This window comes from Bradyrhizobium sp. NAS96.2 (assembly GCF_001908235.1).
Taxonomy (GTDB): domain Bacteria; phylum Pseudomonadota; class Alphaproteobacteria; order Rhizobiales; family Xanthobacteraceae; genus Bradyrhizobium.
In genome coordinates this window covers 1-53,347 of the sequence record NZ_LGHK01000014.1, presented here as the reverse complement: position 1 = coordinate 53,347, position 53,347 = coordinate 1, and the positions used below count along the sequence as shown (strand labels likewise).

Below are 53,347 nucleotides of genomic sequence, written 5' to 3'. Positions count from 1 at the left end.
CGCCAGGCGACCGCAAAGCCCGCCGCCGCCCCCGCGACCAGCACGATCGCGGCAATGCCTGTGATGATCCGCAGCTGACCCGGCATGCGTGAATTGAGTTTGTTGTTGGGACGTGTATTAACACGTTTCGTTCCGGTATCGTTCGTCCAGAAGTGCTCGATCACCGCCTGTTGACCCCAGGACATACCAAGGGATCATGACCGCCCAGCCCGCCCTCGATCACGCATCCGCTCCGCCTCGCGACGCGCGGTCCGTGCTCAGTTCCGTGTTCGGCCTGTCCGGCTTCCGCGGCGCGCAGGAGAAGATCATCCGCCACGTCACCGATGGCGGCAACTGCCTGGTGCTGATGCCGACCGGCGGCGGCAAGTCGCTGTGCTACCAGCTGCCGGCGCTGCTGCGCGACGGCTGCGGCATCGTGGTGTCGCCCCTGATCGCGCTGATGCGCGACCAGGTCGCGGCACTCACCGAAGCCGGCGTCAACGCCTCGGTGCTGAACTCGACGCTGTCCTATGAGGAGGCCTCCGAGGTCGAGCGGCGGCTGCTCGCCGGCGATCTCGATCTGCTTTATGTGGCGCCGGAACGGCTGCTCACGCCGCGCTGCCTCAACCTGCTCAGCCAGGCGCAGATCGCGCTGTTTGCGATCGACGAGGCGCATTGCGTGTCGCAATGGGGCCATGACTTCCGCCCGGAATATATCGGCCTGTCCGCACTCGCCGAACGCTTCCCCAAGGTGCCGCGCATCGCGCTGACCGCGACCGCGGACGCGCTGACGCGAAAGGAGATCGCCGAGCGGCTGTCCCTCACCGACGCGCCGGAATTCGTCGCCAGCTTCGACCGCCCCAACATCCGCTACGAAATCGTGGACAAGCAGAATGCGACGACGCAACTGAAGAACTTCATTAGGGAGCGACATGCCGGCGACGCCGGCGTGGTCTATTGCCTCTCGCGCGCCAAGGTCGAGGATGTCGCGACGGCGCTCAGCGAGGCCGGCATTCCCGCGCTGCCCTATCATGCCGGGCTTGATGCGAGCGTGCGTGCCCGGCACCAGGACCGCTTCCTTAATGAAGACGGAATCGTCATCGTCGCCACGATCGCGTTCGGCATGGGCATCGACAAGCCCGATGTACGCTTCGTCGCGCATCTCGATCTGCCGAAGAGCATCGAGGCCTATTACCAGGAGACCGGACGCGCCGGCCGTGACGGCAAGCCGTCGGCGGCGTGGATGGCCTACGGCCTCTCCGACATCGTGCAGCAGCGCCGCATGATCGACGAATCAACCGGCTCCGACGCCTTCAAGCGCGTCTCGATCGGCAAGCTCGACGCATTGGTCGCGCTGGCTGAAACGGTGCATTGCCGGCGGCAGCGCCTGCTCGGCTATTTCGGCGAGACCCGCACCGACGAAAGCTGCGGCAATTGCGACAATTGCCTGACGCCGCCGCGCGTCCGCGATGGCAAGGTGCTCGCACAAAAACTGTTGTCCTGCGTCTATCGCACTGGGCAGCGCTTCGGCGCCATGCACCTGATCGACGTGCTGGTCGGGCGGCTGACCGAGCGGGTGAAGCAGTTCAACCACGACCAATTATCGGTGTTCGGCATCGGCCGCGAGCTCAACGAGAAGCAATGGCGCGCAGTGCTGCGCCAGCTGGTGGCGATGGGCCACCTGCGCGCCGACAGCGACGCCTTCGGCGCGCTGAAGTTGACCGACAGCGCGCGCGGCGTGCTGAAGGGCGAGACCGCGGTGATGCTGCGCGAGCAGCCGGAAGGCGCGCGCAACCGCGCGGTGCGCAGCAAGTCGCGCCGCGGCGATCTCGCGCCCGCAGCCGACAGCCCGGGCGGCGTCGCAAACCCGGCGCTGCATGCGGCCCTGCGCGCCTGGCGCTCGGACGTGGCGCGGCAGCGCGGCGTGCCGGCCTATGTGGTGCTGCACGATTCCACCATCGACGGCATCGCCGCGATGCGGCCGGACACGCTCAGCGACTTGCGCAACATCGCCGGGATCGGCGACAAGAAGCTCGAGCATTATGGCGACGAGCTGATCCGGATCGTGAAGGCAACGGAGGGCTAAGCCGTCTTCGAATGCCCCGACGATGCTCAGCGCGGCAGGGGGCGTTCTCGGTTGGCCCAATAGGGACATCGCGGACAAACCTCACCTTCTGGATAGTCAATTCCCTCCTCATGCGGGCACCCCATCATCGTCGGCGAGAGGGCAACGGTGCGCACCTCTTCCGCCCGAAGAAAAGTTGCGATCTCCTCGATGGTCGTCGGATCGTTGCGAACATCACCGGTCTCGGAGAACCATCTGCGCAATACGAAGGGTGGCGCTCCCTCCGCCGTGATCACCGCAACGGCAACTTTGCTGGCGCGAAGGTTGTCGGCTCCATAGAACGCCACCGTCCCGACCGGGTAGCCGCGAAAGCCCGACTTGCTTTTCTTTTCCAGCCACTTCTGCGGCCGCCATCCAAGTTTCATGAGGATTTCTCCAAGTAGCAGCCGGGCAGCGCGTACGATGCGCCATGGGGTGACGCCGACTCAGGTGGCCTGCTTCGACGTCAGCAGCTTGATAAAATTCCGCTTCGCCTTGTGGCGCGTCATGAGATCGGCGAGGTAGGCGGAATGTTGGGCTGCCCCGTCCAGGCGCCGCATCCGCTTGATCATGGCGTATGCGGCATCGTAGTTGCCCTGCCCACCCATCCGCACCTTGCGCTCAACCAATTTGGCATAGGCTTTCGACGCTTCAGCCGGCAGGTTCACTTCGCTCGCTTTGGCAAGTTCCTCTATCGCAATTTCACGGCATCCGTGCTTGTCGACAGCCGCCCAAGCGTCCGCCAATAATCCCTCCGCCATGAGCACGTGCACAAGAACATCGGGAGCTCCGAACACATCCCATTCGGCTTGCGAGCCAGATTTTTCGGCTCGAGCGCTCAACATGGCGATGGCATCATCGCGAACACGGATCTGGGCCTTACGATCGCCAGCGGCGGATTTCAATCGCTGATATAGGTCGACGCTGGGTTCCTTGCCGAACAGCTTCCAGAGCAGCGCGTTGGCGTCTTCATTTCGTCCGCTATGCTGAAGGAGATCACAGGCAAAGAGAACCAGGCCTTTGTCGGGCTCATCCTCGAATTTCCACAGCCCCTCTTCGGCCCATTTCAGCGCCTCCTGTTCCCGTCCGTTGTCGAGACAGGCCTGAGCGACCTCGAGATAACGATACGCGGACGATAGATCATTGGCCCGAATGGCGATGATCGCATCGACATCATTGTCTCGTTCGGCGAAGCGTTCCATCATGGCTCGAAGCGCATATTCTCCACCGGGCGGGACCTCCGTTCGCCTCCGTTGCCTGGATTTCACCTTTTGCCACGCCTCGGTTGCGAGCCTGCGATATTCGGCGAGCCCAACCTCACCCAGGACGTCAGCATAGGTCTCACTTGAACCGAAGAAGAATTCCCAAGGGGAATTGACCTCGCGCGCAAATAATATCCGTGCCAAGTCGATCGGATCCGGCTTCACCCGTTCGCAGGCCGCGAGGTGAATTCCAGCGGCCCTCGCATAGCACGCTCCGCCGCCTCCATCGGAGTCGTCGACCTTGCCGAGCGCGTCGTCCATTTGAGAGAAGAAATGATCGAGCACCAGCAGGACAAGCGCCGCGCGACCGCTTTCGAGCAGAACGGAAATTCGATCGAGCACGCCTTCGATGCCCTGCGCCCAGTCGCGCATGTCGCCATATTCGATATAACCGCGGACGCGGATCGCGTCGGTAACGGCCTTCTTGAATTGTGCGAGCACCGTTGCGTCGTCGGCAGTGTCCAAGGCGGCGGACAGATTCAGCTCCTCAAACAATGCGGTATCTCTTTCCGCAAGCTTCAGGATCATCTCGACAAGCTGCTCCACACCCTTTCCGCGCAGATGTTCGCGGATCTTGCCGAGCCTGTTGGAAGCCAGTTCCAGAGCATCTGGATCGAGACTGTTGACGGTCAAGGCAACTGCTATCAGATGCTTGCAAGAGCCCCAATCTGCAAACGCTCGACAGGAGCAAGCGAACGAGAGATCGTTCCCGCGCCCTGTCAGCTCGCAACGATAGATTTCCGTGCCGACAACCCGCGCGACCACGCGGGTATCGCTGATCGTTATGATCTCGACCCGCCCCTCCGCGTGATAGGCGCAGCCGCGGGCAAAGGCCTTTTCGCCGACTGCGTCGCGCAGCGCAGCGACATCGAACCTACCCGGTTGAGCGGGGGTTTCGACATTGCGAGCGGAACGCTTCGAGATTTGCGCCATTGGCACGGATCCTCATCATCCCAAACCAAGGCTCGGGGACCTGAGTATATCCATTCCGCGGAATTTCTCGAAGAGTTACAGCGGCCCATACACCGCAGATATTGTAGCCATCACCCACCACGGCGGCCCTATTTATCGTTGCGCCGGAGTTCGAAAATTCTCCTACCGATGCTCGCCTTGGTCTCAGTGACGCCGATCCCAGCTTGCGCCGAGCTGGTCGAGCGACGGCGCCATCCGATACCGCAGCCATCGGCGCTGCGGCATAGGAGCCATACCCGGCGCAGCAACGCATGTGCTTGCGGGCCGCGCCGCCCTCGCCCTAATCTTCCCTTGCCCGTCCAACGAGGCGCGGCCACGACAAAACATAGCGACAAAAGATAGGGAAGAGACGGGACATGGCTCAGGAGAGCACCGCGCGCACGACTGCGCGCCCCGCCGAGACCGGGACGTTCGATGCCGTGGTGGTCGGCGCGGGATTCGCCGGCATGTACATGCTGCACCGGCTGCGCGGGCTCGGCTTCACTGCCCGGGTCTATGAGGCAGGCGGCGGGGTCGGCGGCACCTGGTACTGGAATCGCTATCCCGGCGCACGCTGCGACGTCGAGAGCCTGCAATATTCCTTCTCATTCTCCGAGGAACTCGACCAGGACTGGAGCTGGTCGGAGAAATATTCTCCGCAGCCCGAAATTCTCGCCTACGCCAATCATGTCGCCGACCGCTTCGACCTGCGCAGCCAGATCGTGTTCGACACCCGCGTCACCGCGGCGACCTTCGATGAGCAGGCGGGCACTTGGCTGATCGAGACCGACCGCGGCGACAAGGTCACCGCGAAATTCTGCATCCTGGCGGTCGGCTGCCTGTCGGCGCCTAATCGCCCGGCCTTCAAAGGCATGGAGGATTTCCGCGGCCCGATCTATCACACCGGCGAATGGCCGCATGAGGGTGTCGATTTCACCGGCCTGCGCGTCGGCGTCATCGGCACCGGCTCATCGGCGATCCAGTCGATCCCGATCATCGCGCAGCAGGCCTCCGAGCTCACCGTGTTCCAGCGCACGGCGACCTGGTCGGTGCCGGCATGGAACGAACGGCTGTCGGCGGAGTATCTGAAGGAAGCCAAGGCGCATTATCCGGAGCTGCGCGCGAAAGCGCGCGCGCGCCCGACCGGCTTCTATTTTCAGTTCAACGCCCAGCCCGCGCTGCAAGCAAGCGAGGATGAACGCGAGCGGCTGTATGAGGAAGCCTGGCAGCGCGGCGGCCTGCCCTTCCTCGGTTCGTTCGGCGACTTGCTGTTCGAGAAGGCGGCCAACGACACCATCGCCGATTTCGCGCGCGAGAAGATCCGCGGCATCGTCAAGGATCCCGCCACCGCCGAGCTGCTGTGCCCGCAGAACGTGTTCGGCTGCAAGCGGCTCTGCGTCGATACCAACTATTTCGAGACCTATAATCTGCCGCATGTGAAGCTGGTCGACGTCTCGAAGACGCCGATCGAAAGCTTCACGCGTGACGGCATCGTGGTCGACGGCACCGAATACAAGTTCGACGCGATCGTTTCCGCCACCGGCTTTGCCGCCATGACCGGCTCGTTCGACAAGATCGCGATCACCGGCCGCGGCGGGCAGACGCTCGCCGAAAAATGGCGGGCCGGCCCGCGCGCCTATCTCGGGCTCGCCTCGGAGGGATTTCCGAACCTGTTCATGATCACCGGGCCGGGCAGCCCATCGGTGCTCGCGAGCATGATCCAGGCGATCGAGCAGCACGTCGACTGGCTGGCGGATTGCCTCGGCCACATGCGCGACATCGGCGCCGGCACGATCGAGGCGGTCCGCGACGACGAGGATGCCTGGGTCGCCCATGTCAACGATGTCTCCACGGTATCGCTGCGCTCGACCTGCAGCTCCTGGTATGTCGGCGCCAACATCCCGGGCCGCCCCCGCGTGTTCATGCCCTATATCGGCGGCTTCCCGATCTACGTGCAGAAGTGCAATGAGGTGATGAATTCGGGCTATGATGGCTTCGTGCTGCAGGGCGGGCGCAACGGCAATGCGCCGCCGCAGATCCGCTTCACCGAGCGCTGGCAGGTGCCGCTCGACATCGAGGTGATCTCGCCGGCCGCCGTTGCAGCCAGGCGCGTCCCCGTGGTCTAAGGCGCGATGAGATCGGGTCAAATCGTCATCGCGCTTTGGCATCTTGTTTGAGCATGATCTCCGCGCAAACGCGTCCCGCGTTTGTCGCGAGGGAAAACCGCTGCGCACTTTTCCGGATCATGCTTTGACCTCGGCGGTATCCCCATCGGGATCGCGCATGATAGTGTCGCGCCGGCCCGCGTCGCATCGTGGGCCGCACGGGGAACGATGGCCGACACGACATTGCAGGGATTGGTCGAGCGGATCGGCGCGGATCACGTCGTGCGCCGGCTTGGGATCGAGGCCGCGCACGAGAAGCAGCTGATCGGCCAGGGCACGCTGGTGTTCAATGTCGAGAACTGGCGCCTGGCGCCGCGGATCGTCACGACGGCGCTCAAGCTGGTCGGCCTTCATGGCCGTGCGCGGCGCAATGCCGACCGGGTCGAGGTGCGGCGCAATCTGGTGACGTCGGCGCGGCTGCCGGCGGCCTTCGACGGCTTCACAATCCTGCATCTCAGCGATCTCCACGCCGACATCAGCCAGGGCGCGATGCGGCATCTGGCCGACATCGTGCGCTATGTCGCCTGCGACATCTGCGTCCTGACCGGCGATTATCGCGGCAAGACGTACGGCCCGTTCGAGGCCAGCCTCGCGCTGATGAAAGATCTCTGCGCGCGGATCAAGCTGCCGCTGTACGGCATCCTCGGCAATCACGACAGCATCCGCATGACGCCGGCGCTGGAGGCGATGGGGATCAGGATGCTGTTCAACGAGCAGGAGCCGATCGCGCGCGATGGCGCGACGATCCATCTCGCCGGGATCGATGACGCGCATTTCTATCGCACCGACGACATTGCAAAGGCTGCCGCGGCGATCCCGCGCGAGGCGTTCTCGATCCTGCTTGCGCACACGCCGGAATCCTATCGCGAAGCGGCGGCGGCCGGCTTCGACCTGATGCTGAGCGGCCATACCCATGGCGGCCAGCTCTGCCTGCCCGGCGGCATCGCGATCAAGCTGGAGGCGCGATTGCCGCGCCGGATGGGCAAAGACGCCTGGCGCTTCGGCGAACTCGCCGGCTATACATCGACCGGCGCCGGCACCAGCCTCGCGCCGGTGCGGCTGAATTGCCCGGCCGAGATCACGGTGCATACGCTGCGGCGGGTAGGGTAACTGGCGAGCTGCCCGAGCTACGAAGATGCGTAGGATGGGTAGAGCGCAGCGAAACCCATCATGCTTCCGCGCGGATCAAAGTCGATGGGTTTCGCTTCGCTCTACCCATCCTACGAACCACTACTTCGTATCGCCGCGCTTGCCCGCGGCTTGTTCGTTCACCTTGCAAACGATCAGGAGTGTGAAACCACGCGCGTCCTTGGCGATCTCCGGCGTCTCCCGCTTTAACGAATCACGCCACTCGGCTGTCTGGTACTGCACCGCGCTGTTGTCGAGGAAGTCGCGCAACGCCCCGGTCTTGATCGCGAAATTGATATTCTCCGGGATGGTTCCTGTTGCCCGCGCGACGGTGACAGCATCGAGCTTGGCCGCCACGACGCCGACCACACTGCCGCCGAGATCGAACAGCGGGCCGCCGCTGTTGCCCGGCTGCACCGCGGCACTGATCTGCAGGAAACGGGTGTCGTTGAGAATGCCGCTCAGCGAAGAGACGATGCCCGTGGTGACGGTGAAATCCGACGTCAGCAGCCCGTGATAGGGATAGCCGATCGCTACCACGCCATTGCCGGCCGGAATGGGATTTTGCCTGATCTTGGCGACATCCTTGAACGGCGACGGCGCCTGCAGCAGCGCGAGATCATTGGTCTCATCGCTGGACACCAGCCGCAGCTTGACCGGCGCCTCGCCGCTCAAATTGCCGGTGATCTCGCTGCAACCATTGATGACATGATGGTTGGTGACGACGTGCCCGCTGCTGCTGACCACAAAGCCGGTCCCGGTCCCGGACTTCGCCTGCTTCTGCGTCGGGCTCGGAGCGGCCTGCTGCGGCGGCGCTGCCGCAGGCTTCGCCGCGACCGCGAATTCCCCGGCACTGGCGACGCCGTTCTTCTTCACCGAGACCACGCAATTGAGCAGCGCCGGCAGCAATTGCGCGGTCTGATTGAGGTTGAACTGAAACAATTGTCCCTGCGCAAACGCGGTCATCTGGCGCGCCTTGCGGAACTGATTGATCAGCGCCGAGTTCACGGGCATCTCGACATTCACGAGCTGGGTGCCGAGCGGCATGCCGTAGACGTTGAAGGCAGGCTGGCCGTCGAAGGTCAGCGCCAGCGGGAAAGCCTCGCCCGGCACCAGGCGCCAGCTCTCATGCGCAAAGCCCAACCGCCAGCTGCCATTCGCGGCAATCGCCACCACGAAGTAGATGCCGCTCTGATAGACCGTCCCCGCCGAGCAATGCGTGAACGCACCGTCCTTGTCGTTGGTGAAGGCGCCGCCCTTCCAATTGCCGACCGTGATCGAACCGTAGGGACCGCGGGCGCTTGATGGCGTTGCGGACGCAAACAACCACGCGGCCGCAACGACCGCCCAGACCACAACCCTCATGACGCGCACTCCCCAACCACAACCCATCATAGGAGGCGGAGAAATTCATCCGCAAGTGGTGCGCGGCTTGGCCTTTGGTCCTGCGGCCGCACAATACCGCCGCAGATGAGGCGATCGCCACACCCTCTGGTTACAGACGTAATGTTCTTATTTTGTTCCTGAAATGTCAACCCGGACATAATTCACCGGCCGCGCAAGGCGGACGCTATTGCGGCTCCCGAGCCGAAGACTGCGCGGGCGGGTTTGGTTCGCGGAACCAGTAGTGGGCTGCGAGGCCATGGACGCCGACGCCGATCAGGAAGATGCCGGCATACAGTTCAACCGCGTGATTCATCGCCAGCAGGCGGGCGCGCAGCGCGGCGCCCTGGCCCGGACAGGCCCAGAACCAATGCCCCACGGCGACGATGCCAACGCCGAGCGCGGCGATGGCCCGGCCAGCCGCATTCAACATCCTCACGCGAAGGTCTCCCGAGTCGCCCGGCCGGGACAGGATATCGGGAGAAGCTGACGCCGACCTTACTCCTGGAAATGGAACGCAGGACCGTAGCCCGGATGAAGCGCAGCGCAATCCGGGACAATCTCTCCGCGGCACGAATCCCGGATTTCGCTCCGCTCCATCCGGGCTACAAGGCGTGCGACGCCTCAGCCGTTGCGGAACGCGTAGGCGTAGCCGTTGAGCGCCGGCGCGCCGCCGAGATGGGCGTAGAGCACCTTCGATCCGGCCGGGAAGAAGCCCTTCTGCACCAGGTCGATCATGCCCTGCATCGACTTTCCCTCATAGACGGGGTCGGTGATCATGCCTTCCAGCCGCGCGCTGAGGCGGATCGCCTCTTTGGTCTCCTCCGACGGCACGCCATAGGCGGGATAGGCGTAATCCTCGATCAGCACGACATCATCCTCGACAATGTCGCGGCCGAGCTCGACCAGCTTCGCAGTGTTCTGCGCGATCGACAGCACCTGCGCCTTGGTCTGCGCGGGCGTGAACGATCCGTCGATGCCGATCACGTTGCGCGCACGCCCGTCGGCGGCGAAGCCGACCAGCATGCCGGCATGGGTCGAGCCGGTCACCGTGCAGACGATGATGTAGTCGAACTTGACGCCGAGCTGGCGCTCCTGCGCGCGCACCTCTTCGGCGAAGCCGACATAGCCGAGCCCGCCATATTTGTGCACGGAGGCGCCGGCCGGAATCGCGTAGGGCTTGCCACCCGAAGCCTTCACCTCCTCGATCGCCTGCTCCCAGCTCTTGCGGATGCCGATGTCGAAACCTTCGTCGACCAGGCGCACATCGGCGCCCATCACGCGCGAGAGCAGGATGTTGCCGACGCGGTCATAGACCGCGTCCTCATGCGGCACCCAGCTTTCCTGCACCAGCCGGCACTTCATGCCGATCTTGGCCGCGACCGCTGCAACCATGCGGGTGTGGTTCGACTGCACGCCGCCGATCGAGACCAGCGTGTCGGCGTTGGAGGCGATCGCGTCGGGGATGATGTATTCGAGCTTGCGCAGCTTGTTGCCGCCATAGGCGAGTCCGGAATTGCAATCCTCGCGCTTGGCATAGAGCTCGACCTTGCCGCCGAGATGCTTTGACAGCCGATCGAGCTTCTCGATGGCGGTCGGCCCGAAGGTGAGCGGATAGCGTGCGAACTTCTCCAGCATGCTGGCATCCTCTTTGGTGGTCTGGAACGGCGGCGACTCCTATCACCACTGGTGCGAAAGGTGCTCTCTAACTCGGCTCAGGTAATTGCCGAAGATTGCCAGATTTTGCCTGAATGATATGTTTTCTCTCACAATATCGAACGATTGCGAGAGATTCTTCCATGCCCGCTCGGCTCGACCGCATCGACCTCAAGATGTTGAGATTGCTGCAAAAGAACGGCCGGCTCAGCAATGCCGAGCTGGCCGATCAGGTCGGCGTCAGCCCCGCGACCTGCCATCGTCGGACCCAGGCGCTGTTCGACGAGGGCTATGTCAGCGGTGTCCGCGCCATGGTGGCGCCGCGCAAGCTCGGCAAGGGCACGCTGGTCATGGTCGGCGTCGTGCTCGACCGCTCGACGCCGGAGAGCTTTGCGAGCTTCGAGCAGGCGGTGGCGAAACTCAAATGCGTGCTCGACTGCCACCTCGTTGCCGGCGACTTCGACTACTTCCTCAAGATCCGCGCCGGCGACATGGAGGACTTCAATCGCATCCATGGCGACCAGCTGATCGCACTGCCCGGCGTGCGGCAGACCCGCACCTTCTTCGTCATGAAAGAGGTGGTGGACAATGCGGCGCTGGAGTTTTGAGCGAAGGCTCCGCTCGGCAATCTACTTCGAAGCCTTGTCGATCTTGTGCCCGAGATGGCCGGTCTGATGATCGCGACGGAGTTGGCTCAGCGACGTCTCATTCAGCGAAACCAGCACATCGCTCAGCTTCTCGGATTCAGGATAGCCCGCCGCGAAACCTGGCCCATAAATCTTGCGCAAGGTGCGCAGCAGCGTATTTCCGTGCTTGCTGCCGATTTCGCCGTCCTTGTTGGGATGCCGATTGTCGGGACCTGCCCTGGTCATGTTGCGCTCCCTTGTGCTTTGCTTGTGTCCTTGGGCTGGCAGCATCTGCCTGCGGAGATCAAATGGCAATTGAGGCCGCAAAAACGGCCTGGAACCCAACGCCTGTAGGCGGCCTTCGTCGAGGGTGAGTATTCGGTGGCTATTTCCGGCGTATTCGGTCAAGGTAACTCATGTGCTCCTGCGGTCTCCGGAGAGACCTGACGCGGCAATCGAAGCAGCAATTCGCGTCCATAAGCCACCACTCCATAGCTGTCACAGCACGATCCGACATGCGAGCAACCGCAAAACCGCAGAGGTGAACAGATGACGTATGCCTACAAGCTGAATGAAGACGTTCACCACCTGGGCCAGGGGCCGCAAGGTCGTGCCGAGACCGATCAGCCCGCAATCTACACCATCGTTCAACGGATGCCGATTGAAGCAGACGGGCGGCTTCGATACCGCATCAGAAGCAAAGCGGGCAACATCGAGCGCGTCGTGACTGAGGAGCAGCTTTCGTATTCGCAGTAAGTACGACGAAGAGCCAAGGCACGATGATGACTGATCCTCATCTCATCGCGCTCTAGCCACCCGCCGCCCCTTCCGCTGATCCCTCGCGCCCATCCCGCGCCTTGCCGTGCAGCGCGATCTTGTCGCCGTCGTAGGTGAGCGTCCAGGTCCAGGCGTCGCCGAGCCCGACATATTGGAGGTCGACGACAAGCGTTCGCTCGTCCGTCCACGCGCCCTTGACGGCGCGCACACCGAGGAAGGTCGGAGCACTTTTGCGATAGAGGCCGTCGAGACCGATCGGTCCGTCGAAGTGACGCCGTGCAGGATCGCCCGCGTTGGTCTCCACGACGTAACGCGGGTTCTCGTCGGCAAGGAACAGCGTCAGTGTCTTGATACCGAGGTTGTTGTCGGGAAATTTGTAGGTCCGGCCCGAGATCGTGGATGCGATCGCAGGCGTCGCACCGACCTGTGTCGCCTTCTCCGTGGAGACGTCGGCGATCGCCTTTGCCAATTGCTCGGCCGCGGCCGCATCGGCCGGCAGAGCCTGGTCGGATTTGACGGCGCCGGAAATCTCTTCGGCCAACCTGCCGAATGAGCAGAAATTGCTCGCCGTCATGACCGCAACGATATCGCGCTCCGGCAGGACCATGATCACCTGGCAATGATAGCCGACCGTCATAAAGATGTGCTTGTCGGGTATGGTCCAGAACTGGTTGGCATAGCGCAGCCGCGGATCAAATCGGGCATTCATGTTCACGGTGGCGTGGTTGACGGCATCGAGGAAATCCGCCGGCAGCAACTGCTTGCCCGCCCATTCACCGTTACGCAGATAGAGATAGCCGATCTTCGCCATGTCGCGCGGCCGCATCATCAGGCCAAATCCGCCGATCGGGAGCCTTTGCGGATCCCGCCGCCAGAACGGCCTGTTAATGCCGAGCGGGCCGAACAGCTGCTCCTCGGCATAGTCGGCGGTGTTCTTGCCGGTGAGCTTGCTGACGATCGCGGACAACAGATGCGAGCCGCCGCTGTTGTAGTAGAAGACCTCGCCGGGCGCATGCGCCATCGGGCGGTCCAGAATGAACTGGACCCAGTCCGCGCTCTTCCCCATGTCGCGCAGCGACTGCTCCCGCCCGCCTTCAAACCCCTCGTCCCAGTCGAGGCCCGACGTCATGTTGAGCAGATGCTGGACCGTGATGGCCTTCTTGCGCTCGTCGACATTGGCGACGCTGCGATCGGAAAAGAAATCCAGCATCGGATGATCGAGACGATCCAGCAGACCATCCTTGTAGGCCATCGCCAGCAGCGTCGAGACCACCGCCTTGGTGGAGGAGTTGATCGCGTGCGGCATGTCGGCGGTAAAGGGCGCGTAATACGCATCGAGCACGATGCGGTCATGGCGCGTCACCAGCAGGCTGTCGAAGCTGCGCGTGGTGCCGGCCGCCACCAGCTTTGCCAGCGCAGCCGAATCGATGCCCTGCTGCTCCGGCGTCGAGGTTTCCCACTGAGCAGTCGGCCAGACCGGCTCGGCGCTCTGCCCGTTGGCCGCGTCGCAATAGGCCGATGCGAGCAGGATGGCTGCGCCTAGCGCCGCAGCCCTGATCCGTGACGAAAGCCCAACGACGCGATCGACTGCCTGCATAGTCCGCCCCTGCCAGTGACCAACTCGCGCAAGGCGTATACCACGAGCGGCAGCGGTCTCGCTTCACAACTTGCGGACATGGGATGGCGGCGCAGCGCGAGCCGGGCCGCCCGCAATTCCGTGTGTGATACGGCTCACGAATTCGTGGCAGAACGCCACAGCCGATGGGGATGCGCACGTGTTTCCGGGAGGCGCATGATGCCGTAAACTGTCCGCAGCCAACCTCGCGTCCAGCGGAGTGCCAGGCCGCCCCATTCAGACTGTTGCAACGCTGCGAACGGCCCGACGTTGGTAACAAGCCAGCAAAACCGGGAGTACGTCATGACGATGCGACCCGACCCCACGTTTCACGCCTCGCCAAAGCTTGCAATGGAGGCGCCGCCGGAGCAGTTCGCCTATACGCTGCTGCTCAGTCCCGACTTCAAGAAGCCCGACGCGCTCGCGGTGATCGACGTCAAGCCGGGTTCGAAGACCTATGGCAAGATCGTCCACACCGTGACGATGCCGAACAAGGGCGACGAGTTCCATCACTTCGGTTGGAATGCCTGCTCCTCCGCATTGTCGCCGCTCACCGGGCATGCCTTCATCGAGCGACGCTATCTCATCATTCCCGGGCTGCGGTCGTCGCGCATCTACATCATCGACACCAAGCCTTCGCCGCTCGAGGCCAGGATCCACAAGATCATCGAGCCGGAGGAAGTGTTCAAGAAGACCGGCTACTCGCGGCCGCACACCATTCATTGCGGACCGGACGGCATTTACGTCTCCACCCTCGGCGGCGGCGGCAAGGACGGCACGCAGGGCCCGCCCGGCATCTTCATCATGGATTGCGAGACCTTCGACGTGCTCGGCCGCTGGGAGATCGACCGCGGGCCGCAGACGCTGCACTATGATTTCTGGTGGAATCTGCCGCGCGACTACATGGTGACCAGCGAATGGGCGCTGCCGCCGCAATTCGAGAACGGCATCGTGCCTGAGGACCTGCTGTCGAACAAATACGGTCACCGGCTGCACTTCTGGGATCTGCGCGCGCGGCGCAACGTGCAGACCATCGATCTCGGCGCCAATCACCAGATGGCGCTCGAGGTCAGGCCTGCGCATGATCCGATCCGCGAATACGGCTTTGTCGGCGTCGTCGTCGACACCACCAACCTCGAAGCCTCGATCTGGACCTGGTGGCGCGAGGGCGGAAAATTCCACGCCGAGAAGACCGCGACCATCCCGCCCGAGCCGGCGCCGAAGGAGAAGCTGCCGCCGCTGTTGCAGGGGTTCGGCGCCGTGCCGCCGCTGGTGACCGACATCGACCTGTCGATGGACGACCGCTTCCTCTACGTCTCCTGCTGGGGCATCGGCGAGATGCGCCAATACGACGTCCGCGATCCGAGGAAGCCAAAGCTTGCAGGGTCGGTGCATATCGGCGGCATCGCCCGCCGCACGCCGCATCCGAGCGGCAAGGCGTTTGCCGGCGGCCCGCAGATGGTCGAGATCAGCCGCGACGGCAAGCGGGTGTACTGGACCAACTCGCTGTATTCGACCTGGGATGACCAGTTCTATCCCGACGGCATGCCGGGGGCCGAGGTCATGGCCAACGTCGGCACGAACGGCGGGCTGGAACTCGCCAAGGATTATTTCGTCGATTTCCCCGAGGCTATCGCCCGCATCAGATCCGCCTCGAGGGCGGCGACTGTTCGACGGATTCGTTCTGCTATCCATCGGTATGGAATTGAGCGACGTCGATACGACGACCATCTGGCTGTGGCTCGCGATCATCGCAAGCGGCCTCTATCACGGGATCAACCCGGGCATGGGCTGGCCGCTCGCGGTCTCCGCGGGCCTGATGGACAGATCCCCGCGCGCCGTCTTCGGCGCGCTGCTGCCGCTGTCGACCGGCCACCTTGCGGCGATGCTGCTCGTGCTGCTGCCGTTTGCGCTGCTGATCGCGCTGGCGGAATGGCAGCGCCCGATCCAGATGGCGGCAGCCATCATCATCATCGGCTTCGGCCTTACGCGTCTTATCATTCGCCGTCATCCGCGCGCGCTGGCGCGGATACCGCCAACCAGACTGGCGCTCTGGTCGTTCGCGGTGGCGATTGCGCATGGCGCAGGGCTGATGCTGCTGCCGATCTATCTCGGCCTCTGCGCGACATCATCAGCGCATGACGGCCACACCGCGGCGCAGCGCGTGATCGACCAGAACCTTGCGATGGCGCTTTTGGTCGCGCTCGTCCACACCGCCGCCATGCTCGGCGCCGGCGGCCTGCTGGCATGGCTGGTCTATCGCTACCTCGGCGTCAAATTCGTCGCGCGGAGCTGGTTCAATCTGGAGACGGTCTGGGCGGTCAGCCTCGTTCTCGTGGGCGTTGCAGCACTTGCAGTCAATGTCGCGGAGTGGCGGTGAGCCGTTGGGTCAGGCAAGCTGCCCGAGAGAAGTAATCCTTTCATCCGACTTGATGGCGGGCGCAGATCGGCGCAATCTGTCCCGGAATCCCCCACAGGGCTGCAGGGGCGCGCGCGGACGCGCGGGGACATTCATCCGCGCGGGTGACAATCATGAATGTCACGGCGATGAGACTGGCCATACCGTTGCTCGCACTTGCCGCCGGCGGCACGGCGGCGTTCGTCTTCGGCATCCGCCAAACCCAGCAAATCCTGGGCGCGAACGCGCCCTTGATGGCGACGGCGCCATCCGCAGCTCCGGCGCAAGACCAAGAGAAGAATCAGGACAAGACTGCGCTGACAAAGGCGCAAACCGAGACCGCGGCCCTCTCCAACGCGCTGGCAGGGCCATCGCCGCCATCGGGCGCCGCCGCTTTGCCGGAGTTCGACGTCGTCAACATCGAGCCGACCGGCGAGACCGTTGTCGCCGGCCGCGCGCCACCGGGCGCGACGGTGGAATTGCTGCGCAATGGCGAGGTGCACGATCGCGCCGTGGCGGACAAATCTGGCCAGTTCGTCATGGTCCCGCGCCCGCTTCCGCCGGGAAACTACGACCTCACCCTGCGCATCACGCGTGATGGCAAGCAGGTGACCTCCAAGCAGAGCGTGGCGGTGGCGCTCGAGGCTGCGGCAAGGGAGCGGCCAATGGTGGCGCTGATGGCGCCGGACAAGCCGATCCGGGTGCTGTCGCAACCTGCGGCCGCGGCGCCGGCGGCCGGGAAAATTGCCGTCGCGGCGGTCGAGACCGAACCGGGTGGCAAGCTCCATGTCAGCGGCCAGGCAGCGCCCGGCGCGACCGTCAGGCTCTATCTCAACGACAGTCTGATCGCCTCCGCCACCGCCGACGCGGCGGGACACCTCTCGGTCACGATCAACAAGGGTGTGGCGGCCGGCAACTATCAGGTCCGGCTTGACGAGGTCGACCCCGGGTCCGGCAAGGTTCGCGCGCGCGCCGAGGTGCCGTTCAACGTTCCGGACGCGACGACCACCGCATCGATCCCGGCCTCGTCCGGCCGTGCGGTTGCGACCGCGCCGCGGCTCGCGGCGGCGACGGCTACCGCCGCATCGAGCTCACCCTCGGCCGTGATCGTGCCGAAGATCGCGACGACCACGGTAGCCCGCGGCGACAGCCTGTGGCGGATCAGTCAGCGCGCATTCGGCGCCGGGCAGCGTTATGCGGTGATCTATCGGGCAAACCAGCGGCAGATCCGCAATCCCAATTTGATCTATCCCGGTCAGGTCTTCGTCGTGCCGGCACGATAGGGCCGGCCTTACGCCAACGGTCACTTGCCCGAGGATTTCAGGAACGCCACGATCCTGGTGCGATCCTCCGCCGAGCGGACGCCGGTGTACGGCTTCATGCCGTTGCCCGACACCACGGCTTCGGGATCCTCGATGAAGCGCAGCAGCGTGCGCTCATCCCAGACGATGTCGGATGACTTCATCGCCTCGGAATAACGAAAATTCGTCACCGATCCGGCCTTGCGGCCGACGATGTTGTGCAGGTTCGGGCCGGCGCGGTTGTCGCCATCCTTGACGGTGTGACAGGTGCGGCAGGAATTGTTGAACGCCTGCTCGCCCGATACGCCTGCATCCTGGCCATAGGACGGCAACAGCGGCAGGGACGTCAGTGCGCATAGCAGGACGATCAGTTTTCGGCGCATCGATCACTCCATCGGAAGTGCCATGCCGTCAACGCAGGGGCGGCGTGAAAGGTCCTCTCGCGGCAGCCCCACATCTGGCGCAAGCGTGCGCGCTGCACTAGATGTGCTGCCATGCAGCACCCCGCCCTCGAGGATTTCGTCGCCGGCCACCAGCGCCTGTTTGTCCTGACCGGGGCCGGCTGCAGCACCAATTCCGGCATCCCTGATTATCGCGACAGCGACGGCAACTGGAAGCGGACCCGGCCGGTCACCATCCAGGCCTTTTTGGGCGAGGCGGCGACGCGGCAGCGCTACTGGGCGCGCAGCATGGTCGGTTGGCGGCGGTTCGGCCGCGCGATGCCGAATGGTGCGCATCGCGCACTGGCGAAGCTCGAACAACAAGGGCGCTGCGAGCTGCTCTTGACCCAGAATGTCGACCGCCTGCACCAGGCCGCGGGCAGCCAGCGCGTGATCGACCTGCACGGCCGGCTCGACGTGGTGCGCTGCCTCGGCTGCGGCGCCACGATGCCGCGCGAACAGTTTCAGGGCGAGCTGGCGCGGCTGAACCCTGCCTGGCTCGCGCTCGATGCCACTGATGCGCCCGACGGCGATGCCGATCTCGAGCAGGATTTTTCGTCATTCGTCGCGCCGGCCTGCGAAGCCTGCGGCGGCGTGCTGAAACCCGATGTGGTGTTCTTCGGCGAGAACGTGCCGCGCAACACGGTTGCATCAGCGCAGGCGCATCTCGAGCAGGCCGACGCCTTGCTCGTCGTCGGCTCCTCGCTGATGGTCTATTCCGGCTTTCGCTTCGTCCGGATGGCGGAGCAGCGCGGCCTGCCGATCGCCGCCGTCAATCTGGGCCGCACCCGCGCCGACGACCTGCTCACGCTCAAGGTCGAGGACCAGTGCGAACAGGCGCTGTCGTTCTTGCTGTAGGCCGCCGACCTCTCCGCGTCATTGCGAGGAGCGAAGCGACGAAGCAATCCACCGGCCGCACATGCGGAGGAATGGATTGCTTCGCTTCGCTCGCAATGACGAACGGCTGAGATTATCAGCTCACGCCCGATGCCGCGGCGCCTTGGCCATCGGCAAATTGGCGTTCCAATGCGTCCAGCTGACGCTGGCGAGGCTGCCGAGATCGGTCGCCAGCGGGCGGCGGGTGCGGCGCTCGTACTCGGCGATGCAGCGGCCCGACTCGCCGATCTTGCGCTGCAATTCGTCGATCGTCATCTGCGTCGCGCGGCCGCAATTGGCCTTGCCGAGCTGATCGACCTCGATCTGCTTCAGCGCCGCACGCAGCTTCTTGAGCTGCGCGCGCTGCCAGGCAATGTGACTGTCGCTATCTGCCGTCATGTGGCTGCCACCATCTTTGATCGTTGCACGCCGTTCGGAACCTCGATGTCGACCTCGAGCATCGAGACGAACTTGCCGCGATCCATCCGGACCACGACCTTGTCGGGATCGACGTCGATATGCTTGGACACCACGCTGAGGATTTCCGAGCGCAGCGTCTCCAGAAGATCAGGCGCACCATTCCGGCCACGCTCATGCGAAAGCAGGATCTGCAACCGCTCCCGCGCGACGGGCGCCGATGCAGCGCGGCCGCCGAACAGCCGCATTACGTTCATCATGCCGCCCTCCGTCGCAGCAGCCGGTCCATCAGCCCCTTGCGCTCGACCGGCACGGTCATCTCGACCTGCTCCCCCATCAGGCGCCGCACCGCGTCGGTATAGGCCCGCGCCGGCGCGCTGCTTGCAGCGTTCAGCGTGACCGGGCAGCCGACATTGGAGGCGCGCAGCACGTCCTGGCTTTCCGGGACGATGCCGAGCAGCGGCGTCGCAAGGATTTCCAGGATATCGTCGATCGACAGCATCTCGCCGCGCGCGGCGCGGCCGGCGTCATAGCGGGTGACCAGAAGATGCTTCTCGACCCGCTCGCCGCGCTCGGCGCGGACCGTCTTGGAATCCAGCATGCCGATGATGCGGTCGGAGTCGCGGACCGACGACACTTCCGGATTGGTGACGATGATGGCCTCATCGGCGTAGCGCATCGCGAGCGTCGCGCCGCGTTCGATGCCGGCCGGGCTGTCGCACAGGATCCAGTCGAACTTGGTCTTGAGGTCGGCGATCACGCGCTTGACGCCCTCTTCGGTCAGCGCGTCCTTGTCGCGGGTCTGCGACGCCGGCAAGAGCCAGAGGTTTTCCAGCCGCTTGTCGCGGATCAGGGCCTGCGGCAGCTTGGCGACGCCCTGCACCACGTTGATCAGGTCGAACACGACCCGCCGTTCCGCGCCCATCACCAGGTCGAGGTTACGCAGGCCGACGTCGAAGTCGATGACGACGACGTTCTGGCCCATTTGCGCGAGCGCCGCGCCAAGCGCGGCGGTTGAGGTCGTCTTGCCGACTCCTCCCTTCCCAGATGTCACGACCAAAACCTTGGCCATTTCTCTCTCTCCTTGTGGTCGATCAGTTCAACGCTGTGACGCGCAGTATTTCGCCCTCGAGCCACGCCTGGGCGGGCCGGTTGCGCAAGTTGTCAGAGATTTCTTCTGCGGTCTGATAGTAGCCGTCGATGGCGAGCAATTCGGCCTCGATCCTCTGGCAGAAGATGCGGGCCGACGAATTGCCGTTGATGCCGGCCATCGCGCGGCCGCGCAGCGTGCCGTAGACGTGGATCGAGCCGCCGGCGACGATCTCGGCGCCGGAGCCGACCGAGCCGAGCACGGTGACGTCGCCCTCGGCAAACACGATCGACTGGCCGGAACGGACCGGGCTCTCCAGCAGCAGCGACGGCAGCTTGGTCTTGTCCTTGTCTTTATTTTTTTCCGGCGCCGGCGGCGCCTTCGGCTCGACATGGGTGATCGCGCAGGCGCGGCCGCCGGTCAGAAGCGGCGGCATGTTGGCGCCGAGTTTCGATTCGTCGACGCCCTCGATGCCGAGGATCCGGATGTTGCGCTCGGCGAGGCTGCCGATCAGATGCGCGATCGCGGCCTGGCTGAGATCGACCGCCGACAGGTCGAGCACGATGGGCTTGCCGCTGAAGAACCCCGGGGACTTCCCAAGCGTCGCGTCGATCTCAGCGAGCCAGGACACGACCGGCACGACCGGCGAGAAAACGAACGCAACATAGGAACGGCCGCGCATGCGGACCTGCTGACGTGCGACCTGTTGAGTTGCGTCCATCGCCCCTGACTCGGTTGTCTTGTCGAATGGTTAACAATCGGCCCGCACGGTTAACCAAAGGTTAACAGGCGTCAGGGTTTTCACTGATTTGGGACACTGTTGCCTCGGCGCAGCCGCCCGGCCGAAAGGTCTGGAACCGCGGGCAGACGGCCGCGCTCAAAAATGGCTGAGCGAATCAGCTGACCAACCCGGCCAGGACGGCCCCCAAACAAAAGAGCCGGCGTCAATCGACGCCGGCTCTTGCAATTGCGCGTGCTTGAAAGGAGCGTCTCAGCTCTTCACGTCGGCGGCCCAGGTCTTCTCGATCTGCTTCACGACACTGTCGGGCATCGGGATGTAGTCGAGTTCCTCGGCGCTCTTGGCACCCTTGTCGAAAGCGAACTTGAAGAACTTGAGCGCTTCCTTCGAGGCCGCCTTGTCGGTCGCATCCTTGTGCAACAGGATGAACGTCGAAGCGACGATCGGCCAGGACTTGTCGCCGGGCTGGTCGGTCAGGATCAGGTAATAGCCGGGCGCGTTGGTCCAGTCGGCGTTCGAGGCGGCAGCCTGGAATGCTTCGTTGGTCGGCTGGATGGTCTTGCCGGCCTTGTTGACCAGCGCGGTGTAGGTCAGCTTGTTCTGCTTGGCATAGGCGTACTCGACATAACCGATCGAGTTCTTGGCCTGCGCGATGTTGCCCGCGACGCCTTCATTGCCCTTGGCGCCGACGCCAATCGGCCATTCGACCGCAGTGCCGGAACCGATCTTGCTCTTCCAGTCCGGGCTGACCTTGCTCAGATAGTCGGTGAAGTTGAAGGTCGTTCCCGAACCGTCGGCGCGGTGGACGACCGAGATCGCTTCAGACGGCAGCTTGGCGTTCGGGTTGAGCTTCTTGATCGCCGCATCATCCCACTTGGTGATCTTGCCGAGGAAGATGTTGGCGAGCGTCGGACCGTCGAGCACCAGATCGCCGGCCTTCACGCCATCGAGGTTCACAACTGGAACGATCGCGCCCATGATCATCGGCCACTGCGCAAGGCCATCCTTCTGCAACTGGTCGGACTTCAGCGGCGCGTCGGTCGCCCCGAAGGTCACGGTGTTGGCTTCGATCTGCTTGATGCCGGCACCCGAACCGATCGACTGGTAATTCACACCGCTGCCTGAATCCTTCTTGTAGGCGTCGGCCCACTTGGACAGCACGGGGAAGATAAAGGTCGAGCCGGCACCGGTGATGTCGGTTGCGAAGCTGGGCGTAGCCATGACCACCAGACCGGCGGCCACGATCGATTTGACGAATTTCATGCTGATCTCCGTGGAAACGCGAGAGGTCTCGCGTGCTCGATGCTCTCGTTAGCAGCGGCAACGTTTTTTCGAACGCCGGTGACGATGGGATGACAGCGGCGCCTAACCTTTGGCCTACCTCGAAAGTCCGAAAACGGCAGGCATCCTGCCATTCGCGCTGCGTTGAAGCTTGCTGGAGCGTCGCGGTTGGAACTTATTCCGCCTTGATGTTGGCCGACTTGACGATCGGCCACCATTTCTCGATCTCGGCGGCCTGATGGTCGCGCAGCGCGGCGGGGCTCTGTTTGTCGGGCGGCGGGATCTCCTGCCCGAGTTCGGCGAAGCGCTGCCGGACGGCGGGCTCGGCGAGCGCAGCCATCACCGCCTTCGACAGAACAGACACGATATCGGCAGGCGTGCCCTTCGGTGCCCAGATGCCGTGCCAATAGGCAATGTTGAGACCCGGCAATCCCGCTTCATCGACGGTCGGAATATCGGGAGCCGATGCAAGCGGCGACGGCGCCGTCACCGCGAAGGCCTTCACGGTTCCGCTCTTCACCTGCGGCAGCGAGTTGGAGGCCTGATCGAACATGATGTCGATATGCCCGGCCATCAGATCGTTCAGCGCAGGCCCGGCGCCGCGATATGGCACGAAGGAGAAGTTCGTGTCCGTCAGCTGCTGGAAGAACACGCCGGCGACATGCGCGCCCGAGCCCGGGCCCGCGGTGCCTGCCGTCGCCTTGTCGCCATTGGTCTTGAGCCAGGCGATCAGCTCCTTCAGATTCTTCGCCGGCAGATCGGGCTGGCCGATGATAAGCTGCGGCCCGCTCGCGATCAGCGCGATCGGCGCGAACTCGCGCACGTCATATTGCAGCTGATAGATCGCGCCGTTGAGGCAATGCGTGCCCCAATGCCCGATCGTGATCGTGGTGCCGTCAGGCGCCGCGCGCGAGGCGCGCAGCCCCGCAACGGTGCCGGAAGCGCCGGTGACATTCTCGATGATGACGGGATGGCCGACCGCGTTGCGCATGTATTCGGCGAGGATCCGCGCCAGCACATCGGTCGGCCCGCCGGCGGCGAACGGCACGATCATGGTGATCGGGCGAGCCATGGTTTCGGCGCGCGCACCTAATGATGCAAGCGGCAGCGTCGCAGCACCAAGCGCGAATTGCAGGAAAGGCCGGCGAGACACGTTGGGCATGCGCGTTCCCCCTCCTGCTTCATAGAGCCGCTGGCCTAGAAGCTCCAGCCCTTCGACGTGCCCCAATCCATCATGAACTGCTCGGTCTCGCGCCCGGCATCAGCGAGCCAGGCGGTGAAGTCGGCGATGGCGCCGGCGCTTTCATTGTCGGCCAGATAGAACGAGCGGTATTCGCGCTTGCGCAGGCCGAGATCGCCGAACGGCAGGCAGAGCTGGCCGGCCATCAGCTCGTCGGTCACGAGGAACAGCGGAAACAGCCCGATGCCGATGCGTTCGATCGTCGCCTGCAGGGCGAAGAACATCTGCTCGAACCGCAGCGTCTCCTGATCCGCGCTCATCTCGCCGCCGGCCTGCGCCAGCCAGCGCGGCCAGTCATAGGGCTCGGTCAGATAGGTGATCAGGGTGTGATGCCGCAAATCATCGGGGGTGGCGAGCCGCCCGCGTGTCAACAGATCGACATGGCAGACCGGCGCGATCAGCTCGGTCATGAAGTGCTGCGACATCCAGCCCACGGGCTCACCGACATTGCCGCGGATCGCAACGTCAAACGAACGGTCGTTGACATTGAGCGGTCCGATCGAGGTGAGCAGTCGTAGCTCGACGTCGGCGCGCATGCGCTGGAACGAAGCGATGCGGCGGATCAGCCAGCGCATCGCAAACGTCGGCGGCGCGCTGACGCGCAGCACCGACGGCGAGCCATACTGTTTCATGTCCATCGAGGCCAGCGCAAGACGATCGAGGATCGCCGTGACCTCGCGATAGTAGATCTGCCCGGCTGCGGTCAGCGTCAATTGCGAGGGGGCGCGGCGAAACAACTTGACGCCGAACCAGTCCTCGAGAAGCGCGACCTGGCGGCTGACGGCGCCGTGGGTCACCAGCAGCTCTTCAGCGGCCTTGGTGAAGCTCACATGCCGCGCGGCCGCTTCGAATGTTCGCACCGCGTTGAGCGGTGGCAACTTTCTCATGATCCTGTCGCGTCTCCGGAAGGCTCAGGAGGATAGCGTGGCGGCGTCCGGATTGTCGAGGGCGCGGACGAATTGGGCGCGGTCGAGGTCGCCTTCCCAGCGCGCCACCACCACGGTGGCGACCGCGGTGCCGATGAAGTTGGTCAGCGCACGCGCTTCCGACATGAAGCGGTCGATGCCGAGCAGCAGCGCGATGCTCGCCACGGGCACATGGCCGATCGAGCCCAGCGTCGCGGCGAGCACGATGAAGCCGCTGCCCGGCACGGCGGCCGCGCCCTTCGACGTCAGCAGACAGACCACGACGAGACCGATCTGCCGGACCAACGACATCGGCGTGTCGGTGGCCTGGGCGAGGAACACGCTGGCCATGGTCAGATAAATGCAGGTGCCGTCGAGATTGAAGGTGTAGCCGGTCGGGATCACGAGGCCGACGGTGGATTCCGCGCAGCCGGCGGCCTTCATCTTGTCGATGAAGCGCGGCATCACCGATTCCGAGCCTGATAGCCCGAGCACGAGCAGCAGCTCTTCGCGGAGATAGCGGATCAGTTTGAAGATGCTGAAGCCCGCCAGGCGCGACACGATGCCGAGCCCGACGATCACGAACAGCAGGCAGGTGAGATAGAACACCAGCATGAAGTGCGACAATGCGACGATCGAGCCGACGCCGTATTTGCCGATGGTGAAGGCCATTGCGCCGAACGCACCGATCGGCGCGATCCGCATGATCATGCCGATCAGGATGAAGAGGATCTTCGACAGCTTCTCGATCGCCACCAGCACCGGCTTGCCGTTCTCGCCATAGCGTTGCAGGGCGATGCCGAACAGCACGGCGAAGAACAGCACCTGCAGCGTATCGCCACTGGTGAACGCGCCGCCCACGGTCGACGGGATCACGTTCATCAGGAAGCCGACGACGGACTGGTCGTGCGACTGGGTCACGTAGGACGCCACGAGGCGGGAATCCAGCGAAGCCGCCGAGACGTGCATGCCAACGCCGGGACGTGCCAGGTTGATGACGAACAGGCCGATGATCAGCGCCGCGGTCGTTGCGACCTCGAAATAGATCAGGGTTTTCACGCCGATCCGTCCGGCCTTGCGCATGTCGCCGAGGCTCGCGATGCCATGCACCACGGTGAGGAAGACGATCGGCGCGATCGCCATCTTGATCATTTTGATCAGGGCGTCGCCGAGCGGCTTCAGCGCCGCGCCGATATCCGGCCAGAGGTAGCCGACCAGGACGCCCAGCGCGATGCCGATCAGCACCTGGACATAGAGACGCGCATGCCAGGGCGCCGCGACAGCGTCGAGACGGGCGGCGCCGTCAGTGGTGATCGTGGACATGGGCGTCGATCCTCGGGAGTATTATGTTGGCTGCGCAGGAGGCACGGTCGGTCGACGCACCCGCTGCAGCAGCGGCGGGACGTTGGCGGGCGATTGCGCGAAGCGCAAACGAGTTAAGCTCAGGCAGCGTGACCTCAGCTCACAGGCCGGCGACAGGCGCGTGAGCCCACCTCATGCTCCGTCAGCATTACTCGTTTGCGGGAGCCGCCAGCCTTGACCGACAAAGGCAGGGAAGCCGGTCGTCAACCGGCGCGAGCTGCGAGGAACGACAATGAGCAGACTTTCAGTGGCGGTGATCGGCGCCGGGATGGGCGGACTGGCCTCCGCCGCGGCGCTGAGCCGCGCAGGCATCGACGTGACGGTGTACGAACAGGCCCAGCGCTTCACCCGGCTCGGCGCCGGCATCCAGATCGGCTGCAACGCCATGAAGGTGATGCGGGCGTGGGACCTCGAGCCGGTGCTGCGCCGCGAGGCGTTCTATCCGCGGTCCTGGAACAACAAGGAATACGACACCGGCGAGGTGCGGTTCGACATGGTGTTCGGCCCGTCCGCCGAACAGCGCTATGGCGCGCCCTATCTGCTCGGGCATCGCGGCGATTTGCATGCGGCGCTCGCCAGTGCGGTGCCTGATAACCTCATTCGTCTCGATCACAGGCTGACGGCAATCGAGCAGCGCGCCGACCGCGCGGTGACGTTGACCTTCGCCAACGGCCACAGAACGACGGTCGACGCCGTGGTCGCCGCCGACGGCGTCCATTCCTTCGTCAAGGAGCGGCTGTTCGGCCGCGACGAGCCGAATTTCACGGGCCGCATCGCCTACCGCACGGTGTTTCCGGCAGCGCTGCTCAACGGCTATCCGATCGACGACTGCACCAAATGGTGGGGGCCGGATCGCCACATCGTCATCTATTACGTCAAGCCCGATCGCAGCGAGGTCTACTTCGTCACCAGCCAGCCGGAGCCCGGCTTCACCGTGGAATCCTGGTCGGCGACCGGCGACGTCAACGAACTGCGCAAGGCGTTCGAAGGCTTCCATCCGCAGGTCCGCAAAGTGCTGGAGGCCTGCCCGTCGGTGCACAAATGGGCGCTGGTCGATCGCGATCCGCTGCCGCGCTGGAGCGAGGGCAACATCACGCTGCTCGGCGACGCCTGCCATCCGATGACGCCCTATATGGCGCAGGGCGCGGCAATGGCGATCGAGGACGCGGCGGTGCTGTCGCGCTGCCTTGCGGGCGTCGAACGCGACGGCGTCGCGGAGGCCTTCCGCCGCTTCGAGGCGACCCGCAAGCCGAGAACCTCGCGCGTGCAGGCGAGCTCGCGCACCAACACCTGGCTCAAGAACCCGACCGATCCGGACTGGGTCTACGGCTACGACGCCTGGACCACGCCGCTCGCCGAGCCCGCACTGGCCTGACCACAATTCAACCGGAGACGACAATGACCGACGCCAATTCCCGCGGCGAGAAGTTCGAGCGCGGCCTGCAGACCCGCCGCACCGTGCTCGGCGACGCCTATGTCGAGCGATCGCTGAAGGCGGCCGACGACTTCAACTGGCCGATCCAGAAGCTCGCCACCGAATATTGCTGGGACGAGATCTGGAATCGCCCCGACCTCGACAAGCGCAGCCGCAGCCTGCTCAACCTCGGCATGATCGCGGCGCTCAACCGCCCGCACGAGCTCAAGGTGCATATCCGCGGCGCGCTCAACAACGGGCTGAGCAAGGCCGAGCTGCGCGAGGTGTTCCTGCAGATCGCGGTCTATTGCGGGATGCCCGCCGGCCTCGACAGCTTCCGTATCGCCAAGGACGTGTTCGCGGAGATGGGCCTTGTCGACTGAGGTGGCCCCAATCGTAATCGCCGCATGGCAGGGCTTTGTCCGGCACGATGTGCAGGGGCCGGACGGACGGCTCAGCGTCCGTGTCGGCGGAGCGGAGCACGGCGCGCCGGTGCTGCTCTGCCATTCGATCCTGACCAGCAGCGCCATCTGGCACCGCCAGGCAGCCGCGCTTGCCGCCCGCGGCCATCGCGTGCTCGCACTCGACAGCCGGGGTCACGGACAATCCGAGGCGCCGCACGGCCCCTATGCCATGGACGATCTGGTGGCGGATGCGATCGCCGCGCTCGATCATTTCAGCATCGCGCGGGCGCATGTGATCGGCGTCTCGCAGGGTGGCATGACGGCGTTCGGCCTCGGCGTGCGCCATCCGGACCGTCTTCTCAGCCTCTGCGTGATCGCAGCACGGGCCGATGCGCCGCCACCATTCGCCGCCGCTTGGGACGATCGCATCGCACTGGTGCGTGAGCGGGGTATCGCGCCGCTGGCGGCGCCGACTGCGGAGCGCTGGTTCGGACGCACCTTTCTCGATGCACATCCGGCGATCGCGACTGCACTGCTCGCCTGCATCAACGAGACCGATCCGGAGGGCTTCATCGGCTGCGCCCGCGCGATCCAGTCGCTCGCCTATCTCGACGGCGTGACGACGCTGCAGGTGCCGCTGACGATGATCGTGGGCGCAAACGACCAACTGCTGGTGCAGCCGATGACGGAGCTCGCGGCGCTGCTCGATTGCCGGCTCGCGATCATTCCCGACGCCGGCCACCTGCCCCAGGTGGATCATCCGAACGAGGTCGACGCCACGATCGAGCGGCATTTGCAGGAAGCCGCTCGATCCGGGTGACCTCGCCCACCGGCCCTCAGCAAAAATATCGAAAACAACCCCATGCAAAGGAGCGGGCAGCCGCCGCAATCAAGAGCTTTGGCCCTATCGGTTGACACGTCGGGCAAATCAGCTGCAGAATTTTACCGTAGCAGAATACGCTCGACGCCCTCCGGCAAGCGACGGATGCTGTCCGGTGTCACCGTCGGGCGCATCCTCCCACCTGTGAGCTGGTGCAGCCGATGACGGCGCTCGCAGCGCTGCTCGCTGGCCGGCTCGCGATCTCTGCCGATGCCGTGCACCTGCCCCAGGTGGATCACCCCGACGTCGGCACCGCGATCGAACGGCATTTGCGGGAGCTGGCCCAATCTGCATAGCGCCGACCAGCAATTCTCACCCCCGTACCATCCTGGCACTGAGCGCTTTGGCCATCTGCGGAGGAAGTGGATGGCCAAGGCTGGGATATGGGCGTGGGCTGATACCCATCATCCGTAGCGAATTCCCGGATAAACAGCCTTTCGCCTGCCCGTTTTTGTGGCGGTCGGCGGCGCTCACCGACCAGTCCCGCCCCGGTGGCGACAGGGTCATTTCCGCATGCTAACGTACATGGAAGGTTATAGCGCGACGGTATAACGGGCATGGCAGTGCAGACTGACCCTGTGTTGTCCCCTCAACTGATGCCTCCCTTTGAGCGGGCTTGTCGCGCGGTCCTTGCGGCTGACGTGGTTGGCTACACCCGACTGATGGAAGCGGCCGAGCTCGAAACCCATCAACGCTATCGCACTCTCCGGGTCGAAGTCACCGATCCGACCATCGTCTCCCATCGCGGTGAAATCGTGAAGAACACCGGCGACGGGTTTCTCGCGGTATTCGAGAGCCCGCTGGATGCGGTCGAATGCGCGACCGAGTTGCAGCAGGAAATCCTCTCCCGGGAGAGCCAGCACTCTCCCGAGCGTCGCATCGCATTTCGAATTGGCATCCATTGGGAGCCCGTCATCTTCGATCTCGACGACGTCTACGGAAGTGCGGTCAATATCGCCGCGCGTCTTCAGACGACGGCGCCGGCAGACGGGATCGTGGTGTCATCGGCCGTGCTCGACAATCTTGATGGCGCCGGAGACCTGAAATTCGACAGTCTTGGCGACCTCCGGCTGAAGAACCTGACCCGAGCTGTCCCCGCGTTCTCGCTGCGATTGCCGGGGGTGGACCGCAGCGCGGCCGTCGGGTTCGCGCGCTCGCCTTCCGGGCGGGCAAAATTGCCCTCGATCGCCGTCCTGCCGCTGGTCAGTCTTTCAGACGACCCCGGCGACAACTATTTCGCCGAGGGATTCGTCGACGACATCATCGCGACGCTCAGCAATATCAAACATCTTTTGGTCGTTGCCCGCGGGTCGACCATGATGATCGATCGCCGCGCCGTCGACTACGGAACGGTGGCCGGCGAACGACTTGGCGTGCGGTATCTGCTCAGTGGCAGCATTCGTCGCGCCGGCGATCGAATCCGGCTCTCTGTCGAGCTCGGTGACTTGTCGACGGCGTCGGTCATATGGGCGGAGAAATACGAAACCGATATCGAGCATATCTTCGGCGTGCAGGACGAAATCGCCCTCATGATCGTGGGGCGCATCTCGACGCATGTGCGCCAGGCCGAGGTGAAGCGCGCGCTGCGGAAGCGCCCGCACAATCTGAACTCGTACGATTATTTTCTGCGCGCGCTTGATCTGCTCTACAAGCTGGACTTCGCCAGCTTTTCGATGGCGCGGACGCTGCTGGAGCGGGCACGCGAAGAGGACGACGGCTATGCGGCGCCATATGCGTTTTCAGCGCGTTGGCACATGCTGAACATCGCTGAGGGCCGGTCGACCGATCCCAACGCCGAGATCGCCGAGATCATCCGGCTCTCGAATTGCGCCATCGAACGAGATCCATCCGACGCGCTTGCCCTTTCACTGCAGGGGCACGCGCGGAGCGCGTTCCATTTTGACTTTGACACGGCCCTCGACTGCTTTGACCGTGCGCTTGCCGCCTCGCCAAACAATCCCTGGGCCTGGATGTTCAGCAGCGCAACATACGGCTTCATCGGCCAGCCAGTGTCGGGAATCGAACGAGCCGAACGAGCCATTCGGCTGTCCCCGCTGGACCAACAGGCCTTCACCAGTTTTTCGCGGCTCGGCCAAAATCATTATTTGAACGGCACCTATGAGGAGGCCATTCGCTGGTCGCGAAAGGCACTCAGCCTCAATCCCCGATACGGAAACGCGATCCGGATCGCAGCGGCAAGCCTCGTGGCCGTCGGCCGGCATGAGGACGCCGCGCTGTTGGCAACGCATCATCGGTCGGTTCTGCCGCAATTCACTGTGTCTCATTACGCGCCGCGTTGCCCTTTCAAGGCGGAGCAAGCTTCACTTTACGTGCAACGGTTGGAAGCCGCTGGACTTCCTGTCTGAATTTGGAGTGCCTGATTGACAAATTGATTATTGGAGCTGGGAGGTTGCAATGCAGTTTCACGTATTTGATGGCGGCGGGGACGGTGGCGGCGACGGCGGCGGGGATGGCGGGGGAGGCGGCGGTCAAAGCTATGGCGCGGGCGGAGCCTATATGGGTTCGCCACCGGCACAGGGCGCACCTTTCCTGATCTTCGATCCGCTGGGCGGTGAAATCTGCGAGAAAGACCTCGATTTCAAGGTGGTTTTCCCCTGGTCGGGATGGGAGCCCGACCTTTTTGGCGTGATCGCGCTGGCTGAGTTCGGCCAAACGGATTGGCGCCGCTCCATTCGAGCTCCGGATCCGCCACATCGTCATGCCGATATCTTTGCCGAGATCGATCAGTTGGCCGCAATGGCGCGCGATGAGCGCCCTCGCCTGATCGGTGAAATTCTCGATCAAAATACGCGACTGCGCGGCTATTTTGCCGAAGTCTTGATGATGTCGCCGTGGTCGCATCCGAGCTCGCTCAAGATCATCGAGATGGCGATCCGGGTTGCCCAAATGGTGGCAATCGACTTCAAGCTCCGGTTCAATCGGGCTCGGCCGCAACAGATCTGTCCTGCGCTCGTTCCCCTGATCAATTCGCCGGGGCACGCCTCGTTTCCGAGCGCGCATTCGCTCGAAAGTCACCTGATCGCTCTGGCGCTCGCGGATTTGCATCCTCGACACACCAAGCGGATGCTCGTCGCGTTGGCCGATCGCATTGGGCGCAATCGCGAGGTGGCAGGCGTCCATTACCCGAGCGATACCCACGCGGGAAAGGTGATTGCCGGCCAGGCGTTCGAGATCCTTAAGGAATGCCCGACGTTCAAGGCGGTGTTGGCTGAGGCCAAACGTGAGCCCGGCAAGGCCGGGACACTCGTCCTGCCGTCCGCACGTTCGACCTCCAAGAAGAAGCGGGGGAAACGATCGTGACCCCGGCAGCAGACGAAATCGCTTCTCTCGTGGGCGCGACATGCGTCCCGATCAATCTGCCCCCGTTCAGGCGATCGAGATGGCGGCTGCTCGACTTCAAGAACGAGCATCAGGAAAAAACAAACTGGTGCTGGGCCGCCGTCGCGGCCAGCGTCGCCCATTTCTATCGTCCCTCCAGCAGGGTGACCCAATGCGACATCGCGAACGGACAGCTGGGCCGAACTGATTGCTGCGTGGCCGACAAGGATACCTGCAATGTCTACGGCTACTTGATGTCGTCGCTGTTCCGCGTTGGCCATTTCAGGAAATGGACCGCGCGCCGTTCCGCGTCGTTGCGAGAGACCCAGGAAGAGATCGGAGGCAGACGCCCGCTTTGCGTGCGCATCGTCTGGAATGGCGGCGGGGCCCACCTTGTCACGATCAAGGGTTACGCGGATGAACCAGCGGTCGGTGTGCCCGTGCAAGACGACTACGGCCTGGCGATTGCGGACCCTTGGTGGGGCCTCTCGGATATCAACGCCGCGCAATTTCCGCGCGGCTATATCAACTGCGGCACCTGGACGGACACGTACTACACCAAGAGGGCAACGCATGGCGATTCCAGCAGCTGACTTTTCCGACGATGCCCGCGACGCCGTACTTGCCGGCATGGCCAATCGAGCGCGCATGCGGGGCTTTGCGACGCCAAAGCTCAGCTTCGCGCATCGCAATCATCGCGGCGACCTCGAGCTTTGCGTCCCGCATCGCATGGCGTTGCTGCCGTTGAGCACCTTGCGCCGCCTGGCCAGGCCTGACCGGTGCACGGCCAAGCCTTCAGCGAAGATTGAGCTGCCTGCGCTCAGTTCCGTAGCGACCATCCTCGGCTGGCGGTTTCTCATCTTTGACAAGACTGTCCTTGAGACGATCGCTGCGGCTCATGCCGTCTTCACCGACGAGAGCGGCTATCGGTTGGCCGAACTGAACGAGGGACCATACGTAACCGGCTTTCTCAAGGCGCTTCAGGCGCCCGCCGTACGCCGCGCGATCTCAGCCGACAGGGACGATGACAAACCTGGTGAGCCGATGTTGCTGCTCGCTCCGGCGATCTGCTTTGCCGGATTGTGGATCCGGCATCAGGACAGCGATAAGGACTTCATCCTGCCGATGGATCCCAACCTCTTGCCGGCCTTCCACAATGTGACGCCCACAGAGGTTCTCACTGCCTTGGTTCGAGCGTCGATCGCAGTTCCAACCGACAGCGCTTCGGCAGGGTGACACGCGCAGCCAAACGCAATTTGGCGAGTGAACGGCAAAAGCCAATCATTGCGCGGCGTCGCCCGGCCAGCGCGTAGCCCACCCTTGGATGCCGGTCATCTCGGCCACGGTCATCGAACTCGCACGAAAGCGTCATCCCTCCGTCAACTGGCCGCGACAAGTTGTCGCGGCCAGTGCTGGCCATTCCAATCCTGTCGGAAATAGAGAGGGGCGACTCATGAGAAGTTTTCGTGACTATGTCTTGTCGACTGCCGCGATCGCGGCGGCCATGCTTGCCTGCGGCGTCGCAGTCGCGCAAGCGGATGATGACAACGGGCATTCGCAGCGACATGGCTACAAGCACGTCTTGCTGATCAGCGTCGACGGCATGCACGCCGTCGATTTGAAGCGTTGGGTCGAAAGCCGTCCCGGCGGCAACTTCGCCCAGCTCACCGGCAAGGGCGTCGTCTATCCGAACGCCTACACCACCGCTCCGTCCGACAGCTATCCCGGCATGCTCGCGCAGGTCACCGGCGCGACGCCAAAGGGCGGCGGCCTGTTCTATGACGACAGCTATGATCGCACCGAGTATCCGGCCAAGGCCTTCTATACCAGCCAGAATCTTCCGGACCCGGGTTGCGTGAGCCCGGCAGGCACCGAACTCACCAACTTCGAAGCGCTCGACAAGACCTTCGATTACTCCAGCGGACTGGTCGCCGATTACACTGCCGGCGGCACGCTCGGCCAGGTCTACACGCAGCTCGATCCGGACCACATGCAGCGCAAGCTGGTGAACGGCCAGTGCGTTCCGGTCTATCCGCACGACTACGTGCGCACCAACACGATCTTCGAAGTCATCAAGCAGGCCGGAATGCGCACGGCCTGGTCCGACAAGCATCCGGCCTATGAGGACCTGGCGGGCCCGTCGGGCAAGGGCCTCGACGAGCTCTTCACGCCGGAGATCAACGCGCAGGACACGATCGACGCCGGCGCCAAGCCCGGCGACGACTACACCAAGAGCTTTGTCGGTGTCCGTTCATACGACTCGCTGAAAGTGCAGGCGGTGTTGAACTGGATCGACGGCTACAACGGCACGCGAACCCAGCATCAAGGCGTCCCCGCGATCTTCGGCATGAACTTCCAGGCGGTCAGCGTTGGCCAGAAGCTCGCCAAGGCCGGCCACGCCGACACCGACAAGTCGCTGGTCGGCGGCTATGCCGACGCCAACGCGACGCCCGGCAATGCGCTCACGCAGCAACTCCAGTTCGTGGACGATGCGCTCGGCAAGTTCGTCAACGAGCTCAAGGCACAGAACCTCTACGATTCGACGCTCATCATCATCAGCGCCAAGCATGGCCAGTCACCGATCAACCTCGCGGATCGCGTGGCGATCTCGGATGCGCTGTACAGCAACACGCCCGGTTTCGGCGCCAACGGCTTCGAGATCTGCGATGACGCGGCGCTGGTCTGGCTGTCGCCGGAACTGCAGCAGGCGACCAATCCGGCGACCGGCAATCCCTATTATGCCGACGCCAAGGCCTACATTCTGGCCCACGCCGCCGATCTGCATATCCAGAAGCTGCTCGACCGCGACGAGCTCACCAAGCTCTACGAAGATCCGTTCCACAACAGCCGGGTGCCGGACTTCATCGCCATCACCGATCATGGCGTGATCTGCACCGGCGGCAGCAAGCTCGCCGAGCATGGCGGCTTCTCCAAGGACGATCGCAATGTCCTGCTGCTGCTCTCCTCGCCTCGCATCAAGCATGCGCGGACGATCGAGGAGACCGCCTTCACCACCCAGATCGCGCCGACGATCCTCCGCGCGCTCGACCTCGATCCGCGCAGCCTCCAGGCCGTTCGCGAAGAGGGCGTCGAGGCCCTGAAGTTGAATGAAGGCGCGGAGCGGTTCTGACCGCCGCGGCGCAACGCACCGAAGGCCTGCACCGGCACATCGTGACCGGGCAGGCCGGAGAGCCGGGCCTTCATCGGCGTCCCACGGGGCGCCGGTGAGGAGCCAAGACTGCATCCACAGCAGCTACGGCCGTTCGCGCATCAAGCGCGACCTCTCAGGCGCGATGAGATTGCGTCGAATCGTCGACGCGCTTTCGCTCGCCGTTTGAGCATCATCTGATCGGAAAACCGCTTCGCGCTATTCTCTAGAGCATAATGAGTTTGGATCGAATCGCTTTGGCTGCGTGCTCACTTTACCTCTCCCCATTTGGGGAGAGGTCGATTTGCGAAGCAAATCGGGTGAGGGGACGCAGCTCTAACGAGGGACCATAACCCCTCACCCGGCGCTACGCGCCGACCTCTCCCAAGGGAGAGGTGAACCTCCGCTGCCGATCCGGTTCAACCTCATCTCATCATGCTCTAGGCAGGAAAGCAGGCTGCCGCCGTCAGCGTGAACGGAGCCAGATTGAGGATCTGGGGGAACTGGAATTGATAATTTGCACTCACCTGGCTGCCGCACGCCGCGGCGCTGTAGCTGAACGTCGAGGACGGCAAGCTCAGTCCAAACGCCTGCTGGGTAGCGTAAGCGGCGATTGCGCTCGGGTTGCCGGTAGGACAAAGCGCGGGGTTGACGCTCGCGCATCGCGCCGTGACCGCCACCGCGTGCTGCATTCCCACCTGCGTCCACATCAGCAGCCCGAACTCGATCACGCCGAACACAAACGCGAAGAACAGCGGCGCGGTCAGGCCGAATTCGAGTGCCGACGCCCCGCTCCGGTCGGGCCAGAACGCGCGTATCACTGCAGCCTCGCCGTGGACTGCGTGCTGATGACATAGCTGTTCGGAACGATCTGATAGTTGATGATCGTCGAGTAGCTGCCTTGCGCGGAGACGATGGTGTATGTACCCGCCATTCGCCCTCCGGGACACGTTCCGCCGCAGGTCATGCTGGTGACGCCCGAACTGGTCGCGCAGCCGCAGAACTTGACCGGAGCAGGCGAGGCGCTGATCGCACTGGCGTTCGTCGCAGCTGCCACGGCAGTCGAGATCGCATTGGCGTCGAACCCATGCGCGATGGCATATTCGACGCCCGCCTGCGACGAGCCCTCCACCTGCATCTTGCGGTAGATCGCAAGGCCGATATCGGTCACGGAAACCACCATCAGCGAAAGCAGCGGGACCAGGACGCCGAATTCGATCGCCGCGACACCGCGTACGTCATCTCCGAACCTGCGATGGAGAAATAAGCCACGCCGTTGAGAACGGCGCTCACTATCTATTGTGCCCGTTTTCATCTCGTCACTCCGGCTTACTCGACAAGCTGCGCTGTCGCCGTACCGATGGCATTGCCGCCCATGGCAGCGCAATTGACCTGAACATTGGAATTTCCGACGATCGAGATCGTATCTGCAATGATTTGCGTACATGTCGTGCTGGTGCCGTTGCCGCCACTGAAGCTCAGCGCCGCCTTCGGCAGGTAGACCGCCCCCTGCAGATTTTGCGTGCCGCCGCCCGTCAGGTTGAAGCTGCTGCCGACCGGCATCCTGCGGTCGCCGTAGATCGCGATTCCCGCGGTCGTTCCGCTGGTCGGCGCGGTGAGGCTGACATTGGCGTTGCTGCCGATCGTCGCCGTGCCCCAGTTGCCGCTCGACCCGGTAAACACCAGGGTGACGCCCGTTCCCGTGATCGTGGCGTTGCCGGCCACCGACAGGTTCGCGCCGTTGAAATAGTAAATCCCGGGATTGAACGTCAGCGTCGCACCGGCGGCGACCGAGATGTCGCCGCAATAGCTGCCCGGACTGAGGGTCGTCGTCCCCTTCACGTTGAACTTGTTCGAGTAGTCGCACCATGTCGGCATCGTGGGCGTGACGTTGGCATAGGGATCGCCGATCGCCCTGATGCCGGTCCGAATGCCATTGGTCGCCGTGATGCTGCTGGTGCCGGAAACCCCACCCACCACGCCAACCATGGCCGCAGATATCGTCGCCGTTCCGCTGACATTGAGCGCCGAGCTGCCGTTGGAGTCGTCATAGAGATTGCAATTGATCAGGTTGAGCTGGGTGTTGCCTTTCACGGTCACGGCGGGATTGGCGGTCGGGTCGAGCGCCAGCACGCAGCCCGTTCCGACATTGCCGAGTGCGACGGCGCGGGCCGTGACCGGCACCGCCCCGGAGCCGAACAACGCTGACAACAGCCGCGCTTGCGGCTGGCTGATGATGACTTCGACCGCCTGCGGGCTGGAGGCGAAGCTTCCCGTGGACGGAGGCTGGTTCACCGTGACGGTGACGTTGCCGATCCCGTTGGCATAGCCGTAGAACGTCGTGACGGCGTTGGCCTCGGTCACGAGATTGGTGCCGGCGGTGGCTGCACTGACAGCGGCCGAGTCGGCCGCACTCATCATGTTCTTGTGCTTGTAGAACCACCACGCGACCTCGGTACCGAGTCCCGCGGTCCCGACCAGGACTGGCATCAGCAAGGCGATGATGATCGCGTAGCTGCCGGACCGGTCGCGCGCAAAGCGCTTCAGGAGACCGTCCTGGCGAACCCGGCACTCATCCGGTGCCGACCTCATTTGCGAGGATATTCCAACTTCCGCCTTCCAAGGGATGAAGGCCGTCATGTTGTCCTCACGCCGCTCGTGGCAAGTTCCTCCGATTCCTACCGCATGACAATTTAATGTCAGCTCTGCGCGATCGACGAAAATCGGACCTGGCGCTTAACACTCCCTTAGCCAATCCGGGCGTGCCGCAGCGGCGAATGACCGTGGAAGACGGCCGCGCGCGTCGTCCATGCGCGCTCAGGTGCCGAACTTCGCCCGCAGCATGGGGCCAAGGAGGTTCGAGTAGTCGTCCGTCCAGAGTGCGCTGGCCGGATCCGGCGGCATGGCGGTCCAATGCCGTGCCGCCTCGCCGGCATCCTCGGGCGTGCGTACCAGCATGACCACCCGGGACGCCGTCCTGAGCGTGGTCATGACGTCGCCGGCGGGATGCCCTTCCTTGAACAGCGCGATCAATCCCTCGGAGCGCGCGACATTGGCCAGGATCGGCGCCAGATCGAGATGACGGTTGGAAATGTGCACGAGAATGCTGCCGTGCGGCGTCAGCTTCGACAGATAGCCGGCAATCGCTTCACGCGTCAGCAAATGGACGGGAATGCCATCGGATGAGAAGGCGTCCAGCACGATCAGGTCGTAGCGATCGGGCGAGGCCTGCAACGTCAGGCGCGCATCGCCGAGCACGAGCCCGGCCTTCGGCGCGCAGCGCGAGAGAAACGTGAAGAATGCGGGATTGCTCGCGATCCGGATCACCTCGGGATCGATCTCGAAGAAGGTCCAGCTCTCTCTGCCGCGAAGATAACAGGCGAGCGAGCCGGTCCCGAGGCCGACGACCGCGACCCGCTCGAAGCCGTCCTTGAAGCGATCCTTGAAGCGATCTTTGGCGCCGCGTGCCGCCGCGATTCCTTCGGCGAGCGGGCTGCCCGGATAATAATAGCTCTGGGGCTCGGGCGCTCCCGCGACCGGCGTGCCATCCTCGTTACGCAACCGCTCGGCGCCATGCATCGTGTTGCCGTGGAACAGCAGCCGCGCGCTGCCGTCCGCAAGATCGACCACCGTATGGACACCGAAGAAGCTGCGCGCGGTCTCGATCGGGGCCATGCCGGGACGCCACAACGTCGTCAGCAGCAGGCCCGTGACCGCCAGCCCGGCGAAGGTCACCGGCCGCTGCCGCAGAACGAGCATGCAGGCCGTCAGCACGACCAAGAGGGCGCTGAAGGGCAGCTCGAAGGCGGCCGGCAGCCGCAACTGGGTCACGTACCAGACCATGGCAAGCGCAATCGCCGCCGCCAGCCATGGCGATGCCTTCACCAGCGCCTGGCGCGCGCCGCCTGCAAACATGCCGGGCAGCGCCAGCAACGCGAGCGCGATCAGGATCGGATATTCGTAGTTGCCGGAAAAAATCTGCGGCGCCAGCAGTCCCGCGAAGGCGCCGCCCAGCACGCCGCCGAACGAGGTGCACAGGAAGAACTCCGTCAGCCGCTCCGGGTGCGGGCGCCGGGCATAGAGCTCGCCGTGGCAGAGCAGCGTCAGCAGCGTGAACACCACGAGGTGGAGCACGATCGTCGTGAGCCAGAACACCTTGGCGCCCACGAGACTGATCGCAAGCGGAGCCACGGCGAACGGAACGAGTCGCACCACGGTCGCGTGGCTGATCCACGGCCGATCGCGGAACACGACCACGAAGGTGAACAGATAAAGCGCCAGCGGAACGACCCACAGAAACGGCGTTGCCGCGACGTCGGTCGTCAGATGCGCGGTCACCGCGATGACCAGCCCGGATGGAACGGCCGCAAGCGCGATCCAGCGCAGCCGGTCGGTCGCGCTGGCAATCGATGTCTGCGGCGTCGGCGCCGCGCCCGCTACGCCATTGCCTCGTCCGAGCACGAAGGCGACCGCCGTGACGAGAAGCGCGAGGACCGCGAAGCCGACCGACCAGACGCTCGCCTGCATCTTCAGCGTCAGCAGCGGTTCGACGACCGCGGGATAGGCAAACAGCGCCGCGAACGAGCCGAGGTTCGACGCGGCATAGAGCACGTAGGGATTGCTGGCCTCGCGATGGCCGCTCGCGGCGAACCAGCTCTGCAGCAAGGGGGCGCTGGCCGACAGCGCGAAGAACGGCAGGCCGATCGACGCAGTGAACAGCCCGAACAGCCAGAGCGCCGTTCCATCGGCCGGCGGCGCCCCCCAATTCGGCGCGATCGCGATCGGCAAGGTCATCGCCGTGACGGCGAGCAGGAGTAGATGGACCAGCCCGCCGCGCTGCGGCCCGAACAACCGGCCGAGCAGATGTGCATAGGCATAGCCGGCCAGCAGCACGGCCTGGAAGAACACCATCGCCACCGACCAGACCGAGGGCGCGCCGCCGAGCCTCGGCAGCACCATCTTTGCGAACATCGGCTGAATCAGGAACAGCAGCAGCGCGGACACGAGTAGCGTCGCCACGCTGAGGAACGGCAGCAGGCGCGTATCATCGACAGAACGCGCCGGCGCGGGCAGCGTTTGATCTGGCGCGTTCTCGACGACTGACATCCGCTGGTTCCCGCAATCCCGCCTTGCAGGGTAGCTTCGCCGCGCCTAAGCAAGCGTTAAGCGGAGGTCAGGACCGATATCCAGCAATTGCCGGTGTTCGCGTTGCGCCGGCGCGAGCAGGCGCCCGCCGTCACACGGCACGGCCGCGCGGCGGGTCGTTCATTGGACGGCGGGCGATCTCGCAACCACCGAACCGCTATTGGCCGCTACCGCTCTTGTGCCACAAGGCCCGGCGCCGCTTCGCACGCCTGCTCGGTAAGGCCGATGGCGCCGGATGCAGACCGCGCCAACTGCAGGCTCTGCCCGAGTTCGATGTCGAGCTCAGCCTCGTCCTTGCCGATCTCGATGCGACGCCCCTGCCTCGGAAAAAACTGCCGTGAACCCAACTGAGCGCGGATGCTCACAATCTGCCCACTCGGCTGTCCGGGGAAGAAGTAATACCCATCTTGATCGGTCGCGGTGGAGACGATGTGTCCGGGTCCCGTCGCCGCTCGAACTTGCACGCCCGGCGCCGGCATCGAGCCGTCCAGGGTGACGCGGCCCGCGATCAGCTTGGTGCCATCAGCGGCCTGACCGTTCCCGGAGGGCCGCAAGGCCCTGAAATTCTGTACATCGAGCGTCGTGCCCGGAGGCGCGTTCGTCAGCGACAGCCGCACCTCCTTGACCCTCCCGACAGGGAGAGGAGGACGACGCCAGTCGTCGCGCTCGTCGATGAATTTAGGCCAGGCCAACTGCGCCACATCGAGCGTATGCGATACCCACTCGTCGAGCTTCTTCAGCCGCGGGATAGACCACGCGCTGGACGACAGATGTCCATCCGCGGGCTGATCCTCCCGAATGGAAACCGTGCCGCCATCCTCCATCAGCAATTCGATCTTGAAACGGGATCCGAGGCAGCTCTCACCATTCTTGCCTGAACAGCGCTTGCGAACAGCGAGCTGCAGGTGGCTCGTGTTCCACAGGTCGAGCCGCCAAGGCTTGATAACGGCGCTCGCGTCGCCGGATTGCTCGGTTGCAAGGCTGACATAGGGACTGGCCGCCGAGGCGTCGGTGAATTGTCCCGATATGGCTTCGATGCTGGCGCGGTCGTTCAGGGAAACCCGGCCGATGATCGGGGTCGGCGCGTGATCGTCGACCAATGTGATCGACGTCCTGCCGGTTTCATCCGGCGGGTTGCGGGTAAATGATTGCGTCTCCTTCCCGCCGATCCTCACCGAGGCATGTTCGGAATCCGGAACGTACACAGTGAGTCCGTGAAGGTCTCGCGTCCCGGCGCGCATATCGGGCCAGGTCGTTTGCGTGACGGGTTCGGTCCACGGCGTGATCGAGATCGAGGATTTGTCGATTGCAAGGTGAGAGGCGATGTTGGAATGCATCACCTGGTATCGAACCCACGTGTTCGCCGGCGGTGACCAGATGCGTCGGCCGACGCCGATCGAGCCGTCGAAGTCGTAGACGTAGTTTGCAAACCGTCGCATCCATTTCCGAACGGCCGGCGTCACCGGCTCCTCCGGCGAGGCCCGAAAAACCGCGGTTCCTTCTTCGGAGCCGAAATGGGTGTAGATCAGGCCCTTCACCTTCTTGCCGCGGTTGATCGACTGGAGGTGAGAGGCGATCAGCATTGCAAGCGCGTTGCCCTGGGACACGGTGCAGCTGGACCCGCAATAGAGTTCTTTCCTTTCCGCCTCGGGAATATCTGCGAGCGAAACGCGCGCCGACGCATCAAACTTGTCTTCGCTACTGGTGTCCAATGACGGCGGCGATGCGCGAGGCAGATCGTAGAGCTGCTGGTAGGTCGATGAGAGCGGCAACAGGCCGTGCTGAACTTCAGGTCCGTCAACAGGAGTGAATAAGTCCTTGGCGTCCGCAGGAAAATAGGACCAGACCGCGAGCACTCCAAGCTTTCTCAAAAGGTCGGAGTGGTAGGCATGGCTCTGCTTCTGGTCAGCAAGCGCCTCATGCGTATCGACAAGGGCGGGGTTGTCGTATGCAGCAAACTTCATGACATGCCCCGGAACGCCGAAGTCCTGAATAAGCGTGTTGCCGCCGTGGGACGTCAGGATGGCGGGGCGAACGTTCCATGCTTCCAGCCAGGGGATTTCAGACAGAACCGTGTGCCGGCTGAAGTGATCACGCTCCACTCTGGTGAGGGAAGCCGAACAGCCAGTCGCACAGGAAGGCGCGATAAACTCAATCCGGTCGATTGACATCGGATCGACCGGCCGCGTCACGCTGTTGGACTGCAGCGGGACGATCACCTCGACGATCCAGCCGAGCGATCCGACTTCAAGCTGAATGTCTTGCCCGCGAGCGATGTCTCCCGGATCAAAAATGCTCGATCCACCGTTGCTATCGTGCAACATGATCGAAAGGTCGGTAGGCGGAGCCGCGGAGAAGTAGAATCTCACGTTGCGGCTTGGCTGAGGAGGCAGACCGACAGAAGACATACTCAGACTCGATCGTGCCGCGGACAGAGGAAGCGGCGGCTGGATCTCCGTTCTAAAAGGTAATAGTGAGTCCTCTTGCCAGCCGTGAAAGTGATCGATGTTTCCGCGATGCCACTCTCGCAGCAGCAGGGCAAAAGTGGGTTCAGAGCCGATGCCCGAAGGGGATCGATTCAACTGTCCCGGGCCAACAAAAAACGCCGAGATTCCCTCACTGCCTTGCGGCCAGAGTGAATCCGATATCGTCAGGCCGAGTTCTTCGTTGAAGAACCGATGAACGGCAGCGCCATGCCAGGGACGAAGCGCGTCGGTGTCTGAGGCAAAGCTGACAATATGCGAAAACGGGTACGGCAACACGCGAACCGCCGCATCCGGTTTCCCCGCCTCAGCAAGGGCTGATGCCGAGCCAAGCGCACAGCATCCGAGCGCGACAATCACGCGCAGAGCAAGGAGATAGGCGCCGGCCTTTTTCATCTCGACGTATCGGACAGGATCTTGGCCAATGGCGCCGTCAGCTCCTGCGCGAGCCATTGATGTCCAAGTTTCGAGTAATGTCCGTCGAATTGAAACGTCAGCAGTCTCGGCACTTCGCCATATCTCTCGGAGAAGTTAGGGTTCACGCAGGTGTACCCATTCTTGGCGCAGTACTCGGTCATGTTCCTGACGAATCCCTTTGCGCCCGCGGCAACTTTTGTGCCGTCGGCCAAGGTCAGCGTGGCTTCACAATTCTTCCGGCACTGCGCCTGGTCTACTCCGGTATGGAATATGAAATTCTGACCAGGATGATGCTTCTCGATATAGGAGACGATCTCGGTCCAGTACTGGAATGCTTCCTTGCCGGGTTGCGGCATGACATCGAAAGGCACCCTCAGCGTCTCGCCGAACGGGATTCCCTCGACGTATTCCGGGAACGTCGGCTTGACGGTGAAGACGGAAAACACAGGCGAAGCCGTCCTGAAGGTCAAGGCACCGCTCGCATCGTGGAGGAAATTCGGAAGGGCACTGTTCTCCGGATCGAATCCCAATCCGTCGTGCAGCATCGTCGGACTGACCTGGGAGACCAGTCCCGCAAGCATCGATACCAAAGTGGCCTGAACGCCGAACTTCGAGGTATAGTCTCGAATTCTCGGATAGTTCGTACCGATGTCGCCATTGTCGGTCGCAGCGGAGATCACCTCGACACATCGATGCAGGGCGACGCCGAGACTTTCCTCGAGAAGGATATTGACCTTTTCGAAGGGACGAACCTGCAGCGCGACCATGTCGCTGCCACCCGTGCTGGCAAGACGGACGCAGTTGTCGGGATTGTCGAAAAAGCGGTCCCGATCAACGTAACCCTGATTGTTCACGAACGTGGTCGAGTCGTACTCCTGGACGGTGCCGGCGCCTGGCCAGTATTGGCGGCTGTGCGGTTCGTAAAACGCCGCGTAGGGAGACGGCTTGCGGGCACCATTGAATTTTGCGCGGGCTGAATCGGGAGCATGACCGTCCTTGTTGACATAGATCGGACGCATGTCGATGACGATGTCGTCGCGATCGTATGACGGAACGAACCATCGGCCGAGTGTTGCCGAATGCTCGAACTCTTCGCGCCGCAGGCGGAGGGATACCGGCTTCGTCGGATCGACTGCAGTGAAGGCGAAGCTACCATCCGTCGCGAGCACACTTTTTTTTTGTGGCGCCCGATTCCTCCAGCAATTCGATCGACGTGTTCGGGGCGATGTCGCCCCCCACAACCTTGCCCGCCAACGCGACGCCAGTGCTGGTCGCCGGGGGTGCCGGCCGAACCAGAGCAAGCGTCTGGAAGCGCATCGTCGTTCCGGCCGCATCATCGACCTTCACGAACCATTGCGAAATCGCCTTGGTCCGGCCGCTTCTCAGGTTGAGGACGAGGCTGGGAGGCAGCGGGACGGTTACCTGATTACCGGCCAGCTTGATACCTCCGACCACCTGCGCGTTGTTGGCGCGCGTGACGATGTCCTCGGGGAGGATCGGCGGAAGCAGACCTGCCGGCTCCGCGCTCTTGGCAGCCAGGTCCAGCACCCAGGCCAGGGACTGTCCGTCATCGAGAACAAATCCGACCGTCAGCTTGCCCGTCGTCGGAGGCGCCGCGAACTTGATCTGGAGATGGGTCGCGTCCTTCCCCGGCGTGAAGTCGGGGGACCAGATCAGCCATGCCTGTCCATGCGTGATCTCGAAATCCGCTTCGGTCACACTGATCGGGCCGGAGCGTCTTTCGCGGAAATTACCGCCGTAAATCTCGAAAAGCCCGTTCTTGCGATAGGGCCCCACGGCATCAAGCATCGCAAAAGCCGGCGCGCCTTGCCCGCGATAATCACTCGCAACCGGGGCATGGTCGACGAGCGTGCCTCCGGCGCCGGCCAGCAACGACTCCAGCGTCGCGACGCGCGCCGACAGTTGCTGAAGCTCGATCTGCGCCTTCTTGTCGAAAGACGATTGCACTGGAGCGGGCGGCGGCGGCGGAGGCGGAGGCGGAATTTCCGGCTTCGGCGGGGTCCGTTCGGCCAACATGCGATCAATTCGCTGATTGATGTATCGGCGCGTCTTCTCGACCGTTGCCGCTATGCCGCCGCAAATCGCGACGACCAAGATGATGCCAGCAGCCGTCCTTCTAAGCTTCGAACTCGTCATGTTGAGCAGGTGATGTCCCAGGGAAAGACCTGAAGGCCCATGGGCTAAGAAGAACTATGGGCTAAAGGAGAGCTTGTCTTCGGTTAGCACGACCTCGTCGCCCTTTTTCTCGAAGGCGATGGTGCCATACCGCTTCATACCGTCGAATTTGGCGCGGTTGTACTCATCCATGCTTTCGACCGAGATCAAATAGACTACGACTTTCGGGCTAGAGCTGAACTCAGGTTGCGCGAGATAATCCTTGGCGTAGCGGGCGGCCGTGGCCCTGATGACATCCGCAGCCTCCGCGCCAGATTTTTGCAGATCGCCGAAGTTCGGTTTCAAGTCCAACACGAGAATGAGATGGGTGTCTTTGGCAGCGGCTACCCGGTGCTCTTTCTCTACCACAAGTGGCGCGGCAGCTGCGAAGGCAGAAGAAATTCCCGCCAACGACAATGTCCCCACGATGACGGCCTGGCGCAGCAGACCAAATGCGCTTGGGAAGCGGTTTTTCATGTTCCGGCCCTTGACCTTGGGGCTATCTGGCTGAGCTTTTTGGCTCCGTCAAGCTATCAATTGGCCGACAGCTTACGCCCTGTCGCGCCGGGATGCCCTCCGGTCCTGCTGTCGGGAAAATTATCGCTGTTCAAGGCCTTGCACGGACAAGTCGGGCTATGTCAGAAGGGCAATATTTTCAACCAAAGGGTGGTTCAGGGTGACGGGTTCCGCGAACATCGTGCGGCGGTCGAAAATCGCAGAGATCGACATTGCTGCTTACCCCTACCTCTCGGCACTGGTTGAGCGACAGATTGCCGCGTGGCCCCAGCACGAGCCCACCTTGGCGACCAGCCTCGGCAACAGGTCGCTCGAGGTCATGCGCGACACCGAGGCATCGTCGCAGCTCGTCACCAAGATCGCGCTCCATCATTTCGGGACCATCGACAAGATTTGCCACGACTACCGGTATTTCTGCGAGAACATGATCCTGGAAGCCGAATTGTTCTTCCGGCGCAATGGGCGCTACGAGCGCTCCAAATTCAGCGAGGCGGTTCGCGACGTCTACTCGAAGCCCGACGTCATGGAAAAATACATGAACGGGCTGCTGCTGTCGGGCGTGTTCTGGCACAACCACGCCTGCGCGCTGACCTTCTATCGGAGCCAGTATCTGCCGATGCTCCCGGAAGGATACCGCCACCTCGAGGTGGGCCCCGGCCACGGCGCGCTGCTCTATCTGACGGCAACAGATTCCCGGTCGGGCTCGATCGTCGGGTGGGACGTCAGCGAAGGCGCCATCGCAGCCACGCGACGGACGCTGGAAGTGATCGGCGTCAGCGATGAAGTCGAGCTGGTCCGCCAGGACATGTTCGACGCACCCGACCAGCGCGACAGCTTCGACAGCATCGTCGTGAGCGAGTTGCTGGAGCACCTCGAGGACCCGCTCAAGGCCCTGCGATCCCTCATTCGCTATCTGAAGCCCGGCGGAAGGATCCTCGTGAACATGCCCGCCAACAGTCCCGCTCCCGATCATCTCTACCTGATCGACAAGCCGTCGGAGATGATCGACCTCATGACGTCGGCGGGTTTCGAGATCGAGAAGAACGAACTGTTCCCGATGACGGGCTATGGCCTGGAGCGGTGCCTGAAGGACCGCCTGACGATCAATTGCGTGGCCGTTGGACGACGGCCCCGCTAGGGACTCGTTGCGTCGAGAAGGGATGCCATGCTTTTCCAATCAGCGGCCGCCGTCGTCGGCGGACCTTCCCTGAACAGCTTCGAATTTCTGTACATCTCGGCGGCCGCCATCATTGTCTGCTGCGCCGTCAATCTGCAGCTGGCGCGCAATGCCGCCCTGCTGCTCTTGAGCTTCGCATTCTTCGTCAGCTTCGGATTCGATCCGGCGTCGATCATCGTCCTGGCGGCCTTCTTGGCCGTTTCCTACGGAATCGGCCTGTTTCGCAAGCAGCGCGGCGCGCGCTTCACCATGGAAGCGCAGCTGCTCGTCGTTGCGTTACTCTGGATCTTTCTGTTTCTCGCGCGCGATCCTCGGCTGCTGGGAGGGGCCAACCCGTTCCATTACATGCCGGTCCACATCATCGGCATTTCCTACATGGTGTTCCGCTGCGTGAGCTACCTGATGGAGGTGGAATTCATCGAAAGGCCAAGCTTCCTTCGATTCTGCACCTACGTCCTGTTCTTCCCGGCCTTGCTGGCCGGCCCGATCGAGCGTTATCGGAGCTTTGAACAGCAGCTGGCATCGCCCGTCTTCGATTCCAAAGCAGTCATCCCTGCGCTTCATCGCATCGCCAACGGGATGATCAAGAAGTTCGTCCTCGCCGACAATCTCTCGGCGTTCGGCATCTTTTCATTCGACAATGCCGCGCAGATGTCGGGGCCGATGTTGTGGGTGGGGGCGCTGGCCCAGCTCGGCCTCATCTATCTCGATTTTAGCGGCTATTGCGACATCGTGATCGGGACGGCCTCGCTGATGGGCTTCCGGTTGATTGAGAACTTCAATCGGCCGTTCGATTCAACGACGATTCAGGAATTCTGGAATCGGTGGCATATCTCGCTCAGCACGCTGGTCAGGGACTATGTCTTCACGCCACTCAACTTCATTGTCATCAAGAAGGCGCCACGCCGTATTCAGTTTGCCCTGATATCGGCCGTGTACTTCCTCTCGATGATCCTGATCGCGCTTTGGCACGGGGTGACGTGGGGCTTTCTGGCCTTCGGCACGGTTCACGGCGGAGCCCTGGTTGCAAGCCAGCTCGTCCGCAAATATGTCGGCGTCAAGAAGGGACCGGTCGCCACCGGGCCTTCGATCTATCTCCGCCGCTTTCTCGTTTACGCATTCGTCTCGACAACGCTGATCCTTTGGCTCAAGTCCTACTCGGAATGGGGCGCGATCTACGGCAAGATGCTGGGGCTGTATCGATGACATTGGGACGCGACGACATTCTCAAGATTGTCTGGCTGGCCGCGAAGATCGCCATCATCGTGCTGCTGTCGAACACCGGCCAAGCGCTGTTCGTTTACCAGAACTTCTGAGCGCTGATGGTCGAGGCTGGAAAAATCAAGGGATCTCGGGGGCGCGACGTTCTTTCGCGCTTGGGAGTAACGGTTGCCGCGCTGGTCGCGATACTGGCCTGCCTGGATGTGGTCCTGCGCGTGGCCGCTCCAGCCAGCGGCATCTTTCAGACGACGATCGATGTCCAGTCATCGACAGCTCTTTATGCCAAGCTCGAAGAGTTTCGGAAGTTCGACGGATTGAAGGTTGCCGTTCTGGGCGACTCGCTGATCTTCGGCCGCGCGATGCGGGACAAGGGCGATGCTGGCTGGCAGGCGCACACCCTGTCGAGCCAGTTGCAGAATTGGCTTGCCGAAGAGCATCCCGGTCAAAAGGTGCTCGTCGCCAACTTCGGCATGAACGGAACGCTTCCGACCGATCTTGAGAACCTTGTGCGCATCGTGCTGCCCTCGAAGCCGGATGCCATCGTGTTCGATCTCAGCCTGCGATCCTTCTCCCGGGATTTCGATCGTGAAGGCGAGACCAGAACCCGTCTCTGGTTGGACACTCTGTCCGTGGATGCCAACGGCACCTATTCCACCGGCAAGGGATGGGGCGGAATCGCCAGATGGAGCCACGACGCACTGGTCAACTGGTGGTTTCTGTACCGGTCTCGCGACTTCCTTCAAGCCCTGTGGTTCGACGGCAGTCCCTTCAACTTCCTGGTGGGGCTGCGCGATGCAGCGGACAAGCGTCTGCAAGGCTCGGCCGGGGCGACGGGCGACGAGCTTGGCGATGTCGTGCTCCTGATGCGCGCACGGGCGCGGTACGAGAAGATCGATCTGGCTCCCGATAACCCGCAGCGACAAGCCCTGGATCGCATCCTGCGCCGCGTGTCGGAAGCAAAGCAGCCCACGCTGATCTTCTACGCGACCGAGAATCCGAAGGTATTGCCGGACCTGCTTCCGCAGAAAAGATTTGCCGAGCTGCAGGCGCAACTCGTGCAAATCATCTCACCGCGCCCCCCGGACCGAGTTTACGTTGGGCCGCTCGCGACCCTTCCGGCGTCCGAATTCCTCGATCACGTCCATCTCGACAAGGCCGGCTACGGCCAACTGAGCGCGGAACTTGGCCCGCCCCTGGACGCCATGATCGGCAGGCGGTGAGGGAGCCTTGTGAATGCCGGTGCCATCTGGTAGTTCTCGCGCCGAAAAGGCGGATTTTACAGGGCTTGCTTGGCCATTTCGACGCCGCCGGCTCACCCAAATCGTGGGATGCTTGTGATGACTGACGAGGAAATCTATTCCCGCCTCACGCCGATTTTCCGGGACGTCTTCGACGACGACACGCTAACGCCCCATCCGGAAATGACCGCGGCGGAAGTGCCGGCGTGGGACAGCCTCAGCAATATCCGGCTGGTCGTCGCTGTCGAGGTGGAGTTCAAGATCCAGTTCTCGACTGGCGAGGTTGCTGCCCTGAAGAACGTCGGCGAGTTCGTCAACGTCATCCGTCAAAGGGCTACGCGTTGAGCGAACGGCCACGAGTGCTGGTCTGGAGCGAGCTCAAGGAGGGCATGACCGTCTCGCTTCCATTCCGGATCGGTCAAAGTGAGATGGATACCTTCCGAAAGCTGTCGGGAGATTCGAGCCGCATTCATATCGATGCTGAATTCGCACGAAGCCGCGGATTCTCGGGCCCCGTCGTATACGGCGCGCTCACCGTCGCCAGGCTTTCGCATCTGGTCGGAATGCATTTGCCGGGCGACCTCGGGCTGGCGACGAGCTGGCGGATCGACTTCAATCAGCCGCTCTATATCGGCGAGGAAGCGATCTTCAACGGCGAACTCACTCACGTGTCGCAATCCACCCATACCGTCAGCCTGAAGTTTCGGGTGTATGCGGGTGAGAAGTTGATCGCCAGCGGCACCGCCGGATCCAAACTTCTAGACGAATGACACCATCCTGGGTCAAAACGCCATGACGTTTCAGCTTCAAGAACTGCCCTGGTTAGAAGCGCCGCCCGCGGATTTCAAATCACTCTGCAACGCGCTTGATGCCTCCGATGCACCTGATGGCGCGGAGATCGTCGGGCTTGCCACCAAGGCCCTCAATACAGATCAGCTCACGCGCCTTTCGAAGACCATCGAACGCGCGCGAACCAAGACGAAGGCACTGTCGCCGCTTCGCGGGTTTCATCTGGGATTGCTCGGCAACGGCACAACCTGCCTGTTCGCCCCTGCCCTTGCCGCCGGCGCTGCGCGCCATGGCGTGCTGCTCCGCGTCACCCAGGCCGACTACGATCAGGTCGCGCAGGAAGCTCTCGATGCCTCCTCCACGATCAACGCCGCCAAGCCCGATGCCGTCCTGCTCGCGCTCGATTTCCACGGACTGCCCTTCAACAGCGGCGGCGGCAGTTCGTCGGACCAGTCAGCGCTCGACTATTTGGGGATGATCCGCGAGGGCCTCGAACGTGGCGCCGGGGTGCCGGTCATCTTTCAGACCGTCGCCTGCCCGCCGCAACCGCTCTTCGGCAGCATGGACGCGCAAGTGTCGATGTCGCTGCGCCGCCAGATTCAGGATTTCAACGACGGGCTTCGCGAGCTTGCCGCGAAGCGCGGCGACTACATCCTCGATGTCGCCGCCCTGGCGGAATCGATAGGTACCCAGAACTGGCACAATCCAGTCCAGTGGAATCTCTACAAGCTGCCATTCGCGCAGACGATGGTGCCGATCTACGTTGAATATGTCGGACGCCTGCTTGGCGCGATCCGCGGCAACGCCCGCAAATGCCTCGTGCTTGATCTCGATAACACGCTCTGGGGCGGCACGATCGGCGACGACGGGCTGGAAGGGATCGTCCTCGGACAGGGCGACGGGGTCGGAGAAGCCTTCACCGAGATCCAGCGGACGGCGCTTCAGCTGCGCGATCGCGGCGTCATCCTGGCGGTATCGTCGAAGAATACCGATGAAGTCGCACGACAGCCCTTCCGCGAACATCCCGAGATGACGCTGAAGCTGGACCACATTGCAGTCTTTCAAGCCAATTGGAGTGACAAGGCGACCAATATCGAGGCCATCGCCAAGACGCTGAACATCGGGCTCGATTCCCTCGTGCTGCTCGATGACAACCCCGCCGAGCGAAGCCAGGTGCGAAAGGCGTTGCCGATGGTGGCCGTGCCCGAGCTGCCCGCCGATCCTTCGCTCTACGCGCGCACGCTGTTGAACGCGGGCTATTTCGAAGCCGTCACGTTTTCCGAAGAGGATCGTCAGCGCGGCGACCAATATCAGGCAAATGCGCAACGCGCGGAGCTGTCGGCGAAGTCCCGCGACATGGACGAATTCCTGACCTCGCTCGGCATGACGATCGAATTCCACGCGTTCGATGCCGTCAATCTCGGGCGGATCGCGCAGCTCATCAACAAGACCAACCAGTTCAACCTGACGACGCGTCGCTACACGCATTCCGAAGTCGAGACCATGTCGCGCTCGCCCGATTGCCTGACCTTCCAGATCAGGCTGCGCGACCGCTTCGGCGACAACGGGGTGATCGGCGTCGTCATTGCGCGAAAGAAGGACGCGACCTTCGACATCGACACCTGGTTGATGAGCTGCCGGGTTCTCGGCAGACGGGTCGAGGAAGCCATCATCGCCGAACTCGTCCGCCATTGCCGTTTGAACGGCGTCGACACGCTGAAGGGAAGCTACCTCCCCACCGCCAAGAACGGGATGGTGCGCGACCTGTACAAGAAGCTCGGATTTGCGCCGGCCGGCGGCACGGACGACCAGCATATCTGGAAGCTGGATATCTCCGAATACAACGTCCCCGCCCTGCCGTTCGAGGTCATTCGCGACAGCGCAGCGAATGCGTGAGAACGGGCCGCGAGGCCCGAACGGCAGCACCGCCGGCGCGATCCCGCGCAGGCGGGCGTTAGCAAGCCTTGCCGGCCAGGGCCGGCCGGCACCGAACCACCATCACATGCAATGATTTGACGTTGCTCGCGAGGGCCGGGACTGAACATCCGGCCGGCGAGCCACGAAGCTGCGCCTCGCATTGTCGGAGCGGAATGTCGGCGCAGGTCAGATGGCGGAGGGAGAGAATCTAGAAAAAGAATTGCTCATCTGCTGCGGCTCAGGTCCCCTCGCTAGGGGAGAATAGCCGAATCTCCAGGGCTCTCCGTATTACGTAGGCCATGCAAATTCGCCCAAATCCCGCCCGTCTGTGGATCGCTGCCCTCCCCCTAAAGCCCTTTGGATCTCGGCCCGGGGACGGCCCCTCTGCAAGCCCTCACGGGCCGAGGCCGTCCTCATCAAAACTCTTGCGCTCGTCGGCCAAGCCCGCGGCCGGAAGACGGTCGAGGGCCGCCCGGGTGGCACGCTGATCGAGGCCTGGGCCTCGATGAAGAGTGTCAAGCCGAAGGACGCCTCTGGCGAGCCGCCGACCGCCTACAATCTGGTGCGGCTGCCCAAGCTGAACGCGGAGACCGGCTGATGGCCAAGGTGCCCGGCTTCGCCAAGGCCTTTGCAGGCGGCCGGCGCATCGTCGAGATGGACGTCTGGGATAGCGACTCCCTCGATCTTGTCGAAGAGACGCATCTCACCTTCCAGGGCAAGTCCGATGGCGAAATCGCCTTTGGGGCTCTCAAGGGCTTCCTGGACGTGCGCTGCGGCACTCGCGACGGATCGGCGTGCGCGGAAGTTCTTATGGGAAGGGCACGACGAGAACGATCCGTCCTGCGGCCGCGGCTGGGCTATGCCCCGTCGGTCACGCCTGTTGATGAGCTCCCGCTAGCGGAATATTGGTGTTGGCCGGCGGGTCGATAACGGACGTTCCACCGTGACCATCGCTGGAGGCAACGAAGGTTGACGCCAGGTAGCTACCGAGTAGCGCAATGGAGGCGGTGTGAGTACCATCGGTTACGGTGAGCGTGCCGCCCGAGGCATTGCCCGTGAAGTTGGGTGTCTGCACATTGGCAAAATTGATGTCAGCAAAGTCTATGGTGTCGTTACCCGTCATGCCCGCGACGGTGCCATTGAAGCTTTGGGAGTTGTCGAGCTTCAGGTTTCCAGTGCTGCCGAAGAAGGTTACCTGGCCGGGGTAGGGCGAGCCCAATTCGAGCGTGGCGCCGGGATTAATGACCGCCGGCGTGCTGCCGGTCGTTGTGAAGGCCTGCCAAGCGCTCCAGGCCGTACCGTCGTTGACGCGGACCCAGAGCTGGTCGGTGCCGTTGCCGGCGACGTAAGTGGTCTGCGTCAGCTGCGCTGCGCTAACCTGGATCTCAG

At 63.2% G+C, this 53,347-nt stretch carries 48 protein-coding genes and 3 pseudogenes; 25 read left to right on the top strand and 26 right to left on the bottom strand.

Annotation, left to right across the window (positions count from 1 at the left end; all coding sequences use genetic code 11):
- A partial coding sequence (locus AC628_RS42545; RefSeq protein WP_143201420.1) for a hypothetical protein occupies window positions 1–185 on the bottom strand: 185 nt, incomplete at its 3' end.
- 11 nt (window positions 186–196) lie between these two features.
- Here AC628_RS42545 and recQ point away from each other — a divergent pair.
- Entirely contained in the window at window positions 197–2,065 is a 1,869-nt protein-coding gene (recQ, locus tag AC628_RS03010; RefSeq protein ID WP_074125268.1) for a DNA helicase RecQ, read from the top strand.
- A gap of 26 nt (window positions 2,066–2,091) precedes the next feature.
- On the opposite strand, the gene AC628_RS03005 is transcribed toward recQ, so the two are convergent.
- Both AC628_RS03005 and AC628_RS03000 read right to left on the bottom strand, forming a co-directional pair.
- Window positions 2,092–2,469 (bottom strand): hypothetical protein, encoded by a 378-nt coding sequence (locus tag AC628_RS03005; protein ID WP_074125267.1) that lies wholly within the window; start codon window positions 2,467–2,469, stop codon window positions 2,092–2,094.
- A 60-nt stretch (window positions 2,470–2,529) separates the two neighbouring features.
- On the bottom strand, window positions 2,530–4,278 hold the full coding sequence (locus AC628_RS03000) for an SWIM zinc finger family protein (RefSeq protein WP_083632555.1): 1,749 nt from the start codon (window positions 4,276–4,278) through the stop codon (window positions 2,530–2,532).
- 395 nt (window positions 4,279–4,673) lie between these two features.
- Between AC628_RS03000 and AC628_RS02995 the strand changes: the two genes are divergently transcribed.
- Both AC628_RS02995 and AC628_RS02990 read left to right on the top strand, forming a co-directional pair.
- Window positions 4,674–6,422, top strand: coding sequence for a flavin-containing monooxygenase (locus tag AC628_RS02995; protein WP_074125266.1), 1,749 nt, complete (start codon window positions 4,674–4,676; stop codon window positions 6,420–6,422).
- A 207-nt stretch (window positions 6,423–6,629) separates the two neighbouring features.
- A complete protein-coding gene (locus tag AC628_RS02990; RefSeq protein ID WP_074125265.1) occupies window positions 6,630–7,571 on the top strand; it encodes a metallophosphoesterase in 942 nt (313 codons plus the stop codon).
- 120 nt (window positions 7,572–7,691) lie between these two features.
- Here the strand turns inward: AC628_RS02990 and AC628_RS02985 are convergent, their stop codons facing one another.
- From AC628_RS02985 to AC628_RS02975, 3 genes are all read right to left on the bottom strand, one after another.
- The gene (locus AC628_RS02985; RefSeq protein WP_074125278.1) at window positions 7,692–8,954 is read right to left on the bottom strand and encodes a S1C family serine protease; all 1,263 of its coding nucleotides are present in this window, start codon (window positions 8,952–8,954) and stop codon (window positions 7,692–7,694) included.
- Between the two features lie 205 nt (window positions 8,955–9,159).
- Window positions 9,160–9,405, bottom strand: a complete 246-nt coding sequence (locus AC628_RS02980) for a hypothetical protein (RefSeq protein WP_245321004.1) — start codon at window positions 9,403–9,405, stop codon at window positions 9,160–9,162.
- Window positions 9,406–9,596: 191 nt separating this feature from the next.
- On the bottom strand, window positions 9,597–10,610 hold the full coding sequence (locus AC628_RS02975) for a 1-aminocyclopropane-1-carboxylate deaminase (RefSeq protein ID WP_074125264.1): 1,014 nt from the start codon (window positions 10,608–10,610) through the stop codon (window positions 9,597–9,599).
- Between the two features lie 161 nt (window positions 10,611–10,771).
- Between AC628_RS02975 and AC628_RS02970 the strand changes: the two genes are divergently transcribed.
- Complete coding sequence (locus AC628_RS02970; protein WP_074125263.1) at window positions 10,772–11,236, top strand: Lrp/AsnC family transcriptional regulator; 465 nt, start codon at window positions 10,772–10,774, stop codon at window positions 11,234–11,236.
- Between the two features lie 21 nt (window positions 11,237–11,257).
- On the opposite strand, the gene AC628_RS02965 is transcribed toward AC628_RS02970, so the two are convergent.
- Window positions 11,258–11,500 (bottom strand): hypothetical protein, encoded by a 243-nt coding sequence (locus AC628_RS02965; RefSeq protein WP_074125276.1) that lies wholly within the window; start codon window positions 11,498–11,500, stop codon window positions 11,258–11,260.
- A gap of 303 nt (window positions 11,501–11,803) precedes the next feature.
- Here AC628_RS02965 and AC628_RS02960 point away from each other — a divergent pair, with 303 nt between their 5' ends.
- Window positions 11,804–12,010, top strand: a complete 207-nt coding sequence (locus AC628_RS02960) for a hypothetical protein (protein ID WP_074125262.1) — start codon at window positions 11,804–11,806, stop codon at window positions 12,008–12,010.
- Between the two features lie 52 nt (window positions 12,011–12,062).
- On the opposite strand, the gene AC628_RS02955 is transcribed toward AC628_RS02960, so the two are convergent.
- Complete coding sequence (locus tag AC628_RS02955; RefSeq protein ID WP_074125261.1) at window positions 12,063–13,628, bottom strand: serine hydrolase domain-containing protein; 1,566 nt, start codon at window positions 13,626–13,628, stop codon at window positions 12,063–12,065.
- Between the two features lie 321 nt (window positions 13,629–13,949).
- Here AC628_RS02955 and AC628_RS02950 point away from each other — a divergent pair.
- From AC628_RS02950 to AC628_RS02940, 3 genes and pseudogenes are all read left to right on the top strand, one after another.
- Window positions 13,950–15,355: pseudogene (locus AC628_RS02950) on the top strand (selenium-binding protein SBP56-related protein).
- Complete coding sequence (locus tag AC628_RS02945; protein ID WP_074125260.1) at window positions 15,346–16,026, top strand: hypothetical protein; 681 nt, start codon at window positions 15,346–15,348, stop codon at window positions 16,024–16,026. Before AC628_RS02950 ends, AC628_RS02945 begins: the two are co-directional and overlap by 10 nt.
- A gap of 167 nt (window positions 16,027–16,193) precedes the next feature.
- Window positions 16,194–17,327 carry a LysM peptidoglycan-binding domain-containing protein gene (locus AC628_RS02940; RefSeq protein WP_245321001.1) on the top strand — a complete coding sequence of 378 codons (1,134 nt, stop codon included), beginning with the start codon at window positions 16,194–16,196 and terminating at the stop codon, window positions 17,325–17,327.
- Between the two features lie 20 nt (window positions 17,328–17,347).
- Here AC628_RS02940 and AC628_RS02935 read toward each other — a convergent pair whose 3' ends face one another.
- On the bottom strand, window positions 17,348–17,728 hold the full coding sequence (locus AC628_RS02935; protein ID WP_074125258.1) for a c-type cytochrome: 381 nt from the start codon (window positions 17,726–17,728) through the stop codon (window positions 17,348–17,350).
- Window positions 17,729–17,800: 72 nt separating this feature from the next.
- Between AC628_RS02935 and AC628_RS02930 the strand changes: the two genes are divergently transcribed.
- Entirely contained in the window at window positions 17,801–18,643 is an 843-nt protein-coding gene (locus AC628_RS02930; protein ID WP_283806535.1) for an NAD-dependent protein deacetylase, read from the top strand.
- Window positions 18,644–18,763: 120 nt separating this feature from the next.
- On the opposite strand, the gene AC628_RS02925 is transcribed toward AC628_RS02930, so the two are convergent.
- The 8 genes from AC628_RS02925 to dctA all read right to left on the bottom strand — a co-directional run bounded on the left by AC628_RS02925 (window position 18,764) and on the right by dctA (window position 25,656).
- On the bottom strand, window positions 18,764–19,060 hold the full coding sequence (locus tag AC628_RS02925) for a hypothetical protein (RefSeq protein ID WP_074125256.1): 297 nt from the start codon (window positions 19,058–19,060) through the stop codon (window positions 18,764–18,766).
- On the bottom strand, window positions 19,057–19,335 hold the full coding sequence (gene minE, locus AC628_RS02920; RefSeq protein WP_050419828.1) for a cell division topological specificity factor MinE: 279 nt from the start codon (window positions 19,333–19,335) through the stop codon (window positions 19,057–19,059). The genes AC628_RS02925 and minE overlap by 4 nt, the downstream gene beginning before the upstream one ends.
- The gene (gene minD, locus AC628_RS02915; protein ID WP_050419827.1) at window positions 19,335–20,150 is read right to left on the bottom strand and encodes a septum site-determining protein MinD; all 816 of its coding nucleotides are present in this window, start codon (window positions 20,148–20,150) and stop codon (window positions 19,335–19,337) included. The genes minE and minD overlap by 1 nt, the downstream gene beginning before the upstream one ends.
- 22 nt (window positions 20,151–20,172) lie before the next feature.
- The gene (gene minC / locus AC628_RS02910) at window positions 20,173–20,889 is read right to left on the bottom strand and encodes a septum site-determining protein MinC (protein WP_074125255.1); all 717 of its coding nucleotides are present in this window, start codon (window positions 20,887–20,889) and stop codon (window positions 20,173–20,175) included.
- 270 nt (window positions 20,890–21,159) lie between these two features.
- Window positions 21,160–22,170 (bottom strand): phosphate ABC transporter substrate-binding protein PstS, encoded by a 1,011-nt coding sequence (gene pstS / locus AC628_RS02905; RefSeq protein WP_074125254.1) that lies wholly within the window; start codon window positions 22,168–22,170, stop codon window positions 21,160–21,162.
- Between the two features lie 193 nt (window positions 22,171–22,363).
- Window positions 22,364–23,350, bottom strand: coding sequence for a tripartite tricarboxylate transporter substrate-binding protein (locus AC628_RS02900; RefSeq protein WP_083632553.1), 987 nt, complete (start codon window positions 23,348–23,350; stop codon window positions 22,364–22,366).
- A gap of 35 nt (window positions 23,351–23,385) precedes the next feature.
- A complete protein-coding gene (locus AC628_RS02895) occupies window positions 23,386–24,315 on the bottom strand; it encodes a LysR substrate-binding domain-containing protein (protein ID WP_083632552.1) in 930 nt (309 codons plus the stop codon).
- Between the two features lie 24 nt (window positions 24,316–24,339).
- A complete protein-coding gene (gene dctA, locus AC628_RS02890) occupies window positions 24,340–25,656 on the bottom strand; it encodes a C4-dicarboxylate transporter DctA (RefSeq protein WP_083632551.1) in 1,317 nt (438 codons plus the stop codon).
- 271 nt (window positions 25,657–25,927) lie between these two features.
- On the opposite strand from dctA, the gene AC628_RS02885 reads away from it, so the two are divergent.
- The 9 genes from AC628_RS02885 to AC628_RS02845 all read left to right on the top strand — a co-directional run bounded on the left by AC628_RS02885 (window position 25,928) and on the right by AC628_RS02845 (window position 34,862).
- Entirely contained in the window at window positions 25,928–27,070 is a 1,143-nt protein-coding gene (locus AC628_RS02885) for an FAD-dependent monooxygenase (RefSeq protein ID WP_074125252.1), read from the top strand.
- Between the two features lie 23 nt (window positions 27,071–27,093).
- Window positions 27,094–27,492 (top strand): carboxymuconolactone decarboxylase family protein, encoded by a 399-nt coding sequence (locus AC628_RS02880; RefSeq protein WP_074125251.1) that lies wholly within the window; start codon window positions 27,094–27,096, stop codon window positions 27,490–27,492.
- Entirely contained in the window at window positions 27,482–28,333 is an 852-nt protein-coding gene (locus AC628_RS02875) for an alpha/beta fold hydrolase (protein WP_168193297.1), read from the top strand. Before AC628_RS02880 ends, AC628_RS02875 begins: the two co-directional genes overlap by 11 nt.
- 221 nt (window positions 28,334–28,554) lie before the next feature.
- Window positions 28,555–28,689 (top strand): hypothetical protein, encoded by a 135-nt coding sequence (locus AC628_RS45760; protein WP_283806534.1) that lies wholly within the window; start codon window positions 28,555–28,557, stop codon window positions 28,687–28,689.
- Window positions 28,690–28,950: 261 nt separating this feature from the next.
- Entirely contained in the window at window positions 28,951–30,759 is a 1,809-nt protein-coding gene (locus AC628_RS02865) for an adenylate/guanylate cyclase domain-containing protein (protein ID WP_083632549.1), read from the top strand.
- A 49-nt stretch (window positions 30,760–30,808) separates the two neighbouring features.
- Entirely contained in the window at window positions 30,809–31,714 is a 906-nt protein-coding gene (locus AC628_RS02860; protein ID WP_074125247.1) for a phosphatase PAP2 family protein, read from the top strand.
- The gene (locus AC628_RS02855) at window positions 31,711–32,325 is read left to right on the top strand and encodes a papain-like cysteine protease family protein (protein ID WP_168193295.1); all 615 of its coding nucleotides are present in this window, start codon (window positions 31,711–31,713) and stop codon (window positions 32,323–32,325) included. The genes AC628_RS02860 and AC628_RS02855 overlap by 4 nt, the downstream gene beginning before the upstream one ends.
- Window positions 32,306–32,968, top strand: a complete 663-nt coding sequence (locus AC628_RS02850) for a hypothetical protein (protein ID WP_143201419.1) — start codon at window positions 32,306–32,308, stop codon at window positions 32,966–32,968. Before AC628_RS02855 ends, AC628_RS02850 begins: the two co-directional genes overlap by 20 nt.
- 217 nt (window positions 32,969–33,185) lie before the next feature.
- Entirely contained in the window at window positions 33,186–34,862 is a 1,677-nt protein-coding gene (locus AC628_RS02845) for an alkaline phosphatase family protein (RefSeq protein ID WP_074125244.1), read from the top strand.
- 458 nt (window positions 34,863–35,320) lie between these two features.
- Here the strand turns inward: AC628_RS02845 and AC628_RS02840 are convergent, their stop codons facing one another.
- The 8 genes from AC628_RS02840 to AC628_RS02805 all read right to left on the bottom strand — a co-directional run bounded on the left by AC628_RS02840 (window position 35,321) and on the right by AC628_RS02805 (window position 45,577).
- Entirely contained in the window at window positions 35,321–35,701 is a 381-nt protein-coding gene (locus AC628_RS02840) for a TadE/TadG family type IV pilus assembly protein (protein WP_245321000.1), read from the bottom strand.
- Window positions 35,698–36,099, bottom strand: a complete 402-nt coding sequence (locus AC628_RS02835; RefSeq protein WP_143201421.1) for a hypothetical protein — start codon at window positions 36,097–36,099, stop codon at window positions 35,698–35,700. Before AC628_RS02835 ends, AC628_RS02840 begins: the two co-directional genes overlap by 4 nt.
- A 110-nt stretch (window positions 36,100–36,209) precedes the next feature.
- Complete coding sequence (locus AC628_RS02830) at window positions 36,210–37,472, bottom strand: TadE/TadG family type IV pilus assembly protein (protein WP_083632547.1); 1,263 nt, start codon at window positions 37,470–37,472, stop codon at window positions 36,210–36,212.
- 225 nt (window positions 37,473–37,697) lie between these two features.
- Window positions 37,698–39,986 carry a fused MFS/spermidine synthase gene (locus AC628_RS02825; protein WP_074125243.1) on the bottom strand — a complete coding sequence of 763 codons (2,289 nt, stop codon included), beginning with the start codon at window positions 39,984–39,986 and terminating at the stop codon, window positions 37,698–37,700.
- Window positions 39,987–40,192: 206 nt separating this feature from the next.
- Window positions 40,193–42,904, bottom strand: coding sequence for a carboxypeptidase-like regulatory domain-containing protein (locus AC628_RS02820; RefSeq protein WP_074125242.1), 2,712 nt, complete (start codon window positions 42,902–42,904; stop codon window positions 40,193–40,195).
- Entirely contained in the window at window positions 42,901–44,094 is a 1,194-nt protein-coding gene (locus AC628_RS02815; RefSeq protein ID WP_074125241.1) for a hypothetical protein, read from the bottom strand. The genes AC628_RS02820 and AC628_RS02815 overlap by 4 nt, the downstream gene beginning before the upstream one ends.
- Window positions 44,075–45,082 carry a hypothetical protein gene (locus AC628_RS02810; RefSeq protein WP_143201418.1) on the bottom strand — a complete coding sequence of 336 codons (1,008 nt, stop codon included), beginning with the start codon at window positions 45,080–45,082 and terminating at the stop codon, window positions 44,075–44,077. Before AC628_RS02810 ends, AC628_RS02815 begins: the two co-directional genes overlap by 20 nt.
- 54 nt (window positions 45,083–45,136) lie before the next feature.
- Entirely contained in the window at window positions 45,137–45,577 is a 441-nt protein-coding gene (locus AC628_RS02805) for a hypothetical protein (RefSeq protein WP_143201417.1), read from the bottom strand.
- A 322-nt stretch (window positions 45,578–45,899) separates the two neighbouring features.
- Here AC628_RS02805 and AC628_RS02800 point away from each other — a divergent pair, with 322 nt between their 5' ends.
- The 7 genes and pseudogenes from AC628_RS02800 to AC628_RS02770 all read left to right on the top strand — a co-directional run.
- On the top strand, window positions 45,900–46,754 hold the full coding sequence (locus AC628_RS02800; RefSeq protein ID WP_143201416.1) for a class I SAM-dependent methyltransferase: 855 nt from the start codon (window positions 45,900–45,902) through the stop codon (window positions 46,752–46,754).
- Between the two features lie 27 nt (window positions 46,755–46,781).
- On the top strand, window positions 46,782–47,999 hold the full coding sequence (locus AC628_RS02795) for an MBOAT family O-acyltransferase (protein WP_074125237.1): 1,218 nt from the start codon (window positions 46,782–46,784) through the stop codon (window positions 47,997–47,999).
- A 116-nt stretch (window positions 48,000–48,115) separates the two neighbouring features.
- The gene (locus AC628_RS02790) at window positions 48,116–49,234 is read left to right on the top strand and encodes an SGNH/GDSL hydrolase family protein (protein ID WP_143201415.1); all 1,119 of its coding nucleotides are present in this window, start codon (window positions 48,116–48,118) and stop codon (window positions 49,232–49,234) included.
- Window positions 49,235–49,351: 117 nt separating this feature from the next.
- Window positions 49,352–49,597: an acyl carrier protein gene (locus tag AC628_RS02785; RefSeq protein WP_074125270.1), complete on the top strand. Its 246-nt coding sequence runs from the start codon at window positions 49,352–49,354 to the stop codon at window positions 49,595–49,597.
- A 14-nt stretch (window positions 49,598–49,611) separates the two neighbouring features.
- Window positions 49,612–50,022: a MaoC/PaaZ C-terminal domain-containing protein gene (locus AC628_RS02780; RefSeq protein WP_083632546.1), complete on the top strand. Its 411-nt coding sequence runs from the start codon at window positions 49,612–49,614 to the stop codon at window positions 50,020–50,022.
- Between the two features lie 22 nt (window positions 50,023–50,044).
- Window positions 50,045–51,937 carry an HAD-IIIC family phosphatase gene (locus AC628_RS02775; RefSeq protein WP_074125235.1) on the top strand — a complete coding sequence of 631 codons (1,893 nt, stop codon included), beginning with the start codon at window positions 50,045–50,047 and terminating at the stop codon, window positions 51,935–51,937.
- Window positions 51,938–52,555: 618 nt separating this feature from the next.
- Window positions 52,556–52,817: pseudogene (locus AC628_RS02770) on the top strand (hypothetical protein); the annotation flags it as partial.
- Between the two features lie 12 nt (window positions 52,818–52,829).
- On the opposite strand, the pseudogene AC628_RS43720 reads toward AC628_RS02770, so the two are convergent.
- Window positions 52,830–53,347, bottom strand: a pseudogene (locus tag AC628_RS43720) (hypothetical protein); the annotation flags it as partial.

Bases quoted from the DNA above. Each gene is read 5' to 3' on its own strand.
- AC628_RS45760 (WP_283806534.1), top strand. From the start codon at position 28,555: ATGACGGCGCTCGCAGCGCTGCTCGCTGGCCGGCTCGCGATCTCTGCC.
- AC628_RS02925 (WP_074125256.1), bottom strand. From the start codon at position 19,060: ATGACGGCAGATAGCGACAGTCACATTGCCTGGCAGCGCGCGCAGCTC.
- minD (WP_050419827.1), bottom strand. From the start codon at position 20,150: ATGGCCAAGGTTTTGGTCGTGACATCTGGGAAGGGAGGAGTCGGCAAG.
- dctA (WP_083632551.1), bottom strand. From the start codon at position 25,656: ATGTCCACGATCACCACTGACGGCGCCGCCCGTCTCGACGCTGTCGCG.
- AC628_RS02970 (WP_074125263.1), top strand. From the start codon at position 10,772: ATGCCCGCTCGGCTCGACCGCATCGACCTCAAGATGTTGAGATTGCTG.
- AC628_RS02845 (WP_074125244.1), top strand. From the start codon at position 33,186: ATGAGAAGTTTTCGTGACTATGTCTTGTCGACTGCCGCGATCGCGGCG.
- AC628_RS02895 (WP_083632552.1), bottom strand. From the start codon at position 24,315: ATGAGAAAGTTGCCACCGCTCAACGCGGTGCGAACATTCGAAGCGGCC.
- minE (WP_050419828.1), bottom strand. From the start codon at position 19,335: ATGAACGTAATGCGGCTGTTCGGCGGCCGCGCTGCATCGGCGCCCGTC.
- AC628_RS02880 (WP_074125251.1), top strand. From the start codon at position 27,094: ATGACCGACGCCAATTCCCGCGGCGAGAAGTTCGAGCGCGGCCTGCAG.
- AC628_RS02995 (WP_074125266.1), top strand. From the start codon at position 4,674: ATGGCTCAGGAGAGCACCGCGCGCACGACTGCGCGCCCCGCCGAGACC.
- AC628_RS02860 (WP_074125247.1), top strand. From the start codon at position 30,809: ATGCAGTTTCACGTATTTGATGGCGGCGGGGACGGTGGCGGCGACGGC.
- AC628_RS02885 (WP_074125252.1), top strand. From the start codon at position 25,928: ATGAGCAGACTTTCAGTGGCGGTGATCGGCGCCGGGATGGGCGGACTG.
- AC628_RS02825 (WP_074125243.1), bottom strand. From the start codon at position 39,986: ATGTCAGTCGTCGAGAACGCGCCAGATCAAACGCTGCCCGCGCCGGCG.
- AC628_RS02820 (WP_074125242.1), bottom strand. From the start codon at position 42,904: ATGAAAAAGGCCGGCGCCTATCTCCTTGCTCTGCGCGTGATTGTCGCG.
- AC628_RS02850 (WP_143201419.1), top strand. From the start codon at position 32,306: ATGGCGATTCCAGCAGCTGACTTTTCCGACGATGCCCGCGACGCCGTA.
- AC628_RS02975 (WP_074125264.1), bottom strand. From the start codon at position 10,610: ATGCTGGAGAAGTTCGCACGCTATCCGCTCACCTTCGGGCCGACCGCC.
- AC628_RS02980 (WP_245321004.1), bottom strand. From the start codon at position 9,405: ATGTTGAATGCGGCTGGCCGGGCCATCGCCGCGCTCGGCGTTGGCATC.
- AC628_RS02805 (WP_143201417.1), bottom strand. From the start codon at position 45,577: ATGAAAAACCGCTTCCCAAGCGCATTTGGTCTGCTGCGCCAGGCCGTC.
- AC628_RS02900 (WP_083632553.1), bottom strand. From the start codon at position 23,350: ATGCCCAACGTGTCTCGCCGGCCTTTCCTGCAATTCGCGCTTGGTGCT.
- AC628_RS02985 (WP_074125278.1), bottom strand. From the start codon at position 8,954: ATGAGGGTTGTGGTCTGGGCGGTCGTTGCGGCCGCGTGGTTGTTTGCG.
- minC (WP_074125255.1), bottom strand. From the start codon at position 20,889: ATGGACGCAACTCAACAGGTCGCACGTCAGCAGGTCCGCATGCGCGGC.
- AC628_RS02810 (WP_143201418.1), bottom strand. From the start codon at position 45,082: ATGACGAGTTCGAAGCTTAGAAGGACGGCTGCTGGCATCATCTTGGTC.
- recQ (WP_074125268.1), top strand. From the start codon at position 197: ATGACCGCCCAGCCCGCCCTCGATCACGCATCCGCTCCGCCTCGCGAC.
- AC628_RS02790 (WP_143201415.1), top strand. From the start codon at position 48,116: ATGGTCGAGGCTGGAAAAATCAAGGGATCTCGGGGGCGCGACGTTCTT.
- AC628_RS02990 (WP_074125265.1), top strand. From the start codon at position 6,630: ATGGCCGACACGACATTGCAGGGATTGGTCGAGCGGATCGGCGCGGAT.
- AC628_RS02865 (WP_083632549.1), top strand. From the start codon at position 28,951: ATGGCAGTGCAGACTGACCCTGTGTTGTCCCCTCAACTGATGCCTCCC.
- AC628_RS02960 (WP_074125262.1), top strand. From the start codon at position 11,804: ATGACGTATGCCTACAAGCTGAATGAAGACGTTCACCACCTGGGCCAG.
- AC628_RS02935 (WP_074125258.1), bottom strand. From the start codon at position 17,728: ATGCGCCGAAAACTGATCGTCCTGCTATGCGCACTGACGTCCCTGCCG.
- pstS (WP_074125254.1), bottom strand. From the start codon at position 22,170: ATGAAATTCGTCAAATCGATCGTGGCCGCCGGTCTGGTGGTCATGGCT.
- AC628_RS03005 (WP_074125267.1), bottom strand. From the start codon at position 2,469: ATGAAACTTGGATGGCGGCCGCAGAAGTGGCTGGAAAAGAAAAGCAAG.
- AC628_RS02965 (WP_074125276.1), bottom strand. From the start codon at position 11,500: ATGACCAGGGCAGGTCCCGACAATCGGCATCCCAACAAGGACGGCGAA.
- AC628_RS02775 (WP_074125235.1), top strand. From the start codon at position 50,045: ATGACGTTTCAGCTTCAAGAACTGCCCTGGTTAGAAGCGCCGCCCGCG.
- AC628_RS03000 (WP_083632555.1), bottom strand. From the start codon at position 4,278: ATGGCGCAAATCTCGAAGCGTTCCGCTCGCAATGTCGAAACCCCCGCT.
- AC628_RS02940 (WP_245321001.1), top strand. From the start codon at position 16,194: ATGAGACTGGCCATACCGTTGCTCGCACTTGCCGCCGGCGGCACGGCG.
- AC628_RS02830 (WP_083632547.1), bottom strand. From the start codon at position 37,472: ATGAGGTCGGCACCGGATGAGTGCCGGGTTCGCCAGGACGGTCTCCTG.
- AC628_RS02795 (WP_074125237.1), top strand. From the start codon at position 46,782: ATGCTTTTCCAATCAGCGGCCGCCGTCGTCGGCGGACCTTCCCTGAAC.
- AC628_RS02945 (WP_074125260.1), top strand. From the start codon at position 15,346: ATGGAATTGAGCGACGTCGATACGACGACCATCTGGCTGTGGCTCGCG.
- AC628_RS02785 (WP_074125270.1), top strand. From the start codon at position 49,352: ATGACTGACGAGGAAATCTATTCCCGCCTCACGCCGATTTTCCGGGAC.
- AC628_RS02955 (WP_074125261.1), bottom strand. From the start codon at position 13,628: ATGCAGGCAGTCGATCGCGTCGTTGGGCTTTCGTCACGGATCAGGGCT.